Below are 56,963 nucleotides of genomic sequence, written 5' to 3'. Positions count from 1 at the left end.
AAGACCTTGAACACCGAGGAAGGCGCGCATTTCGATCGTGTCGTGGTGCTGGACGCTGCGGAACTGCCGCCGATCGTCTCCTGGGGCTCCTCTCCGGAAGACGTCATTTCGGTTCAGGGCGTCGTTCCCAATCCGGACGAGATTCAGGACGAAAACAAGCGTGCCTCCAAGTGGCGGGCGCTCGACTATATGGGCCTGAAGCCGGGCACGAAGATCACCGACATCGCGGTCGATCGCGTGTTCATCGGCTCCTGCACGAATGGCCGCATCGAGGACCTGCGCGAAGTCGCCAAGGTCGTCGAGGGCAAGACAGTGGCGCCGACCGTGTCCGCGATGATCGTGCCCGGTTCGGGCCTCGTCAAGGAACAGGCGGAAGCCGAAGGCCTCGACGTCATCTTCAAGGCGGCCGGCTTCGACTGGCGCGAGCCGGGCTGCTCCATGTGCCTGGCCATGAACGACGACCGGCTGAAACCGGGCGAGCGTTGCGCCTCGACCTCCAACCGCAACTTCGAAGGCCGCCAGGGATTCAAGGGCCGCACCCATCTGGTCTCCCCGGCCATGGCGGCAGCGGCGGCCGTTGAAGGTCATTTCGTCGATATCCGCACTTGGCAGTAGACCAGAACGGGCAGTAAGCCGGGCCGTCCCGCCGTTCATGCCATGAAAAAGCGCCGCTTCCGGTCTCCGGAGGCGGCGCTTCTCTTTGTCCGGCAGGGATCAGCGCAGGACGGTGAGCGTGAAGCCCTGTTTGCGGAGGAGTTCGACCACGCCTTCCGGCCCCGGCAGGTGCAGGGCGCCGACCGCCATGAAGACGTTGCCGGCGTCGAGGCTCGGACCGGCGCGGGTGGCCATGACATGATTGCGATCGGTGATGATGCGCTGCTCGAAGGCAACGGATTGCTGTTCGGAGTCGCTGTCGTCGACGGTTTGCGAAGCGGCCTTCAGCATGGGCATGATGGTGGCGATGCGGCCCTCGAGATAAAGATCCGTGGTGGTCTCCATGGCATCCTCGACGAGCGAGCCCAGTTTGAGCGTCTCCACCAGAGCCGAGATATGAAAGGCGATCGGCAGACCGTCGATTGCGCGGATCTGCTCGACGATGGTTTCCAGACCCTTGAGCGTTTTGCCCTGCGACACCGCGTCCTGCGCCAGCTTCTGGTCAAGAAAGCGCGCGCCACCGGCTTTCCGGCTCAGTTCGCAAGGCGGCAGGGAGACGAAGCTTGCGATCATCCACGGCTTCATGCGGGCGACGGTGGGCAAAGGCAGACCGCGGGCTTTCAGGCCCTCGGTCAGGATCACTTTCTGGTCGGCATCGAGATAGGTTTCGATCGTGCTGCCATCGGTGAACATGGTGAGGCTCGGGTCCGAAATCAGCGCAATCCGGGCCTTCGTCTCGTCGAGAACCTCGTCGGATTCGACGATGACGGTGGCGGCACCTGCAAAGGCGTCCGGCGCACCCTCCGGCATGGCGAGCACGCGCGGGTCGGTGACGTGCATGGTCCCGAGAAGGTAGGACGCGGGCACGCCCGGCTTCTCGATCTTCCAGAACTTGCCCATCCCGTTGACCACGCGCGCGGCCTCGGCCTCGACGCTCTTGACGCGGGCCGGATCGGTTGTTGCCCAGCCTTCGAGAAGGTTCACCCCCTTACAGGCTACCTCTTCGGCATGGGCGCGGCCGATGCTGAGAAACCCGGCGACGAGCGCGGCCAGCAACAGGACGGGCAGGAGGGCCGCAAGAGAAACGAGGCTGTCGAGCAGGAAACGGCCAAGAGGCGCGGAAGGGGAGCGGGTCGTCGGGGTCGTGGCTCGCACGGGTCGTCCTTTTCTTGGCGGTCGCAGGCGTCGCCTCAGGCGCGGGGATGAGCGCGGTCGTAGATGTCGAGCAGGCGGGCGGAATCGACGCCGGTGTAGATCTGGGTGGTGGAGAGGCTCGCATGACCGAGCAGTTCCTGGATGGTGCGCAGATCGCCGCCGCCGGCCAGCAGATGGGTGGCGAAGGAGTGCCGCAAGGCATGGGGCGTTGCCGTGTCGGGCAGGCCGAGCGCGCCGCGCAGGCGCTGCATCTCGCGCTGGATGATCGCCGGCTGCAGAACGCCACCCTTGGCACCGCGGAAGATCAGGTCGTTGCCCTCGGCGGCATAGGGGCACAGTGCGAGATAGCGGTTCACGGCATCGAGCGCCGGCGCGATGAGCGGCACGATGCGGGTCTTGCCGCCCTTGCCGGTGACGCGCAGCGCGCGCGGCGTGCCCGCGACATCGTCGGCGGTGAGGCCGAGCGCTTCGGAAATGCGCAGGCCGCAGCCGTAGAGCAGCGTCAGAACCGCCTCGTTGCGCGCGGCGATCCAGGGCTCCTCGCTCAGCTGCGCGTCGCTCGCCACCACGGCCAGCGCGTCGGTGTCGGTCAGCGGCTTCGGCAGCGATTTCGGCTGTTTCGGCGAACGAACCGCGCCGGCGCCGGCGGCGTTGACCAGTCCTTTGCGCTCCAGGTGGCGCAGGAAGGAGCGCAGGCCGGCAAGGCCGCGGCCGAGGGTGCGGGCGCCCGCGCCGTCCCTGCGTCGGGTGGCGAGGAAACCGCGCAGGTCGCCCGGCCGCAGCGCCTTGATGTCCGAGAGTTTCGGCGGGCCGGCGAGATGTCCGGTGAGGAAGGCGAGGAATTGTCGCGTGTCGCGCTCATAGGCTTCGACCGTGTTGTCCGCCAGCCGTCGCTCGTTCGCCAGCGCCTTCAGCCATGCTTCCCGCTCGGCCATCAGCACGGCATCGCCGATTACCAGAAACTCGTTCATGTGAAACCTGTCGCCTGCCCTGTCGGCATCAAGTCTGGGCGCACAGGTCTTGCCGAATTGCTAACATCCCCTTGGAATCCGTCATCGCTCAATCATATTCTTTTGCGATAGCTATGCGAGGCGCGGCGGCGGGACGATCATGACAAGACGAGGTTCGGCAGGCGGTCTCACTGGTTTCGCGGAAGCGGTGTCGCTCGTCTCGCACGGCCAGCCGGGCCATATCGTGGACACGCTGATTGCCGAACGCGGGCAGCGGATCGTCCATCACCCGCTCTGGCCCGTCATGCGGCCGGCGCTGTACACGCTCCTCAACTACCGCAAGGCGCTCGAATTTGCCAACGGCGTGGCCAATCTGCCCGGCTTCCAGGCCTTTCAATATCTGAGCGACACACTGTCGCTGAACATTCGCGTGGCGCATGAGGAGCGGATTCCGCGGACCGGCGGGTTTCTCCTCGTCAGCAACCACCCGACCGGTATTGCCGACGGCGTGGCGGTGTTCGACCTTCTCAAAACCCGCCGGCCGGACATGATGTTCTTTGCCAATCGCGATGCGATCCGGGTCAATCCACGCTTCGTCGAGATGATCATTCCGGTCGAATGGCGCGACGAGCACAAGAGCAAGCTCAAGGCACGCGAAACGCTGCAGGTGACGAACCGCGCGATCGCGGAAGGAAAGGCGACCGTCCTGTTTCCCTCCGGCCGCATCGCCTATTGGGCGGACGGCCGGCTGAACGAGCGGCCCTGGAAGACCTCGGTCGTCGGCTTTGCCCGCAAGCACAACCTCGCCATCCTGCCGGTCCACATGCAGGCCCGCAATTCCGGCCTGTTCTACTGGCTGGCGAAGTGGTCGACCGAGCTGCGCGACATGACCGTGTTCCACGAGCTGCTCAACAAGAAGGGCAACGTCTTCGACATGACCGTCGGCCATCTCATTCCGCCGGAGGCGCTGGACGGAGATACGGCCGAGGTCACCCAAGCCCTGGAGCGGCATACGGTGACGGATCTCGCACGCAATGGCGATGCGGTGTTCGAGCCGATTGTCTGCCAGCCAAAGCCGGCCGGTTGCAACCGTCTCACGGTTTGATCAGGCCGCCGTGGTAATCGAGCCTGTAGACCTCGTTCTCGCCGACGTGGATCCGCTCGATGCCGATAAAGCTCTCCAGGTTCGTGGTGCTCCGATCTGTGTAATCGTAGATGCCCGAGCGATGGTCATATTCTCCGAGGAAACGCCCGGTCCGGTACAGCGCCGATAACGCGTCGCGGATAACGGTGCCGGCTACGACCGCGTCGATGAGGTCGGGCATAAGGACACGGCCATAATAGTTCATGGCCCATACCGGCTCACCCTTCCACCAGACCACCTCCTGTCTGAGGAAATCCGTCCCGCCGAAATAGCTGTCGAGATAGCGCCATGCTCCGCGTTCATACGCGATATCGTGAGAGGCCGGGCGGCATGCGGCAGATGGCACATTGTCGCCGACATAGGTTTTCGATTTGGCTTCCACTATAAAATCGAGCAATGCATCCATGATAGCGCCCTTGAACATAAAGTGAACAAAATGGACTGTATGACAAACGCCCTATCCTTCAAGTGAAATTTCTGGGAGACGCACGGGCATTCTCAAGGGCGCCCGGCGTGGCGGGAGCAAGGGCTGCGGCTCTTTTCTTTCCGGTCTCGGGCGGGCAAGGTCAAACGCAATGACGGCCGATTCGATTGATCTGTTCGGGGACGAGGCGCGCCCGCACGCGCCGGGCAGGGTCGTGCCGGTTCTGGTGCCCATGCCCGCCGACAAGGCCTATTCCTATCTGGTGCCGGAGGGCATGGCGGTTCAGCCGGGCTCGATCGTGCAGGTGCCGCTCGGACCGCGACAGGTCGCGGGCGTCGTCTGGGACGCGATCGACGGACCGGCCGTCGATCCGAAGAAGCTGAAAGCCATCACGCAGGTCTTCGACTGCCCGCCGCTTTCCAAAGATATGCGCGCCTTTCTCGATTGGGTCGCGGCCTACACGCTGTCGCCGCCCGGGCTGGTCGCGCGCATGGCGCTGCGCGTGCCGACCGCGTTTGAGCCCGAGCCGATGGTAGAGGGGCTGCGGCTGACCGACCGGCGGCCGGACCGGATGACGCCGGCACGCACGCGCGTGGTGGACATGGCGGCCGACGGTCTGTTCTGGACGCGCTCGGGCCTTGCCCATGCCGCCGGTGTCTCGACAAGCGTCGTGGAAGGGCTGCGCTCCCAAGGCGTGTTCGAGACCACCTTCATGCCGCCGCCGCCGGTGGTGGCCGCGCCGGATGCGGATTATGCCGTGACCGCCCTGGAGGAGATCCAGCGCGAGGCGGCGGACACGCTGATCGCCTCGGCCGCGCAGAAGGTGTTCTCCGTCTCGCTGATCGACGGCGTCACCGGGTCCGGCAAGACGGAGGTCTATTTCGAGGCGATCGCCGAGACGCTGCGGCAGGGCCGGCAGGTGCTGATTCTGCTGCCGGAAATCGCCCTGACGGCCGCGTTTCTCGATCGGTTCGAAAAGCGCTTCGGCGCAAAGCCGGCCGAATGGCATTCGGATCTCGCACCCCGCACCCGCGAAAAGGTGTGGCGGCAGGTGTGCGAGGGCGGCGTGCGCGTGGTGGCCGGCGCGCGCTCGGCGCTGTTTCTGCCGTTCGAGGATCTCGGCCTCATCATCGTCGATGAAGAGCACGACCCCGCCTACAAGCAGGAAGACCGCGTGTTCTACAATGCGCGCGACATGGCCGTCGTGCGGGCAAGGCTCGGCGATTTCCCGGTCGTGCTCGTGTCGGCGACGCCGTCGGTGGAAAGTCGCGTCAATGGCGCGGTCGGGCGCTACCGGCCGATCCATCTGCGCAGCCGTTTCGGCGCGGCGGCGATGCCCGATCTCGGGCTGATCGACATGCGCCGGCATCCGCCGGAACGCGGCGGCTTCCTGTCGCCGGTGCTTCTTTCGGCCATCGGCAAGGCGGTGGAGAAGGGCGAGCAGGCGCTTCTCTTCCTCAACCGGCGAGGCTATGCGCCGCTGACGCTCTGCCGCGTCTGCGGGCACCGTTTCCAGTGCCCCAATTGTTCGAGCTGGCTCGTGGAGCACCGGTTCCGCAGCCAGATCCAATGCCATCATTGCGGCTATGCCGAGCGGACGCCGGAGGCCTGCCCGGATTGCGGCACGCTCGATCATCTCGTCGCCTGCGGGCCGGGCGTCGAGCGGATCGCCGAGGAGGTGGACCGGCATTTTCCGGACGCGCGCACCATCGTGCTCTCCTCCGACCTGATGGGCGTGAAGCGTCTGCGGCTGGAACTCGAGGCCATCGCCAAGGGCGAGGCGGATATTGTCGTCGGCACGCAGCTCGTCGCCAAAGGGCACAATTTTCCGATGATGACCTGCGTCGGGATCGTCGATGCGGATATCGGGCTTGCCAATGGCGATCCCCGCGCGGCCGAGCGGACCTTCCAGCTTCTAAGCCAGGTGACCGGCCGCGCCGGGCGAACCGGCCTGAAGAGCCGCGGGCTGCTGCAGACCTACCAGCCGCAGCATCCGGTGATGCAGGCGATCGTGTCGGGCGATGCCGAGGCCTTCTACGAGCGCGAGATCGGCGAACGGGAACGGGCGGTGCTGCCGCCGTTCGGGCGGCTTGCCTCCGTCATCGTCTCGGCCGATACGCGTGTCGACGCCGAGACGCATGCGCGCGGCCTGCGCCAGGCGGCGCCCCAGGTCTCCGGCATTACCGTGCTCGGGCCGGCCGAAGCGGCGCTGGCGCTCGTTCGCGGCCGGCACCGCTTCCGGCTTCTCGTCCATGGGCGGCGCAACAGCGACATGCAGGCCTTCATGCGGGCGATGATCGCGGCCGGGCCAAAGGTGCGCGGCTCGGTGGCCGTCCAGCTCGATATCGATCCGCAAAGTTTCCTTTGAGGCCCCACCCGCGCGATTCCCTTTCGCGCGCACATGCACTAGATCATGTCAGGCCGGCCTCCTGCCGGATAACGACAGGCGCATGGGATCGCGGCGATGGATCTGTATATACCGACGGAGACCGGCGAGTTCCTCGCCTTCCTCAGTGCCGTGGCGACCTGTGTGATGGGTCTGTTTTTCCTGTTCGCGCCGGGCCTCTCGTTCCGGGCGATGGGGCTCGCTCTAAGGGACGGCCGGCGCGGCGGCTATGCGGAGGCCCGCTCGACGCTTGGCGGCTTTCCGCTCGGTCTCGGCCTTGCCGCGATCGTGCTGGCCCAGCCGATGGTGTACCTCGCGCTCGGTTCGGCATTTGCCCTTGCCGCCTTTGGACGCATTCTGTCCATGCTGTCGGACCAAGGTAACACGGTCGTGAACTGGTTTCTGGTTCTCGTGCAGATGGTGCTGGCAATCCTGCCGCTGGCCTATGTTTTCGGCTTCTTATAGAGCGCGGCCTGTCAATTACACCTCGCCGAGGTCATCACACTCCTGCTTTTGGGCAGAATTTGGCCCGAGGATCATGCAATCGCTCTCCTCGCGTGTTGCGAGTCCACTTTTCCTATGCTAGACGAACCCCGACTTCGTGGGGGAGCCGGGCCTGTCAGGCCAGGATGTCCTTGAGGATATAGCAACAAATTCAAAGTGTTCGGTTTTCGGGTTCTCCGAAGATCGCTCTTGGATCGCAGCAAGAGAAGCGCGCCCGTGGCAAATACGTCCGACCTGATTTCCGGTGTTGCAGAAAGATACGCGTCGTCGCTTTTCGATCTCGCGCAGGAAGCCGGCTCGGTGGATGCCGTGCAGGGCGATCTCGATCGCTTCCAGGCGATGATCGACGAGAGCGCCGATCTCAAGCGCCTCATTCTCAGCCCCGTCTTTTCGGCTGACGACCAGTTCAAGGCGATCTCCGCGATCGTCGCCAAGGCCGGTCTCACCGGTCTCGTCGGCAACTTCCTCAAGGTCGTCGCCCGCAACCGCCGTCTCTTCGCCGTCCCGGGCATCGTCCGGTCGTACCGCGAGACGGCCGCCCGCCATCGTGGCGAAGTTTCCGCCGAGGTCACCTCGGCCCATGCGCTGAGCGATCAGCAGCAGACTGAATTGAAGGCGGCGCTCAAGGGCGTCACCGGCAAAGAGGTGGCGATCAACGTCACCGTCGATCCGTCTATTCTCGGTGGTTTGATCGTCAAGGTCGGGTCCCGCCAAATTGACACTTCCCTTCGCACAAAGCTCTCGAGCCTTAAGCTTGCACTGAAAGAGGTCGGCTGATGGATATCCGCGCCGCGGAAATTTCCGCAATTCTCAAAGATCAGATCAAAAACTTCGGCCAGGAGGCTGAGGTCTCCGAAGTCGGCCAGGTTCTGTCCGTCGGTGACGGCATCGCCCGCGTCTACGGTCTCGACAACGTCCAGGCGGGCGAAATGGTCGAGTTCCCCGGCGGCGTGCGCGGCATGGCGCTCAACCTCGAAGCCGACAATGTCGGCGTCGTCATCTTCGGCTCGGACCGGGCCATCAAGGAAGGCGACACCGTCAAGCGCACCGGCGCCATCGTGGACGTTCCGGTCGGCCCCGAACTCCTCGGCCGCGTGGTCGATGCTCTCGGCAATCCGATCGACGGCAAGGGCCCGATCAACGCGTCGCGCCGCTCGCGCGTCGACGTCAAGGCGCCCGGCATCATTCCGCGAAAGTCGGTGCATGAGCCGATGTCGACCGGCCTCAAGGCCATCGACGCCCTCATCCCCGTCGGCCGCGGCCAGCGCGAGCTCGTCATCGGCGACCGCCAGACCGGCAAGACCGCGATCATTCTCGATGCGATCCTGAACCAGAAGGCCATTCACGACAACGGCCCGGAAAGCGAAAAGCTTTTCTGCGTCTACGTCGCCATCGGCCAGAAGCGTTCGACCGTTGCCCAGTTCGTCAAGGTGCTCGAAGAGCGCGGCGCGCTGCAGTATTCGATCATCGTTGCCGCAACGGCTTCCGATCCGGCTCCGATGCAGTATCTCGCACCGTTCGCCGGCTGCGCGATGGGCGAATATTTCCGCGACAACGGCATGCATGCGCTGATCGGCTATGACGATCTGTCCAAGCAGGCCGTATCCTACCGCCAGATGTCGCTGCTTCTGCGCCGTCCGCCGGGCCGCGAAGCCTATCCGGGCGACGTCTTCTACCTGCATTCGCGCCTTCTCGAGCGCGCTGCCAAGCTCTCCGACGAAAAGGGCGCCGGTTCGCTGACCGCTCTGCCCGTCATCGAGACGCAGGGCAACGACGTTTCGGCGTTCATTCCGACCAACGTGATCTCGATCACCGACGGCCAGATCTTCCTCGAAACAGACCTGTTCTACCAGGGCATCCGCCCCGCCGTGAACGTCGGTCTCTCGGTCTCGCGCGTCGGCTCCGCCGCGCAGGTCAAGGCGATGAAGCAGGTTGCCGGCTCGATCAAGGGCGAGCTTGCGCAGTACCGCGAAATGGCGGCCTTCGCACAGTTCGGCTCGGACCTCGATGCCTCGACCCAGCGCCTTCTCAACCGCGGCGCACGCCTGACCGAACTTCTGAAGCAGCCGCAGTTCTCGCCGCTGAAGACGGAAGAACAGGTTGCGGTGATCTTTGCCGGCGTCAACGGCTACCTCGACAAGATCCCCGTCAACAAGGTCGGTCCGTTCGAACAGGGTCTGCTGTCCTACATGCGCTCCGAAGGGAAGGGCGTGCTCGACACGATCCGCACCGAAAAGGCCATTTCGGACGACACCAAGGCCAAGCTCAAGGCGTCCATCGACGCTTTCGCAAAGACCTTCTCCTGATCGCCTGCTGAAAGACGCACCCGCAGACGCTACCTAGGACGGATACTGGATGCCTTCTCTTAAGGATCTGAAGAACCGGATCGCCTCCGTCAAGGCGACGCAGAAGATCACCAAGGCGATGAAGATGGTCGCCGCGGCGAAGCTTCGGCGTGCGCAGGAGGCGGCCGAGGCCGCCCGGCCGTACTCGCAGCGGATGAGCATCGTCCTGTCGAACATCGCCCAGGCGGTCGGCACCGACGATTCGGCACCGCTGCTGATGACGGGCACCGGGCGCGACAAGACGCATCTGCTCGTTGTCTGCACGGCGGAACGCGGTCTCTGCGGCGGCTTCAACAGCCAGATCGCGCGTTTTGCGCGCGATCATATCCGCAAGCTGCTGGCCGAAGGCAAAACGGTCAAGATCATCTGTGTCGGCAAGAAGGGTTACGACATCCTTCGTCGCGAGTTTGCCTCGCTGATCATCGACCGGGTCGATCTGCGCGAAGTCAAGAAGATCGGCTTCGAGAATGCCGACCAGATCGGCAAGAAGATCATCGGCCTGTTCGACAAGGGCGAGTTCGACGTCTGCACCCTGTTCTACTCCGAATTCAAATCGGTGATCAGCCAGGTTCCAACGGCGCTGCAGCTCATCCCGGCCGCGGTTCCCGCAGCAGCATCGACCGATACCGGTTCTGCCGCCATCTATGAATACGAGCCGGACGCAGGCGAGATCCTGAGCGACCTCATTCCGCGCAATATTTCGGTCCAGGTGTTCCGGGCGCTGCTCGAGAACGTCGCTGGCGAGATGGGCGCGAAGATGAGCGCGATGGACAATGCCACGCGCAATGCCGGCGAGATGATCAACAAGCTGACGCTGAGCTACAACCGCCAGCGCCAGGCCCAGATCACCAAGGAACTCATCGAGATCATTTCGGGCGCGGAAGCGCTCTAAGGTTAGGACAAGAGGGTAAGAACATGGCTGATACAGCGACCCCGAACTACATCGCAGCGACGACCGCTGCCGTCGGCCGCGTCACGCAGGTTATCGGCGCCGTCGTCGACGTTGCTTTCGAAGAAGGCCAGCTGCCTTCGATCCTGAACGCGCTCGAAACCGACAATAACGGTTCCCGCCTGGTTCTCGAAGTGGCCCAGCACCTCGGCGAGAACGCCGTTCGCACCATCGCCATGGACTCGACCGAAGGTCTCGTCCGCGGCCAGAAGGTGACCGACACCGGCGCGCCGATCACGGTCCCCGTCGGCCTGGAAACGCTCGGCCGCATCATGAACGTCATCGGCGAGCCGGTCGACGAAGCCGGTCCGCTGGTCACGTCCGGCAAGCGCTCCATCCACCAGGAAGCGCCGTCCTACGTCGAACAGTCGACTGAAGCGCAGATCCTCGTCACCGGCATCAAGGTCGTCGACCTGCTCGCACCCTACGCACGCGGCGGCAAGATCGGCCTGTTCGGCGGCGCCGGCGTCGGCAAGACGGTTCTGATCATGGAACTGATCAACAACGTCGCCAAGGCGCATGGCGGTTACTCGGTGTTTGCCGGCGTCGGCGAGCGTACCCGCGAAGGCAACGACCTCTATCACGAGATGATCGAGTCGGGCGTGAACAAGCATGGCGGCGGCGAAGGCTCCAAGGCTGCGCTCGTCTACGGCCAGATGAACGAACCGCCGGGCGCCCGCGCTCGCGTCGCTCTGACGGGTCTGACGATCGCCGAACAGTTCCGCGACGAAGGCCAGGACGTTCTGTTCTTCGTGGACAACATCTTCCGCTTCACGCAGGCCGGCTCCGAAGTGTCCGCTCTGCTCGGCCGTATCCCGTCGGCCGTCGGTTATCAGCCGACGCTTGCCACCGACATGGGCCAGATGCAGGAACGCATCACGACCACGACCAAGGGCTCGATCACCTCGGTTCAGGCCATCTACGTCCCCGCCGACGACTTGACCGACCCGGCACCGGCAACCTCGTTCGCGCACCTCGACGCAACGACGGTTCTGTCGCGTTCGATCGCCGAGAAGGGCATCTACCCGGCCGTGGATCCGCTCGACTCGACGTCGCGCATGCTCGACCCGATGGTTGTCGGCGAAGAGCACTACGAAGTCGCCCGTAAGGTCCAGACGACCCTGCAGCGCTACAAGTCGCTTCAGGACATCATCGCCATCCTGGGCATGGACGAACTGTCGGAAGACGACAAGCTGTCGGTCGCCCGCGCCCGCAAGATCGAGCGCTTCCTGTCGCAGCCCTTCTTCGTGGCCGAAGTCTTCACCGGTTCGCCGGGCAAGCTGGTGGCTCTCGAAGACACGATCAAGGGCTTCAAGGGCCTCGTCAACGGCGAATACGATCATCTCCCGGAAGCGGCCTTCTACATGGTCGGATCCATGGAAGAAGCCGTCGAGAAGGCCAAGCGCCTGGCTGCCGAAGCCGCTTAAATAGCAAAGACGGCGCGTCCTCGACGCGCCGTCGCTCTGCCTGTGTGAGGTGGAGCGAGAGGTCAGGGACCCGCAGGGCCGTTTATCGGCGTCCGCGTCACAAGAAGTGAAAATCATGGCTGATTTCAAACTCGAGCTCGTTTCCCCGGAGCGTCTGCTGCTGTCCGAGCAGGTGAGCGAAGTGGTCATTCCGGCAACGGAAGGCGAGATGACCGTCATGGCCAATCACGCACCGACCATGACGACGATCAAGCCGGGCATCATCACCGTGAAGACGGTTGGGGGCCAGACGAACCGTTACGTCGTCTTCGGCGGCTTTGCCGACATCCTTCCCACCGGCTGCACGGTTCTCGCCGAATCCGCAGTTCCGGTCAGCGAGTTCGACGCCACACTGGTCGAGCGCCGGATCGAGGCGGCCCGCGCCGAACTCGAACAGCCGCACCATGGCGACGAGCATCGCACGAAGATCGAGAATTTCCTCTCCGAGCTGACGCAGCTCAACGAAACGGTCTCGGGCTGAACGAGACGCGCAAAAACCGGCTTCGGCCGGTTTTTTTGTGTCCTGTTCCAGGCTGCCTGCTCAACGCCGTGGCGCGCCTACGCTCGACCTGAGAGGTCGCGGGCCGTTGGTGCGTTAACAGCATCTTACCTCTCCTAAAGTATGTCGATGCAACGGCGCTCGCAGCGTGCACAATAGGGAACGGGCGTCGGCTGCGACGGCGCCGTTGCAGTCCGAAGGCTTGCGAGCCTTCAATGATGAAAAGGAACCGGCATGTCGGCAAAGATCGTCCCCGTCATCATGGCGGGGGGCAAGGGAACCCGGCTCTGGCCTCTCTCGCGGTCGACGGCGCCGAAGCAGTTCCTGCAGTTCCTCAGCGATCGGTCGCTGTTTCAGAAGACGCTCGAGCGGGTCTCCGATCCGGAGCTCTACGCGCCCGCCGTCATCGTCACCAATGCCGAGTTCCGCTTCATGGTTGCCGAGCAGGCTCACGCCGTCGGCGCGCGTCTGGCGTCCATCCTGCTGGAGCCGGTGGCGCGCAATACCGCGCCGGCGCTGGCGGCTGCGGCCTTCGTCGTCGCGCGGGAGCATGGCGACGAGGCGATCATTCAGGTTCTCGCGTCCGATCACGAGATCGAGGCAAACGAGACCTATCGCGATTGCATTCGCCTTGCCCGGGATACGGCGGCGTCCGGCATGCTGGTGACCTTCGGGATCACGCCGACGGAACCCGCGACCGGCTATGGTTACATCGAGACCGGCGACGCGCTTGCGGGCGGGGCCCGGACGGTTGCGCGCTTCGTCGAGAAGCCGAACCGGGAGACGGCAGAGTCGCTTCTGGAAACGGGGCGTTATCTCTGGAATTCGGGCATGTTCATGCTGCCGATCCGGCTGTTCCTGGCCGATCTCGCCCGGTTCGAGCCGGAGGTGCATGCCTGCGCTTTGGCTGCCGTCGAGGCGGCGCGGCGCGATCTCGATTTCGAGCGTCTGGATGAGACGGCGTTTTCGAAGGCGCCCGATATCTCGGTGGACTACGCCGTGTTCGAGCGCACGGCGCACGCGGCCGTCGTTCCCTCCTCCTTCCCCTGGTCGGATCTCGGAAGCTGGGACTCGGTCTGGGCCGTCGGCCAGAAGGATGCGGCGGGAAACGTCGTCGGTCAGAAGGCGAGCGTGTCGGACACGCGCAATTCGCTCGTCCTGTCGCGAGACATTCATCTGTCCGTGCACGGACTTGACGATATCGCCGTCATCGCCAGCGAGGATGCGGTGTATGTCGGCCGTCTCGCCGACAGCCAGAATGTCGGGCAGATCGTCAAGGCGCTGGCGCGTTCGGAGGCAACGCGGAAGCTGACGGAGGTTCATCCCACGTCCTATAAACCGTGGGGCTCCGTCGCATCGGTTCTCAGCGGCGATCGTTTCGAGGTCAAGCGTCTCTCGATCGCGCCGGGCCGCAAGATCTCGCTGCAGAAACATTTCCACCGCGCGGAGCATTGGGTGGTCGTGAAGGGGACGGCGGAGGTCACGCTGGGCGACGAGACGCGGCTGCTGAACGAAAATGAGTCCATCTATGTGCCGCAGGGCATCACGCACCGTCTGGCCAATCCGGGCAAGATCCCGCTGGAGCTGATCGAGGTCCAGACGGGTTCCTATCTCTCGGACGACGACACGGTGCGTCTCGACGACGAGTTCGGCCGGCTCTAAAGCCGGCCGCAGGGGTCAGCCAGCCAGCTTCTCGGTGAAGCGGCTGTCGGCGTAATGACGGCCGAAGCGGTTGGCAAGGAAAGCGTCGAGGCCGATATCCTCCTGGCGAATGAAGCCATGGTCCGGCAGATGTCCGGCCGCGAGCATGTCGAGGACGGCGCAGATGCTGGCGGCGGTCGTGATCTGGATGGCGCTCATCATTCGGCCGGCAACGACGCCGCTATAGATTTTGTTCGCATAGGTTTCCTGAACCAGACGCCCGTCGCGCTGGCCGGAGACGGTGACGAACACGATGACCACATCCTGCGTCGTGGCGGGCAGGGCATTTTCCAGAATATCCTTCAGCACCTCGCGGCGGTGGCGCAGGCCGAGATCGTTTAGCAGCGCCTTCATGATCGCGGCATGGCCGGGATAGCGGATCGTCCGGTAGTTCAGGGTGCGGACGCGACCGGCAAGGCTCTCGCACAGCGTGCCGAGGCCGCCGGAGGTGTTGAAGGCCTCATAGGTCACGCCGTCGAGCGAGAATTCCTCACGCTCCTCCAGCGCCGGAACCGCGGTCAGCCGACCCTCGACGATGGCTTCGCAGGGCTCGATATATTCGTTGATGACGCCATCCGTGCTCCAGGTCAGATTGTAGTTGAGTGCATTGGACGGATATTGCGGCAGGGCTCCGACGCGCATGCGCACGCTGTCGAGGCTATCGAAGCGGGCTGCCAGATCCTGCGCGACGATGGAGATGAAGCCCGGGGCAAGGCCGCATTGCGGAATGAAGGCGCTGCTTGCCGTTTCTGCCAGCGTCTTCACCCGGCGCGTCGATTCGACATCCTCGGTCAAGTCCAGGTAATGCACGCCGCAGCGTGCGGCGGAGGCGGCGATGTCGACCGTGAGGTGGAAGGGCGCGGCGCTGAGCACGGCGAAAGCGCCGGTCAGCAGGGCATCCATCGCGGTGGCATCGGCGATATCGACGGTTTTCACGGACAGGGCGGCATGGGTGCCGAGGCGCGCCAATTGCTCGTCGCTGCGGTCCGCGACGATGACGGCATAATCGCCCGAGGTTGCGAGCAGGTGTGCGATGGTGGCGCCGATCTTGCCGGCGCCGATGACGACGATGGTCTTCATGCTGTTCCCCTTCTTGATTGGTGGAAAGCATGCACCGGAACAGGATTGTCCAGAAGCGCCGATCCGTGCAAAAAGAAGGGCATAATTCGGCACTTCGCCGATGAGGCTGATCGAAATGACGATATCCGATGGGGATCGCGCGCTTTTGGCTTTGCTTGGCGAAAACGCGCGGATGCCGACGGCGATGCTGGCGCGCAAGCTCGGCCTGTCGCGCACGACCGTTCAGGCGCGGCTGGAGCGGCTGGAGCGGGACGGGGTGATCGCGGGGTATGGCGTGCGTCTCTCCAGCGATTACGAGCGTGGGCTCGTTCGGGCGCACATCCTCATCACGCTCGCGGCCCGGGCGCTGCCGCGCGTCACGCGCGATCTCGAGGCGATGCAGGCCGTTCGCATCGTGCATTCCGTCAGCGGCAGCTTCGACCTGATCGCTATCGTCGAGGCGGCGTCGATCAGCGCGCTCGATCTGGTCATCGACCGGATCGGGACGATCGAAGGCGTGGAAAAAACATTGTCGTCGATCGTGCTGTCGACGCGGATCAGCCGCTAACCATGGTCGCGCTGTCGCGCATAGACATATGAACAGACACGCATGAAAAAGCCGCGCCCCTTGCGGGACGCGGCTTCAGGCATGTCGATACGGCAGACCTATTTGGCGGTCTTGGCGCGCTCGATCGATTCGACGATCAGCTGGCGGGCGATGGTGGCGTCCTTCCAGCCGAAGATCTTGACCCACTTGCCGGGCTCCAGATCCTTGTAGTGCTCGAAGAAGTGTTCGATCTGCTGCAGGGTGATTTCCGGCAGGTCGGTATATTCCTTGACCTTGTCGTAACGCTTGGTCAGGTGGGCGCTCGGCACGGCGATGATCTTTTCGTCCTTGCCGGAATTGTCTTCCATCATCATCACGCCAATCGGGCGGACGTTGATGACGCAGCCGGGAACGAGCGGGCGCGTGCTGGCGATCAGGACGTCGATCGGATCGCCATCATCCGACAGCGTGTGCGGCACGAAGCCGTAATTGCCCGGATAGGTCATGGGTGTGTAGAGAAAGCGGTCGACGACGAGCGTGCCGGCTTCCTTGTCCATCTCGTACTTGATCGGATGGCCACCAACGGGAACCTCCACGATGACGTTGATGTCTTCCGGCGGGTTCTTTCCGATCGAGATAGCGTCAATACGCATGAAGCCTCCATGCTCCTGAAGTGGGACTGACGTCCGATAAAGCCAAACCTGCCGTTGTGCAATATCAGCGGCGACTTGAAGCGGTCATTTGTCAGCAAAGAGGTTAAAGAGCGTCCGTTTATCGTGCTGGAGCGGCGCCGGGAAGGCTCCGCCTCAGTTCCAGACGTGGCCGATCTTCTTCAGGCTCTTGCCGCCGAAATCCTCCATGCCCTCGCAGATGTCGTTGCCTCCGGCATTCCGGAAAAAGCGGTCGGCCTGGGTACAGTCCTCCAGGCACCAGACGACGAGGCCGCGGCAGCCGAGCGATTTCAGCAGGCTGCTCGCCTCGCCGAAGAGGATGCGGCCAAGGCCGATGCCCTGATATTCCGGCCGGAAATAGATCTCGTAGATCTCGCCTTCCTGTGGCAGCGCGCGGGCACGGGAAAGGCCGAGCGTGGCATAACCGGCGATCACGCCGGCCACCTCGATCACGAGGAGCGTGGAGGGCCCGCCGGTCGCCTTGCGCCACCAGCCCGCATTGCGTCGGTCGATCATCTCGTTCAAAGGGCGATGCGGAATGAGACCGGAATAGGTGTGAAGCCAGGAAAGACGATGGACCTCCGAGATCTCGGCTGCCTCACGCGCCATGCCGGGACGCACTTCAATGGACAATGTCTTCATGGTGCGCGCGTTGACCCTGGCCGCTTCGTCTGATGTGCCGCGGCATCATGCCCGACAGCTGCAAAATTAACGGTATTTTAACCAGATCGGCAAGCGCGAATTTACGCCGCCCACGGGAACCCGCGTCACATTTCCAGTCGCAACGGGGTTCGATACGGCTGATGGCCGCACTGTCGGATGCGTCGAGATCCCAAAAGATCACAAAATGGCCGGCACGATTCACATCGTCGCCTGGCTGCGGAACTTTTGCGAAAGACAGGCGTTATGAAACGTCCGATCGAATGGCCACGCGCCGGATCGGGCCCAGATCAAACCGGTGTCCATCTATTTGGCGTCGTCTCATACAACGGAATTAGGGCGTCTCGATTGCAGGTCAAGTGTTTCGCCTCTGCAATGCCGTCTCCTAACAGCCCAGCCCGGAGGCACGGTCACGTGCCCGTCATGGAGTAGCCGATGAAAAATCTTTCTGCAGACAGGCGCATGATCAAGATTGCCATGGCGGCTCCCTATCTGGAGCGGGGCGAGGAGCAGTTGCTGGCTCAGGCCTGGAAGGACAACCAGGATCAGGACGCCCGCAACAAGATCGCCATGGCGCATATGCGTCTCGTGATTTCCATGGCTGCAAAATTCCGGCACTTCGGTCTGCCGATGGGCGATCTGGTTCAGGAAGGTCATATCGGTCTTCTGGAAGCCGCAGCCCGTTTCGAACCGAGCCGCGACGTCCGCTTCTCGACCTATGCCACGTGGTGGATCCGCGCGTCCATGCAGGATTACGTGCTGCGCAACTGGTCAATCGTGCGCGGTGGTACGTCCTCGGCGCAGAAGGCGTTGTTCTTCAATCTGCGGCGTCTGCGCGCCAAGCTCGCCCAGGGCAACAGCCAGCTGACGGCGCGCGCCGTGCATGAGGAAATCGCCTCGGCCCTCGGCGTCAGCCTTGCCGATGTCCAGACCATGGATGCCCGCCTTTCCGGCAGCGATTCCTCGCTTCAGGCACCGATCTCCTCCGGCGATTCGGACAGTGGCGAGCGTCTCGACCTTCTTGCCTGTGCCGCTCCCCTGCCGGACGAGCAGGTCACCGACATGATCGATCAGGAGCGCCGCAAGAACTGGCTCGGCCACGCGCTTGAGCAGTTGAACGATCGCGAAATGAAGATCATCCGCGCTCGTCGGCTTTCCGAAGACAGCGCGACGCTCGAGGAACTCGGTGCGGATCTCGGCATCTCCAAGGAGCGCGTCCGCCAGATCGAGACACGGGCGCTCGAAAAGCTGAAGGTTGCCCTCGTCGCCCAGGCGCCGGAACTGGCGCTGACGGCCCACTGAGGAAACCCGTTCCCACCCGCATGAAGAGGCCCGCCGCATTGGCGGGTTTTTTCGTATGGGATGGCTCTCGTCTGATGCGAGCCGCGTGGCCTATTCCGAAATGATCTTGATGCGGTCGCCCGGCTTGACGGTCGAGGTGATCTGCAAAGCGTTGATCAGGCGGAAGAGGTCGAGCTTGCGGTCGGTGCCCATCATCCGGGCCGAGAGGGTCGCAAGCGTATCGCCCGGGGCCACCGTGATGACGCGGATGCGCAGCGGCTTGAGGGCTGCGGCCTCCTGCGGGCTCATGCGACGGAAGGAATTGCGCAGCACGTCGGCCGTCGGTTCCAGCGACGGCATGCCCTTGGGCACGGCGGTCAGGAAGCGGTAGATCTGGGTGTCGATGCGCAGCACCGTCACGTCGAAATCCCAGCGATCGGCGGAGGCGCGAGCGGTCGCGGCCTCCAGGCCGTTGATCGTGATGGCGTGGATCGTGTCGGGCTGCAGGCCGGTGACCCAGCCGCTCGCAATATAGTCCGTCAGGCTGCGGCGCTGGGTATCGGCCACGCCGTCGAACCGGATGGCGATTTCGCCGGGGCCCGTCGCCAGAACGGCCTCGGCCTTGTTGTCGATCTGGAACCCTGCGGGAACGTCGAAGCGGATGCCGAGCTTGCCGTGCAGGAATGTCTGGCCGCGGACATAGCCCTCCTGCGGGCTGTCGCCATAGAGCAGGCCATCGATGCCATCGAGGAAATAGTCGCGGCCGCGGTCGCCGGTCGTCCCGTCGGGGCCGAAGGCGCGGGCGTGGCGCCGGGCGAGTTCCACCCGCTGCGGCGCGTTCGGATGGCTCGACAGGAAGTCCATGCTCTGGTCGTTTTCCGGGTCGACGGAGGAGAACCGGCTATAGGCGGCCATCGCATCGAGAAAGCGGGCCGCAGCATAAGGATCGTAGCCGGCTTCGCCGAGCATGCGCACGCCGATCACGTCGGCCTGAAGTTCCTGGTTCCGCGAGAAGGCCGCGAGGCGCAGCTTGCCGCGCGCCAGCGCCTGCTTGCCGGCGAGATCGCTTGAGAGAACCTCCGAGACCACGCGGCTGGCGATGACTTCGGCTTCCTCGCGCTGCTGGCGCTGGATGCCGTGATTGGCGGTGACGTGGGCCATCTCGTGGGAGAGGACGGCTGCGACCTCCGAGGCGTCGTCGGCGAGCGCCAGAAGGCCACGGGTGACGTAGAGATAGCCGCCGGGCAAGGCGAAGGCGTTGATGGCGGGCGAGTTCAGCAGCGTGATGCGATAGGACTGGTTGGGGTTTTCCGAGACCGCGGTCAATGCGCCGGTGATCCGGGCGACCAACCGTTCGGTCTTCTCGTCCTTGTACTCGCCGCCATAGCTGGCGACGATACGGGGATGTTCGCGGGCGCCCATCGCGGCGCGGGGATCGTTCTTCTGAACTTCATCGACGATCTGGGGCGTGGCGGACGGGGAAACGCTCGGCTCATAGCTCTGCTCGATCGCGCTCTGGCAACCGGCAAGCGCCAGCAGAGCGAGACCGGCCACGGACGCGCGCAGGGTGCCTGCAATGCCACGGGTCGACAGGTGTCCGCCGTTCCGCTCGTTCCGCTCTTTCACCGTCATGCCTCAGCCCATGTTCGCGTCCGGCGGCGTGCCGCACGCTGCTCTTGACGGCAGTTCCGGCAGAGCCGCCCTACATCCTTGGATACGTGCAATCGCTCCGTTTCCCAGAGCCCGATCTAGCCTATTCGGGGGCCTCGTGCCTACTGCATAATTCCGCAAAGCGGATCGGTTTTGCGGAAAAGAGGCGCCAGGCCGGTCCTGTCCCTCATCGATGCCGGGGTCCGTCTGTCCCGTCCGTGCGGGTGCCACAGGCGGACGGTCAAATTGTGGCAGGTGTCTTCAGGAGGCTTGGGAACGGGCGCCGAGGAAGCGGACGACGGCCTCCGGTCCGGTCCGCTTCAGGAACGTTTCGGCCGCCTCGTCGAGGGCGACCTTGCCATCGTCGAGAAACAGAACGCGATCGGCAAGGCGGCGGACATCGTCCGCGTGGTGCGTGACGAGGAGGATTGTGCTCGCCTCCTTCTTCTGCAAGGCCGCAAGCAGATCGCCCATTTCATGCCGCAGCGCGGGGTCGAGCGCCGCAAAGGGCTCGTCCAGCAGAAGAAGGGGGCGCCGGCGCACCAGCGCGCGGGCAAGGGCCACCCGTTGGCGCTCGCCGCCCGACAGCGTCGGCGGAAGCCGTCGTTCAAATCCGGCCAGGCCGACATCGTCAAGGGCGCGTTCGATCCTTGCGCGATCGTCTGGGGTCAGCTTCAGCGAAGGGCTGATGCCGAGGCCGACATTGGTCGCGATATCGAGATGGGCGAAGAGATTGTGCTCCTGGAAGATGACGGAGACCGGGCGTAGCGCGGGAGGCACATCGGTCGCAGGCCTGCCGAAAATGCTGATCCGGCCCGCATCCGGCGTCTCGAAACCGGCGATCAGATTGAGCAGCGTCGATTTCCCGGAGCCGGAGGCGCCGGCGATCGCGGTGATCTTTCCGCTTTCGATCGCGGCATCGAAGAGGAGCGTTCGCGGGGCGGGATGCGCGGGGAAGCGGACCATGACCTGTTCGAGACGGACGGCGATCGGGGTCGGCTCGGCTGGTGGCGTTTGTGACGTCATGCGGCGCGCTCCCGGCTTTCGCCTGCGGTTCCAAGGATGGTCAGGACGACGCAGACGAGGCCGAGGAGAAGTGCGAGGCCGGCCGCATCCGTCGTGCGGTAGCTTCCCATGCGGCTGTAGAGCAGGAAGGGCAGCGTCACCATATCCTGCGATCCGAACAGAGCGACGGCGCCGAGGTCGCCGAGCGAGAGGGCGGCGGCAAACGACAGCGCCATCAAGAGGGGGCGGCGCAGGCCGGGTCCGTCGACGCGCCGGATGCGCGCCCAGCCGCGGATGCCGAGGCTCGTCGTCAGGCGCTCGGTGCGGGCGGCGTGCGTGGCCATCGCCGGGGCGAGCACGCGGGTCACGAAAGGCAGCGCCATCAGCGTGTTGATCAGGGTGATGACGGCGGGCGCGAAGCGGGCGACATCGCCGAACGGGCGCAGCAGCAGAAACCATCCCGCTCCGATGACGACGGGCGGCACGAGAAGGATCAGCGACGTGCCGGCGGCCACGCCGCCGGAAAAGACATGCGCGAAGCGACCCGGCCGGCGCGGCGACAGCAGGATCTGGCGGGTGGTGAGCATGGCGACGGCGAGCGTGACGGCAAGCCCTGCGGAGACGGCGGCGATGCCGAGGCTGGTGAGCACGGCCTGATGGACCTGCGTATCGGCTGCAAGCTTTGGCAGGTCGGAGGCAAGACCGGCGACGAGGACGGAGGCGAGCGGTGCGGCGACGAAGAGGGCGGCCAGCGCGACGATGACGGCATCGGTCAGGACCGACAGGGGCGACCCGCCATCGAAGCGGCGCACGGGCCGGCCGGTCGTCAGGGCCTCGGTGACCGGCGGGGTCAGCCAGCGCAGGACGAGAAGGAGAAGGGCGGTGACGGCGATCTGCAGGGCCGAAAGCGCGATGGCGCGCGGCGGATCGAAGTCGAACCGCAGGGCCTGATAGATCGCGACCTCCAGCGTGCTCGCGGCGGGCCCGCCGCCGAGCGTCAGCACCAGGGTAAAGCTTGTGGCGCACAGCATGAAGACGAGGCCGGCGATGCCCGGGAGGAGGCCGCGGATGACCGGCCACTCGATGTAGCGGAAGAGCTGGAGGCGGGACATTCCGAGATTGGCGGAGACCAGCCAGTATTCCCCGGGGATGCGCTCCAGCCCCGACAACAGCAGCCTGACTGCGAGCGGCATGTTGAAGAAGACATGCGCGACGAGGATGCCGGCAAGACCATAGATCGCGATCGGACGGTCGAGATCGGCCAGGGCGAACAGGTCGTTGACAACGCCCTGTCGCCCCCAGATGCCGACGATGCCGAGGGCTGCGACCAGCGCCGGCAGGCCGAGCGGCAGCGCCATCAGCCGGACGATCCAGATACGGCCGGCAAAGGTCCGCCGCCGCGCCAGCGCCAGGGCGACGGGAACGGCAAAGGCGACCGACAGAAGCGTGGAGAGACCGGCCTGGACGAGCGTGAAGCGGGTAACGCGCCAGACATAGCGATCGAACAGGGCGGCATCGGCCATGCCGCTCGTCGCACCGGCGCCGGCGGGCGCGCCGTTGCCGGAGGCCGCGAGCGACAGAGCGAGGATGGCGGCGCCGACGAACAGGGCGATGCCGGCAAGGCCCGCAACGCCCAGTCCGCGCGTCAGACGACGTTCGCGACCGATTCGATCGGCGCCCATGAAACCGGCGCGCATCAAAAGGTCAGTTCCGGCTCATGGCGGAGAGCCATTCGTCGATCCAGGCCTTGCGGTTTGCGGCGACCTCCTCCGAACTCATCAGGAAGGTCGTCTTCGGCTGGACCAGTTTGCCGAAGGCGTCCGGCAGGGGTTCGCCGGGCTTTGCCACGGGCATCATCCAGTTGGTGGTGGGCAGGATCGCCTGGGCCTGCGGACCGCTCAGAAATGCGAGAAAGGCCTTGGCGAGGTCGGGATCGCGCGCGGCCTTCGTCAGGCCGGCCACCTCGATCTGGATGTAATGACCCTCGGCGAAATCGGCCGCCTGATAACGGTCGGTGTTTTCGGAAACCATGTGATAGGCCGGCGAGGTCGTGTAGGACAGCACCATCGGCGCTTCCCCCTTGATGAACAGGCCGTAGGCTTCCGACCAGCCGGGCGTGACGGTGAGGATGCGGTCCTTGAGCGTCTTCCACGCCTCGGCGGACTGGTCGCCATAGACGGATTTCACCCAGAGCAGCAGGCCGAGGCCCGGTGTGGAGGTGCGCGGATCCTCGATGATGATCTTGTCCTTGCCGCCGCCCTCGACCAGTTCCTTCATGCTTTTCGGCGGGGTCTTCAGCGTCTGCGTGTCGTAGACGAAGGCGAAGTGGCCGTAATCATAGGGCACGAAGCTATCGTCCGAAAAACCGCCGGGCACGGTCAGCGCCGAGGTGTCGAGGCCATGCGGCGCGAAGAAGCCGGTGGCCTTGGCCTCGGTGACGAGATTGGTGTCGAGGCCGACGACGACATCCGCCTTGGAGGCGGGGCCCTCGAGCTTCAGCCGCGTCAGCAGTTCCACGCCATCGGCGACGCTGACATAAGCGAGCTTGCAGTCGCAGGTCTTCTCGAAGGCTTCCGCGATCTTCGGGCCGGGACCCCATTCGCTGGTGAAGCTCTCATAGGTATAGACGGTCAGCGTCTTCGGCTCGGCGGCTGCCGCGCCGGTGGACATCGTGCCGGCGGTGAAAAGCCCCGCCGTCAAAACCAAAGCCGTGGTGAAAAGCAGGGTTGTGGACAAGGGTCTGGTGCTGCGCATGCGCGCCTCCTTCAAATACGGGTTTCAAGGGGAATAGCGCTTGCGAGCCGTCTAATCCCTCCGCCGGTGCAAACCGGATCAGGTTCCGCGGGTTGGCTTGTCAGCCTCTCAGCCCGTCTTCCCGAGACGAATGATCGTCACGTTGGAAAGGCACCCCGTTAGAGCATCGAGAAATCTAGCGGCGGTCCTGCAGGTTGGCAAGATCGAAGCGTGCGGAGCAGGGCATGGAAACGCCGGGCCGCTCGCACGTCTTTGGGCTTTTTGCGCCCTTTGACCTTTGCCTCGGCGGCGGCTTCGCGCTATGGCAGCGCCATGACCGAAACCGCATTCACCATCCTGCTCGGCGGGCCGCTGACGATGACCGACCGGCTGGCCGCGCAGCTTGCCGGCACGCGCGTGATCGCCGCCGATGGCGGCATGCGGCATGCGGCGGATATCGGCCTAACGCCGGAGCTCTGGGTCGGCGATTTCGATTCGACGCCAGATGCGCTGATCGCGGCCTGGCCGCACGTTCCGCGGGAGCCCTATCCGCCTGCCAAGAACGAGACCGATGGCGAGATTGCCGTGGCGGCGGCGCGGATGCGCGGCGCGCGGCGGCTCCTTCTTGCCGGTGCGCTCGGCGGCGAGCGAAGCGACCATGCTTTCCAGCACCTGCTGCACGCTCTGCAGCTTGCCGAGACCGGGCTCGACGTGGTCCTGACCTCGGGCGAGGAGGAGGCGGTGCCGCTTCTTCCCGGCGAGACCGAAATCGACCTGCCGAAAGGCTGTCTGTTTTCCGTTCTGGGTCTCGATGCGCTGACCGATCTCTCCATTGCGGGCGCGCGTTATCCGTTGACCCGTTTCGCGGTGCCCTTCGGGTCGTCGCGCACCATTTCCAACGTGGCGGAAGGACCCGTGACGCTGACGCTCGGCACCGGTCGCGCGATGCTGCTCGCCCGCCCCCTCGACATGACAGGAGCCTGACCATGGCGCCGCCCATTCTGAAACTCGACGATATCGTTCTCACCTTCGGCGGCACGCCGCTGCTCAACGGGGCAGCGCTGCAGGTGGAGCCGGGCGACCGGATCTGCCTCGTCGGCCGCAACGGCTCCGGCAAGTCGACGCTGCTGAAGATCGCGGCCGGCCTGATCGAGCCGCAATCGGGCGAGGTGTTCCGGCACCCGTCATCGACCGTGCGCTATCTGGAGCAGGCACCGGATTTCGGCGCCTATACGACGGTGCAGGCCTATGCCGAGGCCGGCCTCGGGCCGGGCGACGATCCGTACCGGGTGACCTATCTGCTCTCGCATCTGGGCTTGAGCGGCGAGGAAAATCCGAACGATCTCTCCGGCGGCGAGGCGCGGCGCGCGGCGCTCGCGCGGGTGCTGGCGCCCGAACCCGATATCCTGATGCTCGACGAGCCGACCAACCATCTCGACCTGCCGACCATCGAATGGCTGGAAGGCGAGCTGCAGAAGACCCGCAGCGCGCTCATCCTCATCTCGCACGACCGTCGCTTCCTCGAAAAGGTCTCGACCGCGACCGTCTGGCTCGATCGCGGCACCTCGCGGCGGCTCGACCGGGGGTTCGGCCATTTCGAGGCCTGGCGGGACCAGGTGCTGGAGCAGGAGGAGCTGGAACAGCACAAGCTCGGCAAGCAGATCGAGCGGGAAGAGCATTGGCTGCGCTATGGCGTGACCGCCCGGCGCAAGCGCAACATGCGCCGCCTCGGCGCGCTGCAGGATCTGCGCTCCAACTATCGCGGCCACAAGGGACCGCAGGGGTCGGTGCAGGCGAGCGTGTCCGACGCGCAGGAATCCGGCAAGCTCGTGATCGAGGCGGAGAAGATCACCAAGGCCTATGGCCCGCGCACCATCGTCGCGCCCTTCTCCATCCGGGTGCATCGCGGCGATTGCATCGGTCTCGTCGGCCCGAACGGCGCCGGCAAGACGACGCTCCTAAAGATGCTTACCGGCCAGCTGAAGCCGGACGAGGGCAAAGTGAAGCTCGGCACCAATCTCGAGATCGCCACGCTCGACCAGAAGCGCGAGGACCTGAACCTCGAGGATACGCTCGCCAACTACCTGACCGACGGGCGCGGCGAGACGCTGCTGGTCAATGGCGAGCAGCGGCATGTGACCGGCTACATGAAGGAGTTTCTGTTCCAGCCCGAACAGGCGCGCACGCCGATCAAGAATCTCTCCGGCGGCGAGCGGGCGCGGCTGATGCTAGCGCGCATTCTCTCGCGCCCGACCAACCTTCTGATTCTCGACGAGCCGACGAACGACCTCGACATCGAGACGCTGGACCTGTTGCAGGAGATCGTCGCCGGCTTTGCCGGCACGGTGATCCTCGTCAGCCACGATCGCGACTTTCTCGACCGCACGGTCACCTCCACCATCGCGCCGGCCGACCCGGAAGCGCCGGACGGGCGCTGGATCGAATATGCCGGCGGCTATTCGGACATGATGGTGCAGCGCAAGGGCGTGGCCGACGAGCGCAAACGCGCCGAGAAGGCGGAGAAGGCCCGCCAGACCGGTGCCGCTTCGACCTCCGGTGCCGGTACCGGTGCTGGTGGCGCTGCGAAAACCGCCAAGGGCAAGCTGTCCTTCAAGCAGAAGTTCGCGCTCGAAAACCTGCCGAAGGAGATGGACAAGGCGCAAGGCGAGATCGCCAAGCGCGAGGCCGAGATGGCCGATCCGAAACTTTTTGCCAAGAACCCGGCGCGCTTTGCCGCGCTCGCCGCGGAGCTCGAAAAGCTGCGCGCCTCGATCGAGACGATGGAAGGCGAGTGGCTGGAGCTGGAAATGCTGCGTGAGGAACTGGAAGGGTAGGGGAGGCGCTGGCCATTCCCTTTTGGCCGTCCCCTCATGGGCATCCCCTCATGGGCATTCCCTTGGCCATGCTCCTCGGCCGTCCTTGATTCGCACCCGCATCGGGTCTATGACTTGCGCCGTGGTGATTTGGCCGGCCGGCTTGCAGCCACGTTAAACAAGTCGCTAAAGGGCCGTGGGACGATGTTTCGCCCGCTACCCTCCATTTCGGCCGGTGTCGTTACTCCGAGTGAAGCCGATGCCCATCAAGATACCCGATACGCTGCCCGCTTTCGAAACCCTCGTTTCCGAGGGCGTGCGGGTGATGACCGAAACGGCCGCTATCCGTCAGGATATCCGGCCGCTGCAGATCGGGCTTCTCAACCTCATGCCGAACAAGATCAAGACCGAAGTGCAGATGGCGCGCCTCGTCGGCGCCTCGCCGCTGCAGGTCGAGTTCACGCTGATCCGGCTCGGCAGCCACAAGGCGAAGAATACGTCGGAAGATCACCTGCTCGCCTTCTACGAGACGTTCGAGGACGTTCGCGAGCGGCATTTCGACGGGTTGATCATCACCGGCGCGCCGGTCGAGCTGTTGCCCTTCGAGGAGGTCACCTATTGGGAGGAGATGCAGCAGGTCTTCGACTGGACGCACACCCACATCCACTCGACGCTCAACATCTGCTGGGGCGCGATGGCGGCGATCTACCATTTCCATGGCGTGCCCAAGCATCCGCTGCGGGAAAAGGCCTTCGGCGTCTACCGTCATCACAATCTCAACCCGTCTTCCGTCTATCTCAGCGGCTTTTCCGACGATTTCCAGATCCCCGTGTCCCGATGGACCGAGGTCCGGCGCGCGGATATCGAGACGGTGCCGGGGCTGGAGATCCTGATGGAATCCGACGAGATGGGCGTCTGCTTCGTCCATGAGAAGGCGGGCAACCGTCTCTATGTGTTCAACCATGTGGAATATGATTCGACGTCTCTCGCCGACGAGTATTTCCGCGACGTGAATGCCGGCGTGCCGATCAAGATGCCGCACGACTATTTTCCCCACAACGATCCGGAACTGCCGCCGCAGAACCGTTGGCGCAGCCACGCCCATCTTTTGTTCGGCAACTGGATCAACGATATCTACCAGACGACGCCCTATGAGCTGAAAGAGATCGGCAAGGGCCGCTGAGGCTGTAGCAAGCGCGCCAGACGGCGCGCGTCCGTGATGATCCGCGCAGGACGCGGGGAAGACAATGCGGTCGGCGGCGCCCCCTGGTGCTGCGACCGGACAAAAGCGAGGAACGCGATTTGACCAGCACTGCAATGGAGATCTTCGGCCATCTGAAGACGGGTGAGCCCGTGCACCGCGTGACGATCCGCGGCGGCGGTCTGACGGCCCATGTCCTCTCCTGGGGCGCCGTCATCCAGGACCTGCGGCTGGAGGGGCATGCGCCGCCGCTGGTGCTGGGCTTCGAAGCGTTCGAGGATTATCCGGCCCACTCCTCCTATTTCGGGGCGACGCCCGGCCGCTCCTCCAACCGCATCGGTGACGGCCGCTTCTCGATCGACGGCGAGGATTTCCAGCTCGAACTCAACGAGAAGGGCGTGACCCATCTTCATGGCGGCAGCGACGGCATCGCCAAGCGCCTCTGGACCATCTTCGACGTGACCGAGGATTCCGTTTCGCTGAAGATCACCGATCCCGCCGGCCGTGCCGGCTATCCGGGAACCTGCGAGATCGCCGCGACCTACCGGCTCTCCGGCCAGGGTTGCCTCAGCGTCACCTACACGGCGACGACCGACGCGCCGACGATCGCCAATCTCTGCCAGCATACCTATTTCAACCTCGATGGGCGCCCCGATACGCTCGGCCACGACATCATGATCGCCGCCGATCACTATCTGCCGACCGACGAGAAGCAGATCCCGACGGGCGAGATCGCGTCTGTCGAGGGCACGGCATTCGATCTGCGCGAGATGACCTCCATGCGCCGGCAGACGGAGGGCGAGAAGGTGCTCTACGACCATAATTTCTGCCTGTCGGGCGACCGGGGTCCGAAGCGCTCCGCGGTGCTGGCGCGCAGCATCGATTCGGGCGTTTCGCTGGAAGTCCGCACGACGGAGCCCGGCGTGCAGTTCTATTCCGGCTTCAAGCTGCACACGCCCGTGCCCGGCCTCGAAGGCCGGACCTACGGCCCGTTTGCAGGCTTTTGTCTGGAAACCCAGATCTGGCCCGACGCCGTCAACCACGACGGCTTTCCGAACGCCATCCTGCGCCCCGGCGAAACGCTGCGCCAGGAAACGGATTACATCTTCTCGAAGAGCTGATGATCTGTCGGCAGGCGCTCAGTTCGAGCGCCTGCCGACAGCGGCATGATGCCGATCGTCCCAGGAGCTGAACCGGCTTTTGGGGCGATCGTGCTTTAGGGAGAACGTGTGGGGACGGATCGCTCGGAATGAGGAAATGCCGGGCTGCGGCTTGAGCGCATCGGCACAGGCTCGGATGCACGGACCGACATCGACGGAACGAGACCGTTAATAAAAAGTTGACAGCGGTCAACTTTGTAGAGTGTGTTCACCTGTGAAGAAAATGGAGCGGGTGAAGCGATTCGAACGCTCGACCCCAACCTTGGCAAGGTTGTGCTCTACCCCTGAGCTACACCCGCTCATCAACCAAGGTCCGGGGGTAGTCGGTGGACCGTGGCGTCGCCGTTTTCGTTGGCGACGGGCGCTATATCGCTCAGCCGATTTGGAAATGCAACAGGGAAATGACGATGGGGGAAGAAAATTTCCGGAATTTCTTTCAAGTGGTTGGCGATGCTCGGTTTTCCGCGGAGGCGTTTCGCCGGACAGATGCCCCGAGCGCTCTGGCGACCCTGGCGCATGGCACGCGTCGCGCTTTGGGAATGGTATCCGTCGCCTCTGCGATTGCGCCGCGGCCTGCCGCTTCGTAAGCACGTGAGGCGCAGGCACAGGAGCTGGACATGACCGACACGCAGCCGAAGACGGCAGAAGACCTTTTCCGCTTTCTCGACGATCTCGGGATCGCCTACCAGACGAAGCGGCATGCGCCGGTGTTCACCGTTGCCGAATCGGTGTCGCTGCGGGACGAAATCCCCGGCGGGCACACGAAGAACCTGTTCGTGAAAGACAAGAAGGACAATTACTTCCTTCTGACCGTCGAGGAGCATGCGACTGTCGACCTGAAGACCGTGCACACGCTGATCGGCGCGGCGAGCAAGGTCTCCTTCGGCAAGCCGGAAAAGCTGATGGAGTATCTCGGCGTCGTCCCCGGTGCGGTGACGGCGCTCGGCGTCATCAATGACCATCGCCACGCCGTGACGCTGGTGCTGGATGCCGACCTGATGCGCGAGGAGATCGTCAACTGTCATCCCCTGACCAACGACGCGACGACATCGCTGTCATCGAAGGATCTGATCCGCTTCGCCGAGGCGACGGGGCACGTGCCGCTTGTCTTGAAAGTCACGGCCTGACATACGATCTTTGAGGGCGATTGCCGGACGACACCCGGCGAAGACGAGGATCGGGGCTGCGCATGGTCCCCACAAGGAGCATTCGATGAGCGGCAACAATCCCTACTCCGGTTCCTATGGCAGCCAGATGAGCGCAACGGCCACCTATGGCGGCGCGCCGGCAGGCGGCTCTCCGTCGCCCCTGCCGTCGTCGGCCTCTGCTAGCGCACCTGCTGGCGGCGGCGGTGCCCTGATCTCCGACACGACGACGGCCACCTTTGCCCGCGACGTGCTGGAGGCCTCGCGCGGTCTCCCGGTCCTGGTCGATTTCTGGGCGCCCTGGTGCGGCCCGTGCAAGCAGCTGACGCCGATCATCGAGAAGGTGGTGATGGAAGCCGGCGGGCGGGTGAAGCTCGTCAAGATGAACATCGACGATCACCCCTCGATCGCGGGGCAGCTCGGCATCCAGTCCATTCCGGCCGTGGTCGCCTTCATCGATGGACGTCCGGCCGACGGCTTCATGGGGGCGGTTCCGGAAAGCCAGATCCGGGCCTTCATCGAGAAGATCGCGGGTCCCATGGTCGACGACCAGGCGGCCGAGATCGAGGGCGCACTTGCCGAGGCACGGCAGCTCCTGGAGGCGGGCGACCTGCAGACTGCCGGCGGCATCTTCGCCTCGGTGCTTCAGGTGGAGCCGGACAATCTGCCCGCCCGCGCCGGGCTTGCCGAGGTGATGATCGCCTCGGATGCGCTCGATCAGGCGCGCGAGTTCCTGTCCGAGCTTTCCGACGAGCAGAAGGCGGACCCGAAGGTCTCGGCCCTGCTCAAACGGCTCGACCAGATCGACGAAGCGCGCAAGCTCGGCGATCCCAAGGCACTGGAAGCCGCGCTTCTCGCCGATCCCGACGATCACGCCGCTCGGCTGAACCTTGCCAAGATCCGCAATGTGGAGGGCGACCGCCAGGCTGCGGCCGATCACCTGCTGACGATCATGCGGCGCGACCGCAGCTTCGACGACGACGGGGCCCGCCGGGCGCTGGTCGCCTTCTTCGAGGTGTGGGGCCCGGCCGATCCGGCGACGCTGTCGGCGCGCCGCAAGATGTCGGCCATCCTGTTCTCGTGAACTTTTGCGGGCCGGAGCCGTTTCCCCCGGTTCGACAGTCGGCATCCCAGCAGGCGTTTCCCGCTTGAGATTTCCAGCAAGCGCACCATGTGACCCTTAATGCGAGGCGGACGGGCCGATGATCGACCCGTTGCCCCAGATATGGCGGAGTTTGCCTGAGATGCAGGTCGGAAATGCACGTTATCTGAAGCCGAAGGATATTCCGGACGTCATTCCGGTGTTTCCGCTGACCGGCGTTCTGTTGCTGCCGGGCTCGCAGTTGCCGCTGAATATTTTCGAGCCGCGCTATCTCGCCATGTTCGACGACGCGCTCTGCGGCAATCGCCTGATCGGCATGGTGCAGCCGTCGCTCACCGATCATAGCGAGGACAGCCAGGCACTCTGCCAGGTCGGCTGCGTCGGCCGGATCACCTCGTTCGCCGAGATGGAGGATGGACGCTACATCACCTCGCTGACCGGTATCTGCCGTTTTCGCCTGTTCGACGAGGTGCACCCGGTCAAGGGCTACCGCAATTTCAAGATCACGCCGTTTGCAGGCGACCTGTCGGAATCCGAGGACGAGGGGCAGGTGGATCGCGAGGCGCTGCTTGCCGCCTTCAAGGCCTATCTCGACACCAACAAGCTCGAAGCCGACTGGGAGAGCGTCGAGCGCGCCGGCAACACCACCCTGGTCAATTCCATGGCGATGATGCTGCCCTACGGGCCGGCCGAGAAGCAGGCGCTGCTGGAGGCGCCAGACCTCAAGACCCGCGCCGATACGCTGATCGCAATCACCGAGATCGTTCTCGCCAAGACGTTCGGCGACATCGAAACCATGCTGCAATAGGCATTGCGATGGACGAGAGAACCCGCCGCGTCGATCCGAAGCTGCTCGAGCTTCTCGTCTGTCCCCTGACCAAGGGACGGCTCAGCTATCACGCGGCGGAAAACGAGCTCGTGTCGGAAAAGGCAAGGCTCGCCTATCCGATCCGCGACGGCATTCCCATCATGCTGATTTCCGAAGCGCGCAAGATCGAGACGGACGGTGCCGGCCGGGTGCTGCCGCGCGCGACCGAGCAGCCCTAATGTTTATCGTCATCCCCGAAGCTCGTTGGCCTGAAGCGCGTCGGAATCTCTCTGATTCGTAGTCCGCGCTTCGGGCGTGCGTGCGGCCATCGGCTTCAGATCGGCTTGCCGGACAGGAGTTTCGGATCGCTGCCGGCGGCCGCACCTGCCTGCCGGATGAAGAAGGACTTGAGCGGGGTCAACCGATCGACCAGGCCGAGGCCGACATCGCGCAGCAGGCGCACCGGCGGGATATCGTTGGAAAACAGACGGTTCAGCACATCCGTCGTCACGCCCATGCGAACCGTGTCGAAGCGGCGCCAGGTCTGGTACCGCTCCAGCACCGCGAGCGAACCGATGTCGAGGCCGAGGCGGTCGGCATCGACGATGGTTTCCGCCAGAGCGGCCACATCCTTGAAGCCGAGATTGAGGCCCTGCCCGGAGATGGGGTGGATGCCGTGGGCGGAATCGCCGGCCAGCGCGAAGCGGTTGGCGACGAATTCGCGGGCGATCGTCAGGCCGAGCGGGAAAGCGCGGCGGCCGCCGACCACCTTCAGGGCGCCGAGCTTGTAACCGAAGCGGCGTTCGAGTTCGGCCTCGAAGACGAGATCGTCGCTCTCGATCAGGCGGTTGGCATCGTCCGTCCGCTCGGTCCAGACCAGCGACGAGCGGTTGCCTTTGAGCGGCAGCGTGGCAAACGGACCTGCCGGCAGGAAGTGCTCTTCGGCCGTTCCCTCATGGGAACGCTCATGCTCGACCGTGGTGACGATGCCGGACTGGCCGTAGTCGAAGTTCACCGTCTTGATGCCCGCGGCATCGCGAAGCTTCGAGCGCACACCGTCGCAGGCGACGAGCAGGCGGGCCTCGATCTCCCCGCCATCGGCCAGTTTCAACCGGACGGCGTGATCGTCCGCCGTAAAGCCGCTGGCGGTCGTCGATGGCCGGATCTCGATGCCGAGGCTCGCTGCCGTGTCCCGTAGGGCGCCGACAAGCGCGACGTTCGGAACCATGTGCGCGAAAGGACGCTCCGCATCCCCATTGCCCTCGAACGTGAGGAAGACGGGGCGGACGGGATCGGATGTCTTGGAATCCGTGATGACCATGCGGCGGATCGGCTCGGCCTCCGGCGCGATCGTCTGCCAGACGCCCATGACGTCGAGCATGGAGGATGCGGCCGCGGCGATGGCCGAAGCCCGCTCGTCGCCGCGCCAGGCGCCGTCCGGCGCGCCGTCGATCAGCGTCACCTGGAGACGCGGCGCCGCCGTCTTGACCGCGACCGCCAGCGAGAGCCCGACATATCCGCCGCCTGCCACCAATAGATCGATCATCCGTCCCGTCCTTCGCTCTTGTCCTTTTGCGCTATATAGATCATCGACGTCTTGCTTCCTACCGCCGGAGACCGCGCAATGTCCAAAGATGCCTTCCTCGACGCCGCCGGGTCCGCCAGCGCGATGGACGTTCTCCTGCAGACGCTGGACTTGGAAACGCTGGAGGAAAACCTCTTCCGCGGGATTTCGCCGCAGGTCGGCTGGCAGCGCGTGTTCGGCGGGCAGGTGATCGGGCAGGCGCTGGTCGCCGCGCAGCGCACGGTGAGCGCGGATCGCTTCGTGCATTCGCTCCACGCCTATTTCATGCGGCCGGGTGATCCGGCCGTGCCCATCATCTACGAGGTCGATCGCATCCGCGACGGGGGCAGTTTCACCACGCGTCGCGTGGTGGCGATCCAGCATGGTGCGGCCATCTTCGCTTTGTCGGCTTCCTTCCAGGTGGAGGAGGAGGGGCTGGAGCATCAGGTGGCGCCGCCCAAGGTGCCGCAGCCCGAAGAGCTGATGGGGGAGGCCGAGATGAAGGCGATGTTCCTGGCGAACGCGCCCGAGGCGATCCGCCGCTACTGGGAACGGCCGCGGCCGATCGAGATCCGGCCCGTCTCCTTGAAGCACTACGTTTCGCGCGAGCCGCAGGAGCCGGTGCAGCACGTCTGGGTCAAGGCGACGGGCCCGGTGCCGGACGACCGGCCGCTGCAGGCCGCGGTTCTCGCCTATCTCTCCGACATGACGCTGCTCGACACATCGCTGCGCGCGCACGGAACCTCGATCTTCGATCGCGACCTGCAGGTGGCGAGCCTCGATCATGCCATGTGGTTTCACCGCCCGTGCGCGCTCGACGACTGGCTGCTCTATACGCAGGACAGCCCGAGCACGGGCGGCGCCCGCGGCATGAACCGCGGCAGCCTCTACGATCGCTCCGGAAACCTGATCGCCTCGGTCGCTCAGGAAGGACTGATTCGGAAAAAGGCAAATGACTAAATTGTCAGCAAATTTTTAAATTTGCATATTTTTTAGCCTGAAAATTTGACGAATATTTAGCGTTTCCCTGGCGGCCCACCGGGGAATGCGGTGATTTCGTGTCTTTTCCATTATTTTCTGGCCGCGTCCCGAACTGGCACGCGCCTTGAATAGAACTTGGCGGTCGTTGGGGAAACAAGGCTCATCGGCATGCACAGACGGCACGTGAGCCGCAGATGAACAAGGATGGGAAACCAGATGAAAATTGTGATGGCCATTATCAAGCCGTTCAAGCTCGATGAGGTTCGTGAAGCGCTCACCGCCGTCGGAATCCAGGGCCTGACCGTGACCGAAGTGAAGGGCTACGGCCGCCAGAAGGGGCATACCGAAATCTACCGCGGCACCGAATACGCCGTCAGCTTCCTGCCGAAGCTGAAGATCGAAATCGCCGTCGCCTCCGAGATCGTCGACAAGGCGGTCGAGGCGATCGCATCGTCCGCCAAGACCGGCCAGATCGGCGACGGCAAGATCTTCGTCTACTCCATTGACCATGCGGTGCGCATTCGTACCGGCGAAACCGATTCAGAAGCGCTGTAAGCAACGGCTGTTAGAGGGAGCTTTCTTCACATGACATCTCACACATTCTCGACAACCCTCGGGCGCCTCGGCGCCGCAACGGCCGCCTTCCTGGCGCCGGTTGTCGCCTACGCCCAGGATACCGCAGCTCCGGCCGTTGCCGAAGCGGCGGCCGCTGCCGCACCGGTCATGACCGTCGACAAGGGCGACACGACCTGGATGCTCGTGTCCACCATCCTCGTGCTTCTGATGACGGTGCCGGGTCTCGCCTTGTTCTACGGCGGCCTGATGCGCACCAAGAACATGCTGTCGGTCCTGATGCAGGTGCTGATGGTTGCCGCCGTCGCCATGATCGTCTGGGTCACCTATGGCTACTCGCTCGCCTTCACCGATGGCGGCTCGCTAAACAGCTTCATCGGCGGCTTCTCCAAGATGTTCCTGTCGGGCGTCGACGTGACGACGCTGTCGGAAAGCTTCTCCAAGGGCGTCGCCATTCCGGAACTCGTCTTCGTCTGCTTCCAGATGACGTTCGCGGCCATCACGCCCGCCCTGATCGTCGGCGCTTTTGCAGAACGCATCAAGTTCTCGGCCGTCATCCTCTTCACCATCCTGTGGCTCACCTTCGTCTACTTCCCGATGGCCCACATGGTCTGGTTCTGGGGCGGCCCGAGCGCCTATGACGGCCCGACCGGCCTCATCTTCGGCTTCGGCGCGATCGATTTCGCCGGCGGCACCGTGGTTCACATCAATGCCGGCATCGCGGGCCTCGTCGGCGCGCTCATGGTCGGCAAGCGCACCGGCTTCGGCAAGGACATGATGGCGCCGCACTCCATGACCATGACCATGATCGGCGCCTCGCTGCTCTGGGTCGGCTGGTTCGGCTTCAATGCCGGCTCCAACCTCGAAGCCAATGCCTATGCCGTCCTCGCCATGATCAACACCTTCGTCGCCACGGCGGCCGCGATCATCTCCTGGTCGATCCTGGAAACCTTCACCCGCGGCAAGGCCTCCATGCTCGGTGCCGCCTCGGGCGCCGTTGCCGGCCTCGTGGTCATCACGCCCGCCGCCGGCTTCGTCGGCCCGATGGGCGCGATCGTCATGGGTCTCATCGTCTCGCCGCTCTGCTACTTCTTCGTCTCCACGGTGAAGAACAAGTTCGGCTATGACGACACGGCAGACGTGTTCGGCGTCCATTGCGTCGGCGGTATCGTCGGTGCGCTGCTCACCGGCGTGTTCGTCAGCCCGGCCCTCGGCGGCGCCGGCATCGTCGATTACTCGACGGCCGACTTCGCAGCCTCCTATGCGGGCACGGCAACGCAGGTCCTGGCACAGCTGAAGGGCGTCCTCGTGACGATCCTGTGGTCGGGCATCGGCTCGGCGATCATCTTCAAGATCGTCGACGTCGTCGTCGGCCTGCGCGTGCCGGTGGAAGCCGAACGCGAAGGTCTCGACCTCGCAAGCCACGGCGAAGCGGCTTACCACTCGTAAGTGTCTTCGGGAGACCGACCGAAATCCGGTCTCCCGCCCATCCTCATCGATGTGTCTTCGAACCCGGCAGTCCTCTGCCGGGTTTTTCGTTTGCCGCCAGCCTCCCGGCCGCCTCACCTTTTGCAGCCGTGCCCCTCTGCCAGGTTGCTGATTCCCATAGAGAACGTCGACGTGCCGATTGACTTGGTGCCGAAACATTCTCAATTCTTAGCTTTGCTGAAAGAGGACATCATGGCCACTGCGATCCGCCTGCAAAACCCCGCGACCGGCATCACGAAGATCGGCTATTACGGTTTCAGCTGGACCAGCCTGTTCTTCGGCGGCATTCCGGCTCTGCTGCGGGGTGATGTCGGCATCGGTCTCGGGATGATTGCCGTCGGCATGATCGCCGCCTTTATCGGCGTCGGCCTCGGCTGGTTCATCGTCGGCATCATCTGGGCGTTCATCTACAACAAGATCCATACGACGCGGCTCGTGGAGGCCGGCTACAAGCTAGCGGACACGCCCGAGCGGGTGCGCGAAGCGCAGGCGGCGCTCGGCATCGGCGATCAGGCCGTTCTGTAGCGCGAGGCCCCGGGATCCCCATCGATTTCTCTCGGTTTATGCCCTCTGAACGGGCATGGTTAATGGAGCTTTAACCTCCTCTGCCTACCCTGTGGGCTGGGGCGCAGTGCGCTTCGGACGATCAGGGCGCCTCGGCGTACAGGACAGGCAGATTTCCATGGCTAGAAGCAATCAGGCGGCATTCGAAACCCGTTCCGACAGGTTCGTGCTGTCGGCCTTCGTGTGGCGCCAGTCGGTGGCGCTTGCCGGTTATGCGCTCTTCGGGCTGCTGATGGCAGCCGTTGCGGCGCTCTCGACCTGGAATGTCGCCGATCCCAGCTTTTCCTATGCCACGTCCAATCCGCCGACCAACATTCTGGGCACAGGCGGCGCAGCCTTTGCCGACGGGATGATGCAGTTCTTCGGGATCGGCAGCGTCGTGGCGCTGCTGCCCGTTCTGGCCTGGGCACTGGTTCTCATCGGCAACAAGCCGTTCGACAAGGTGATCAAGCGGGCCGCCTGCTGGTTCATCGGCTCGGTTCTGGCCGCAGCGGCGCTCTCCTGCGTGCCCGCGCCGGTGACCTGGCCCCTGCCGAACGGACTTGGCGGCGTGTTCGGAGACATGATCCTGCGTCTGCCCGCCCTGATCACCGGGGAATATCCGACGGGCACCTTCGCCACGGTGCTCGGCTCGATCATCGCCATCCCCGCGACCGTCTTTCTCGTCTATGCCGCCGGTCTTTTCGGCGTGGCCGATCCGGACGAGGAGGAGGCGCCCGTGGTGACGCCAAGCAAGGCGAAGACCGTTCGCGAGGAAATCGAAGACGACGAGGCGGAGGGCGGCTTCGTCCTGTTCCTGGCCGGCGCCTTCACGCATATGCGCTACACGACGCAGGCCCGCTTCCGCCGCCTCTTCGGTCTTGCCCGCCGCAAGCCCGCGCCGGAGCGCGATTTCGACGAGCCCTATGATTTCAACGATGACGAATTCGGGACGCTGAACGAGCCGGTGCGGCGCAAGTCCGCCGTCCGGGTCGAGCCGTCGCTCGATGGTCCCGCGGCCCCGCGCCGCGCCGCGGCTGCGGTCGATCCCGGCTTCGACACGGATTTTGCCGACGAGGACGATGCCGACGGTGCCGATGACGTGCTGCCGTCCGGGCTGCTGTCCGGCGACGACGACATCGCCTCCGCTCCGGCAGCCCGCCGCGCGCCGGTCTCCGGACGGGTGGTTGCGGCGCAGCCGCGGCCGCGTGCGCCCGAGCCCGCCTATGAGCGGCACGGCAATGGCCATGGCGGCCATGGCACCTTCACGCTGCCGCCGCTCGAATTCCTGACCGAACCGAAAAACGTGGTGCGCGATGCGACGCTTTCGGCCGACGCGCTGGAACAGAATGCGCGCATGCTCGAAGGCGTGCTCGAGGACTTCGGCGTCAAGGGCGAGATCATCCATGTCCGTCCCGGTCCCGTCGTTACGCTCTATGAGCTGGAGCCGGCTCCCGGCATCAAGTCCTCGCGCGTCATCGGGCTTGCCGACGATATCGCCCGCTCGATGAGCGCGATCGCCGCCCGTGTCGCCGTCGTGCCCGGCCGCAATGCCATCGGCATCGAGCTGCCGAACCAGCGCCGCGAGACGGTCTACCTGCGCGAACTCATCGGCTCCAGAGACTTCGAAGGCAGCAAGGCGAAGCTCGCCATGGCGCTGGGCAAGACGATCGGCGGCGAGCCCGTCATCACGGATATCGCCAAGATGCCGCATCTGCTGGTGGCCGGCACCACCGGTTCGGGCAAGTCGGTCGCGATCAACACGATGATCCTGTCGATCCTCTACCGAATGACGCCGGAACAGTGCCGGCTGATCATGATCGACCCGAAGATGCTCGAACTCTCCGTCTATGACGGCATCCCGCATCTGCTCTCGCCGGTCGTCACCGATCCGAAGAAGGCCGTCGTGGCGCTGAAATGGACCGTGCGGGAGATGGAAGAGCGCTACAAGAAGATGTCGAAGATCGGCGTGCGCAACATCGACGGCTTCAATTCGCGCGTCGAGCAGGCGCTGGAAAAGGGCGAGGCGATCAGCCGCACGGTGCAGACCGGCTTCGACCGCCAGACCGGCGAGGCGACCTACGAGACCGAAGAGTTCGATCTGCAGCCGATGCCCTACATCGTCGTGATCATCGACGAGATGGCCGACCTGATGATGGTCGCCGGCAAGGACATCGAAGGGGCTGTGCAGCGGCTTGCGCAGATGGCCCGTGCCGCCGGCATCCATGTGATCATGGCGACGCAGCGTCCCTCGGTCGATGTCATCACCGGCACGATCAAGGCGAACTTCCCGACCCGCATTTCCTTCCAGGTCACGTCGAAGATCGACAGCCGCACCATTCTGGGCGAGCAGGGGGCCGAACAGCTCCTCGGCCAGGGTGACATGCTCTATATGGCCGGCGGCGGACGCATCCAGCGCGTCCACGGGCCCTTCGTCTCGGACAACGAGGTCGAGCAGATCGTCTCCTATCTCAAGACGCAAGGCGCACCGGACTATCTCGACGCGATCACCGAAGACGACGGCGAGGACGACGAGGGCGGCAATGGCGGCGGTCCGGCCGGCACCGGCAACCTGTCGGAGTCCGACGATCCTTACGACCAGGCCGTGGCGGTCGTCCTCCGGGACGGCAAGGCTTCGACCTCCTATGTCCAGCGTCGGCTCGGCATCGGGTACAACCGGGCAGCCTCGCTGATCGAGCGTATGGAAAAGGAAGGCATCATCGGCGCTGCCAATCACGCGGGAAAGCGCGAGATTCTGGTGCCGACGGAAGACGAGATCTGACGACGCCGATCGTCTCGTGCTCGGGGCGTTCTCGCGCGCGCTAGCTCTCGGTCCCTCACGTCATCGCCGGCCAAGTTTTCGCCGGTCATGTCTTCGCCGGCCAGGTCTTGAAGGTGCCGCACTTGCGCGCCACATCTCGGCTATATCGAACAGGAGTTTCCCATGACAGAGACACGAACGACCGACAGGACGGGACAGGCGGATCGGTCGCTCCTGTCGCGGCGCAGCTTCGTGGCAGGCGTGGCGGTCTTCGGCGTGCTGGCGACACTGGGCATTCTGCCCGATCCCGCCGCCGCCCAATCCACGGGCGTCGCACAGAAAATCGCCGATCACTTCGCATCGGTGAAGACGATGACCGGCGAGTTCGTCCAGTTCGGCCCGCGCGGCGAGCAGACGGGCGGAAAGTTCTTCATCAGCCGTCCGGGGCGCATCCGCTTCAACTACGAGGCGCCATCGCCGATGCGCGTGATTGCCGATGGCAAATCGGTGGTGATCGGCAACCAGAAGCTCAAGACCTGGGATCTCTACCCCCTGTCGAAGACGCCGCTGAACCTGCTTCTGTCCAACTCCATCGATCTCTCCGGCAAGACCGTGCGCGACGTGAAGGAAGAGACGGACCTGATCACCATCGTGCTCGGCGACCGATCGATCTTCGGCGACAGCACCATCACCATGATGTTCGATCCGAAAACCTACGACCTTCGCCAGTGGACGATCACCGACCCGCAGAAGAAGGACACGTCCGTGATGATCTTTAACGTGAAGACCGGCATGCCGATGGACGACGCCGTTTTCCGGATCCCCTACGACGAGATCCGCAAGTAGGCCTCATCCGCAAGAGGCTCGCCCGCGCTTGTCCTGCGTCCGTAAACTTGCTTAAAGGTCCCCAGCGGGACCTTTTTGCATTCCGGAAGGCACATCATGACATTGTCGATCGCAACCTGGAACATCAACTCCGTGCGCCTGCGCATGCCGCTGGTGTCGGATTTCCTCGTGCGGTTTCAGCCTGACATCCTCTGCCTGCAGGAAACCAAGTGCCCGAACGACCTGTTCCCGGTAAAGGCCTTCGAGGCGCTTGGCTACGGGCACATGGCGATGCACGGGCAGAAGGGCTATCACGGCGTCGCCACGCTCTCGCGCCTGCCGCTGACGGAGCTCGTGGACCGCCGCGACTATTGCGGCGTCGGCGATGCACGGCATCTCTCGGTGGTCTTTTCGCACGGGTCCAAGCGCATCCGGCTGCACAATTTCTATGTGCCGGCGGGGGGCGACGAGCCGGACCGGACGATCAACAAGAAGTTCGGCCACAAGCTCGATTTCCTCGAGGAGATGAAGCTGCTGCATGCGGAGGCGGACGCCGGCGTGTCCTCGATCCTCGTCGGCGACCTCAACGTCGCGCCGCTCGAACACGACGTCTGGTCGCATAAGCAGCTTTTGAAGATCGTCAGCCACACACCGGTGGAAACCGAAGGCCTGACATCGATCATGACAGGCGGCGCCTGGGTCGATCTGATGCGCCAGCACACGCCGTCGCCGGAAAAGCTCTACACCTGGTGGAGCTACCGCGCCAAGGACTGGGAGGCGGCCGACCGCGGACGGCGCCTCGACCATATCTGGTCGTCCGCCGACCTCGCCACCCATCTCCGGCAGGTCGATATCGTCAAGGAAGCGCGCGGATGGGAGCGCCCCTCCGACCATGTGCCAGTGATCGCGACCTTCGACCTCTGAAGGCTTGTCAGAGAAAGCGCGGGGCGAGCTTGCCGACGCGGTTGATCATCGCGTTGAGATTGTCGCGGATGCGCTTGTCCACGAGGGCGGCGACGTCGGGATACTCTTCCAGCATGCGGTGGAACAGGGGGCGGGTGATGCGGATCACCTCGGTTTCGACTTCGGCGGTCGCCGTGAACTTGCGTTCCACGAGCGATATCATGGCGAGTTCGGACAGGAGCGTGCCGCGGCCGACCGCGGCCATCGTCTCGGTGCCGCCGCTCGGCGTGGTGCGCGTCAACGCCAGGCGTCCGGCGGCGACCGCATAGGCGCAATCGGCCGGCGCACCCTCGCGAAACAGCTGCTGGCCGCGCACCAGCCGTCGGCGTTCCGCGCCGAAGGCGACGAGACGGAGCTTGTCGTCATCGATGTCCGCAAAGAGCGGTACGATCGAGAGAAGGGCGATATCGTCGTTCAGCGCCAAGGGGCTCTCCGATCCATTGCCGTCCGGAGCTGGACAGCCGACCGTCAGCCTCTGTTACGGGACGATCTTGTAGCCGCCATTTTCTGTCACCAAAATCTCGGCATTGGAAGGGTCGCGCTCGATTTTCTGGCGCAGACGATAGACGTGGGTTTCCAGCGTGTGGGTGGTGACGCCGGAATTGTAGCCCCAGACTTCTTCCAGCAGCACGTCGCGGGTCACGACCTTCTGGTCGGCGCGATAGAGGTAGCGGATGATCGCCGCCTCCTTTTCCGTGAGGCGGATCTTCTGCCCGTTTTCGAGCGTCAGCAGCTTCTGGCTGGGCTTGAAGGTATAGGGCCCGACGGTGAAGGTGGCGTCCTCGCTCTGCTCGTGCTGGCGCAACTGGGCGCGAATGCGGGCCAGCAGGACGGCGAAGCGGAAGGGCTTGGTGACATAGTCATTGGCGCCGGCTTCGAGCCCGAGGATCGTGTCGGAATCCGTGTCATGGCCGGTGAGCATGATGATCGGCGCCTTGAAGCCGCCTTTTCGCAGGAGCTTGACCGCCTCGCGGCCGTCCATGTCCGGCAGGCCGACATCCATGATCAGCAACGACACCGTGCCGGTGCGGGCCGTCTGCACGCCCTTGCTGGCTGTCGCCTCCTGAAGAATCACGAATTCCTCGTAGAGCGAGAGCTGCTCGACCAGCGTCTGGCGCAACACGTCATCATCGTCGACGAGCAAAATGGTACGGGATGACATCGGTGTTCTCTCCTGAGCGTCTGGCGTAAATTAGCTCTCGCGGCGGACTTGGCAAGCGCTGGACCGGTCGCGGCAGCACAAGAGCCATCATGCTCGCCGGCCTTGCCGCAATCGGGGACGGCCACCGCCGGAGACGGGCGATCTCGGCGTGTCCTCTCCATGAGAGCTGTTTCCCGAAAACGCGTGTCCCTCACGGATCTTGCGCGCTTTCGCTGACGAAGCCTAGCTAACATGGCATGATGGGGCTGCACCATCACGACCCACGCACTTTCCTGTGAGCCCTCATGCGCAAGATCCCGGCAAAGCCCCGTTCCTCCCCCGGCACGATCATCGTGCGGGCAGCGCCGGGAAGCCGCACCCGGGCCCTGGTGTCCTTTGCCGGGCGAACGGAACGGGCGGCGATCGGGCGCGGGGGCACGACCGCGCGCAAGCGGGAGGGCGACGGCGCGACGCCGATCGCGGAGATGCCGCTGATCGGCGGCTATGTCAGGGCCGACCGGATCGCGCCCCCCGCGACCCGTCTTCCCCTCAAGCGCACGCGGCCGGGCATGCTCTGGTGCGATGCGCCGGACCATGCGTGCTACAACCGGCCGGCGACCGCTCCTTTCGCGGGGCGCCACGAGCGGATGATGCGCGATGATGGGCTTTACGATGTCTGCCTCGTGATGGACTGGAACCTGCGCGTTCGCCGCCGCAACGCGGGCTCGGCGATCTTCTTTCACCTCATGCGTGCCGGCTACCAGCCAACGGAGGGCTGCATCGCGGTCAGCCTGCCGGCGATGCGACGGATCCTTGCCTTTGCGCGCAAGGGCACGCGCGTGACGGTGCTCGGATGATCAGAAGGTCGGCGGCGTGTTGATCCAGATCAGCACGGTCTCGGCATCGTGCAGGTTGCGCCAGGCATGGAAACGGGTGCTCTCGAAGTAAAAACTGTCGCCGTCCGTCAGGTCGAAGAACTGGTCGCCGTCGAGCACGATCTGCATCCTGCCGTGCAGGACATGCAGGAACTCCTCGCCATCATGCCGGTAGGCGCCTTCGCTGGAGGCGCCCGGGGCGAGAACGAAACGGTGGCACTCCATCTGGTGGCGCCCCTCGGCCAGGGGCTGGATGGTGACGCCGGAGGCAGTCGCGGGCCAGGCGGTCCATTGGCCGGCGCGCACGAGCGACTGGCGATGGTCGCCGCCTTCCTGGCCCGACAGGGCCGAGAGCGTCGTTCCGAAGCAGGCGGCAAGCGTGTGCAGCGCCGGCAGGGACAGGCCTTGCGAAATCCGCTCGAAGGAAGAAAGCAGCGACAGAGTGATGCCGGTCTCGTCCGCCACGCTCTGCAGCGTTCGGCCCGTCTGCCGGCGGAGGTGGCGGATCTTCGGACCGATGGCGGAGACTGTGTCCCCGTCGGTCTTCAGCGTAGTCGGTGGCTCGGCCGGTGCCGCGGTCTCGATCTCGTCCTTCAGGACCTCGCGGATGGCGGCGGGATTGAGACCCTTTTCCGTGCGCAGCCAGCCGATCGTCTTCAGCCGGTCCATCATCGCCTGGTCGAAAAGCCGCTGGCCCGTCGCGGATCGCAGGGGCTCGATCAGCCCCTGGCTTTCCCACAGACGCAGCGTCGAGGCGGACACACCGGCCATACGGGCGGCTTCCGTGATCTTGAAGCGAATGTCGTCCATATCGAGTGGCCCTGGAATCTGCAGAGGACCTCTCATAGCCCGACGAATCGGGATTGCAAACTCTACAGAAAAAATATAGGTAATTTATACAGGAGACCAATACGGGTGCGAGGGCGCCCTGTTTCAGAGGGGATGATGCCATGTTGAACGTCGATGTTGCCGACCGTCGGAGCGCTGCCATATCGCGCGGCGTGGGTGTCACCACGCAGGTCTATGCCGAGCGCGCCGAGAACGCGGAGATCTGGGATATCGAGGGCAAGCGCTACATCGACTTTGCCGCCGGCATCGCCGTCGTCAACACGGGTCACCGGCATCCGCGCGTCATCGCCGCCGTCAAGGACCAGCTCGATCGCTTCACCCACACGTGCCATCAGGTCGTGCCATACGAAAACTATGTGCGGCTGGCCGAGCGGCTGAATGCCCTGGTGCCCGGCGATTTCGAGAAGAAGACGGTTTTCGTCACCACGGGTGCCGAAGCGGTGGAGAATGCGGTGAAGATCGCGCGCGCCGCGACGAAGCGGTCCGCCGTCATCGCGTTTTCCGGCGGTTTTCATGGCCGGACCTTCATGGGCATGGCGCTGACTGGCAAGGTGGCGCCCTACAAAGCCGGATTCGGCGCGATGATGCCGGATGTGTTCCATGTTCCCTTTCCGGCCGAACTGCACGGCATGACGGTCGAAGCGTCGCTGGCCGTGCTCGACCGGTTGTTCAAGGCGGATGTCGATCCGGCGCGGGTCGCGGCTTTCATCATCGAGCCGGTGCAGGGAGAGGGCGGCTTCTACGAAGTGCCGAAGGCGCTGATGATCGCGCTGCGCGAGATCGCCGACCGGCATGGCATCCTGCTGATCGCCGATGAGGTGCAGACCGGCTTTGCCCGCACCGGCCGGATGTTCGCCATGGAGCATTATCCCGTCGTCGCCGATCTCACGACCATGGCGAAGGGGCTCGGCGGCGGCTTTCCGATCGCGGCGGTCACCGGCCGTGCCGACATCATGGACGCGCCCGGCCCCGGCGGCCTCGGCGGCACCTATGGCGGCAATCCGATCGGCATTGCGGCCGGCCTCGCCGTGCTCGACGTCATCGACGACGAGGGCCTGTGCGAACGTGCCGAACAGCTGGGCGCGCGGCTGAAACAGCGGCTGCAGTCGTTCAAGGATTTCGTGCCCCAGATCGTCGATGTCAGGGGGCCGGGCTTCATGAATGCGGTGGAGTTCAACGTGCCGGGAACCCAGACGCCGGACGCGGACTTTACGAACCGGGTTCGCGCGCGCGCCCTGGAAAAGGGGCTGATCCTGCTTACCTGCGGCGTTTATGGAAATGTCATCCGTTTCCTCTCGCCGATCACGATCCAGGATCATATCTTCACCGAAGCGCTCGACATTCTCGAGGACACGCTGCGCGATTGCGTCAAGGGAGCCTGACATGAGCCTATCACCCGATCTTCTCGCCAAGCTGAAAGACCCGAGCCTTGCAACCGACAAGGCGCTGATCGGCACTGACTGGGTGTCGGCAGCTGCCGACGGCAAGACGTTCGACGTGCTGGATCCGGCGACCGGCGCCCATGTCGCCACGCTTCCCGACATGGGGCGCGGCGAGACGGCGCGGGCGATCGACGTGGCCCATAAAGCGCAGAAGGCCTGGGCGCGCAAGACGGCCAAGGAGCGGGCGCAAATCCTTCGCCGGCTATACGATCTGCTCGTCGCCAATGCCGACGACCTCGCCGTCATTCTGACGACCGAGATGGGCAAGCCGCTGGCCGAGGCAAAGGGCGAGGTGCTCTACGGCGCATCCTATGTCGAGTGGTTCGGCGAGGAGGCCAAGCGCGTCCATGGCGACACGATCCCCGGCCACCAGCCCGACAAGCGGATCATCGTCGTCAAGCAGCCGATCGGCGTGGTCGCTGCCATCACACCGTGGAATTTCCCGAACGCGATGCTCGCGCGCAAGGTCGCGCCGGCCCTGGCCGCCGGCTGCGCCATCGTCTCGAAGCCTGCCGCCGAGACGCCGCTGTCCGCGCTGGCGCTTGCGATCCTTGCCGAGCGGGCGGGCCTTCCCGCCGGGCTTTTCAGCGTCATCCTGTCGACCGATTCAGCCGCTGTCGGGCTGGAAATGTGCGAAAGCGACAAGGTGCGCAAGCTGACCTTTACCGGCTCCACGAATGTCGGCAAGATCCTCTTCCGGCAGTCGGCCGGGCAGGTGATGAAGCTCGGGCTGGAACTGGGCGGCAACGCGCCCTTCATCGTCTTCGAGGATGCGGACCTCGATGCGGCGGTCGAAGGCGCCATGGTGTCGAAATACCGGAACAACGGCCAGACCTGCGTCTGCGCCAATCGCCTCTATGTGCAGGCGAGCGTCTATGATGCCTTCGCCGAAAAGCTGGCGGCCAAGGTGCGGGCCATCAAGGTCGGTGGCGGGTTCGAGCCGAATGTCAGCGCCGGTCCGCTGATTTCGGACAAGGCGCTGGCGAAGGTCGAGGACCACATCGCCGATGCCGTCTCGAAAGGGGCGTCGATCGCCGTTGGCGGCGCGCGCGACACGGAGAAGGGCGCGCTGTTCTTCCAGCCGACCATTCTCACCGATGTCACGCCGGACATGAAGCTCGCGCGCGAGGAAACCTTCGGTCCGGTCGCGCCGCTCTTCCGCTTCGAGACGGAAGACGAGGTGATCGCCATGGCCAACGACACGGAATTCGGCCTTGCCGCCTATTTCTACGCCCGCGATATCTCCAAGATCTTCCGCGTCGCCGAAGAGCTCGAATATGGCATGGTCGGCATCAATACCGGCCTGATCTCCACCGAAGTCGCCCCCTTCGGCGGCATCAAGCAGTCCGGACAGGGCCGCGAAGGCTCGAAATACGGGATCGAGGATTATATCGAGGTGAAGTATCTCTGCCTCAGCGTGTGAGGCCGAGATTATCCGGACAAACGAAAAGCGGGCGCCTGACGACGCCCGCTTTTTCTATGTCAAAAAGGTCTTCCGGCTGTGACCGGAATTCATCCCTTACATGTGGATCGGCTTGAAGAACGTCGCGAGGGCGGCTTCCTTGACGGCTTCCGACATGGTGGGGTGAGCGTGGCAGGTGCGGCCGAGGTCTTCGGACGAGCCGCCGAATTCCATGAGGACGGCGATCTCGTGGATCATCTCGCCGGCGCCGAAGCCGATGATATGGCCGCCCAGCACGCGATCGGTTTCCTTGTCGGCGAGGATTTTGACGAAGCCATCGACGGCCTGCATGGCGCGGGCACGGCCATTGGCCGTGAAGGGGAACTTGCCGACCTTGTAGGCGATACCGGCGCTCTTCAGCTCTTCCTCGGTCTTGCCGACGGAGGCCACTTCCGGCTGGGTGTAGACGACGCCGGGGATGACGTCGTAGTTCACATGGCCGGCCTGGCCGGCCAGGATTTCGGCCAGCGCCACGCCTTCGTCTTCCGCCTTGTGGGCCAGCATCGGGCCGCGCACGACATCGCCGATGGCATAGATGCCGTCGACATTCGTCTTGAAGTGGCCGTCGATCTCGACGCGGCCGCGATTGTCGAGCGCGACGCCCGCTTCTTCAAGGCCGAGACCTGACGTGTAGGGCTTGCGGCCGGTGGCAACGAGAACGACGTCGGCCGCAACGGTCTGCGCCTCGCCGCCCTTGACGGGCTCGAAGGTCACGGTCGCGCCGTCGCCTTCGCGTGCGACGCCGGTGACCTTGGCGCCGAGATTGAAGGTGATGCCCTGCTTGGCGAGGATGCGCTGGAACTGCTTGGAGACTTCGCCGTCCATGCCGCCGAGGATGGTGTCGAGATATTCGATCACGGTGACCTGTGCACCGAGACGGGCCCAGACCGAGCCGAGCTCCAGCCCGATGACGCCGCCGCCGACCACGACCATCGTGCCGGGCACCTTTTCAAGCGCGATGCCGCCGGTGGAGGAGACGATGACCGTCTCGTCGATCTCGACGGGAACGCCCGGGATGCCGGCGACGTCGGAGCCGGTGGCAATGACGATGTTCTTGGTCTCGACCGTCTGCTCTTCGCCGGCCTCGTTGGTGACGACGACCTTTCCAGCACCGGCGATGCGGCCCGTGCCCTGGATGGCGTCGATCTTGTTCTTCTTGAACAGGAACGCCACGCCTTCGACGTTCGACTTCACGGTCGCGTCCTTGTGCTCCATCATCTTCGGCAGGTTGAGGCGCGGCGCCTCGACCTCGATGCCGAGGCTGTCCATATGGCCGGCGGCGTGGAACATCTCGGAGGCGTGCAGCAGGGCCTTGGAGGGGATGCAGCCGATGTTCAGGCAGGTGCCGCCATAGGTCGCGCGCTTTTCGACGACAGCGACCTTGAGGCCGAGCTGGGCTGCCTTGATGGCGGCGACATAGCCGCCGGGGCCGGTTCCGATGATGACGACGTCATATGCCATGGATGTATGTCCTTCCGTGCGCAGCCTGTCCCGGCTGCCGATGTTGACTGTGGCGGCCGCTCAAAGCGGCTGCCGGATGGGAATGTCGAGCGGAGCTCGCCTCGGCTCAGGCGGCCTTCTCGGTTGCAAGCTTGAGGCCGAGCGCAATGAAGACCATGCCGCTGGCACGGTCGATCCAATGGCTGATCCGGGCGAAGCGGGCCCGCATGGCGGGGGTCGTCATGAACAGGCTGACGGCCACGAACCACAGGATGAGGCAGCTCGCCATGACAAGGCCGTAGCCGAATTTGACCGCGACCGGCGTCTGCGCGCTGACCACGGTCGAGAAGATCGACAGGAAGAAGAAGACCGGCTTGGGGTTCAGCGCATTGGCGGCAAAGCCGAGGCCGAACGCCTTGAAGGCGGACTGGGTGCTGCGGGTGGCGGGTTCGGCCGGTACCGAGGCTTCGATGCTCTCGGCCGGCTTTGCCCTGAGCGCCTTGACGCCGATATAGAGCAGGTAGGCGACGCCGCACCATTTGACGATGTTGAACAGGGTGATCGACTGCGAGATGACGAGGCCGAGGCCGAGGATCGTGTAGGTGACGTGGAACATCAGCGACGTTCCCACGCCGAGGGAGGTGAGGATCGCCGAGCGGCGCCCATGCAGGATCGACTGCCGCATGACCATGGCGAAATCGGCACCCGGCGAGATGATGCCGAAGAAAAAGATCGCCATCAGAGAGGTGAGTTCGAAGAGGTAGGGATGCACGGACAGTTCCATCATGCGTCTCCGGCAGTGGCGGGCGTCGAGCTCTGTCAGCCGTCGCACGAGAGAAGATCGGGCATCCGGGCGCAACGCCCGGTGCCTCAGAAGATCAGAACAAGGCCCATCACAGCCAGGCCGAGGAGAGCACCGAGCCAGACGAGAGAGCGGATATAGGGGATGCCCGCGAGATAGAGCGGGATATAGACGAGGCGGCAGGCAAACCAGATCCAGGCGCCGATGAGCCCCCAGCCCGAGGGGTCGCCGACAATGGCGAGACCGAGAGCAAGGCCGACAAAAGCCGGATAGGTTTCCTGAAGGTTCTTCGATGCGCGGCCGGCGCGGCCGACAAGCACGCCTTTCGGCTGCGCTTCGCCATCGCGCGGGCCTGCATTCCATGCGGATCCGAGTTCGCGGGTCACCAGCATGCCATGCAGGCAGATCTGGAAGACGAGCAGCACCATGCTCCAGGCAACGAGCGCCGGAAAGGGCGATGCGGCGATGACGGTGGGTTCCATGACGGTCTCTTTCAGTCAGGTGCAAGGCCCGCCCGTTTTGGGCAGGCCTCGTCATCGGGTCTCAGAGGTCGAGAACGAGACGTTCCGGATCTTCGAGGCTTTCCTTGACGCGCACGAGGAAGGTCACGGCTTCCTTGCCGTCGACGATGCGGTGATCGTAGGAGAGCGCGAGATACATCATCGGGCGGATGACGATCTGGCCGCCGACGACCACGGGACGATCCTGGATCTTGTGCATGCCGAGAATGCCGGACTGCGGTGCGTTGAGGATCGGCGAGGACATCAGCGAGCCGTAGACGCCACCATTGGTGATGGTGAAGGTGCCGCCCTGCATGTCGGCCATCGACAGCGAGCCGTCGCGCGCAGCCTTGGCGAGGCGGCCGAGTTCCTTCTCGATCTGGGCGATCGACATCTGGTCCGCATCGCGGATGACCGGAACCACGAGGCCCTTGTCCGTGCCGACGGCCATGCCGACGTGGCAGAAGTTCTTGTAGACCAGATCCGTGCCGTCGATCTCGGCGTTGACGGCCGGCAGTTCCTTCAGCGCATGCGTGACGGCCTTGGTGAAGAAGCCCATGAAGCCGAGCTTCACGCCATGCTTCTTTTCGAAGACGTCCTTGTACCTGGTGCGCAGGTCCATCACCGCCTTCATGTCCACCTCGTTATAGGTGGTGAGCATGGCGGCCGTGTTCTGGGCGTCCTTGAGGCGCTTGGCGATGGTCTGGCGCAGGCGCGTCATCTTCACGCGCTCTTCGCGCGGGGCGTCCGCCGCGTTCGAAGGGCCGCGGGCCGGGGCCTTGGCCTGTTCGGCAGGGGCCGCCGGTGCCTGCAGGCCGCGGTTGACGGCGGCGATCACGTCGCCCTTGAGAACCTGGCCACGCTTGCCGGAGCCATCGATGTCGTCTGCCGAGACATTGTTCTCGGCAAGCATCTTGGCGGCCGCCGGGGCTGGCGGCATGGAGGAGGGGGCGGAGGCGGCAGGCGCTTCGGCGGCGGGCTTTTCGGCGGCCGGGGCAGCGGCTTCCGCAGGCTTTGCGGCCGGGGCGGCGCCGGCGCTTGCGCCCGCACCTTCGGCGATCTGGCCGAGAAGCGCGCCGAGACCGACCGTCTCGCCTTCATTGGCAACGATTTCCGACAGCGTGCCGGACGCCGGGGCGGGAACCTCGATGGTGACCTTGTCGGTTTCGAGCTCGAGCAGCGGCTCGTCGGCGTTCACGGTGTCGCCGACCTTCTTGAACCAGGTGCCGATCGTGGCTTCGCTGACGGATTCACCCAGGGTGGGCACGCGGATTTCGGTTGCCATTGTTAAAACGTCCTGATGTTGCGGGCGTTGCTGCCGGACCGGTCAGTCGCGCCTGAAATGGGAAGATGTGAGGAAGCGGAGCGGGGCGAAACGGCGTTCCGCCCCCTGAACCGGCCCTGCGTAAGGCCGGGAGCGGGCCGACACTCCACCCATCCCGCGGGACCGGCCGGACCCGTTGCGGGTGCAACGATCCGTCCGTTCTGGCCCGGGATGGTGAGGAGAATGCCCATGTCGACGCGTCAGCCTCCGAGCGCGTCTTCGAGGAAGGCGGCAAGCTGGGCCAGATGCTTCGACATCAGGCCCGTTGCCGGCGAGGCTGCGGCCGGGCGGCCGGTATAGCGCACCCGCTGGTACTTCGCATCGATATGGGCCAGCACCCATTCGAGATACGGATCGATGAACGACCAGGACCCCATGTTCTTGGGCTCTTCCTGGCACCAGACCATTTCCGCATTGCGGAACCGGCTGAGCTCGTTGATCAGCGCCTTGGCCGGGAACGGATAGAGCTGTTCCAGGCGCAGGAGGTAGATGTCGTCGATGCCGCGCTTTTCGCGCTCTTCGAGCAGGTCGTAATAGACCTTGCCCGAGCAGAGCACGACGCGGCGGATCTTCGCATCCTTCTGGAGCTTGATCGGGCCGTCCTTGATGACCTCCGCATCGTCCCACAGAAGACGGTGGAACGAGGTCTCGCCGGCCATTTCCGACAGGCTGGAGATCGCGCGCTTGTGACGCAGCAGCGACTTCGGCGTCATGATGATCAGCGGCTTGCGGAAGTCGCGCTTCATCTGGCGGCGCAGAACGTGGAAGTAGTTTGCCGGCGTCGTGACGTTGACGACCTGCATGTTGTCTTCCGCACACATCTGCAGCCAACGCTCGAGGCGGGCGGAGGAGTGTTCCGGACCCTGACCTTCATAGCCGTGCGGCAGCAGGCAGACGAGGCCCGACATGCGCAGCCACTTGCGTTCGCCCGAGGAGATGAACTGGTCGAAGACGACCTGCGCACCATTGGCGAAGTCGCCGAACTGGGCTTCCCAGAGCGTCAGCGCGTTCGGGCGGGCGAGCGAATAGCCGTATTCGAAGCCGAGAACGGCTTCTTCCGAGAGCATCGAGTTGATGACCTCGTAGCGCGCCTGGGTGGGCGAGAGGTTGGCGAGCGGAATGTAGCGCTCTTCCGTCTGCTGATCGTAGAGCACGGTGTGGCGCTGCGAGAAGGTGCCGCGCTCGCAATCCTGGCCGGACAGGCGGATCTTCGTGCCTTCGACGGTGAGCGATCCGAAGGCCAGGGCCTCCGCCATCGCCCAGTCGATGCCTTCGCCCGTCTGGATCATGTTGGCGCGGTTGTCCATGAAGCGCTGGATCGTCTTGTGGACGTTGAAGCCTTCTGGAACTTCCGAGAGCTTGCGGCCGATATCCTTCAGCGACTTCATCGGCACCGAGGTCTTGCCGCGGCGCTGTTCGTCCTGGTTGTCGGCGGTGCGCAGACCCGACCAGGCGCCATCCAGCCAGTCGGCCTTGTTGGGCTTGTAGGACTGACCGGCCTCGAACTCCTGTTCGAGACGGGCACGCCAGTCGGCCTTCATCTTTTCCAGCTCGCCTTCGGTGATCAGGCCTTCGGCAATCAGGCGTTCGCCATAGAGCTGCACGACCGTCTTGTGGCCGCGGATGACCTTGTACATCTTCGGCTGCGTGAAGGAGGGCTCGTCGCCTTCGTTATGGCCGAAGCGGCGGTAGCAGAACATGTCGACCACGACCGGCTTGTGGAACTTCATCCGGAATTCGATGGCGATCTTCGCGGCATAGACGACCGCTTCCGGATCGTCGCCGTTGACGTGGAAGATCGGCGCCTCGATCATCTTGGCGACGTCGGAGGGATAAGGCGACGAGCGCGAGAAGGCCGGATTGGTGGTGAAGCCGATCTGGTTGTTGATGATGAAGTGCAGCGTGCCGCCGACGCGGTGGCCGCGCAGGCCCGACAGGCCGAGAATTTCGGCGGTCACGCCCTGGCCGGCAAAGGCCGCATCGCCATGCAGCAAGAGCGGCAGGACCTTGGAGCGTTCCTTCAGCGGAATGACGTCGCCATCGAAGGTCGTCGCCATTTGGTCCTGCTTGGCGCGGGCCTTGCCCATGACCACGGGATTGACGATTTCGAGGTGCGACGGGTTCGCCGTCAGCGACAGGTGCACCTTGTTGCCGTCGAACTCGCGGTCCGAGGAGGCGCCGAGATGATACTTCACGTCGCCGGAGCCTTCCACATCGTCCGGCGCGGCCGAGCCGCCCTTGAACTCGTGGAACACGGCGCGGTGCGGCTTGCCCATGACGTTGGTGAGAACGTTGAGGCGGCCACGGTGCGCCATGCCGAGGATGATTTCCTTCATCCCGTCCTGGCCGCCACGCTTGATGATCTGTTCGAGCGCCGGGATGAGCGATTCGCCGCCGTCGAGGCCGAAGCGCTTGGTGCCCTTGTACTTCACGTCGATGAACTGTTCGAAGCCTTCGGCCTCGATCAGCTTGGAGAGGATCGCCTTCTTGCCTTCGGGCGTGAACTCGACGCCCTTGGCGGGGCCTTCGATGCGCTCCTGGATCCAGCCTTTGATCTCCGGGTCGGAGATGTGCATGAATTCGACGCCGAGCGTCGAGCAGTAGGTCCGCTCCAGAATATCGACGATCTCGCGCATCGTGGCATATTCGAGCCCGAGCACGTTATCGAGGAAGATCTTGCGGTCCATGTCGCCGGCTTCGAAGCCGTAATTGGACGGGGACAGTTCGTGATAATCATCGACCGGGGCTGCGATCTGCAGCGGGTCGAGCTTGGCGTGCAGATGGCCGCGCATGCGATAGGCGCGGATCAGCATGATCGCCTTGATGCTGTCGCGCGTCGCCTGGTGCACGTCGGCGGGCGAGGCGGGAACGCCGGTTGCTTCCGCCTTGGCTTCGGCCTTTGCCTGAACCTTCTTCTCGATGACCTTCTCGACCGTGCCCCAATCGCCGTCGAGCGCCGAGGTGAGGTCGTCGCGCGGCGTCAGGGGCCAGTTCGGCTTCTTCCACGAGGCGCCTTTGGCGGCCTTCACGACGTCTTCCGGATTGTCGGCCAGCGCCTTGAAAAAGGACTGCCATTCGCCCGAGACGGACGAGGGGTCAGCTTCGTAGCGCGCATGGAGCTGTTCGATATAGCTCGCATTGGCGCCGTCCAGGAAGGACGTCAGTTGAAATTGCTCGTTGGCCTCTTGCCTTGCCATGGTTTTATCGCGGACCTGTCCGTCCGCCTCCTGACTTGTTGGATGCGGCCTCAGGGACATGCGACGCGCCCGTCCCGGGCCGACTTTGCGACGGCCATCCAATACGACCGTATGCGTGTCATTTCTTTGGCAGGACCACAGCGCGAGGCTTTGACTGCCTGTTCGTCTTAGATGGTGTAAGGGACGGCCGACGCAATGGCCGGCCGTCCCTCGAACGTTCATCAGCCCTTGAGGACTTCCACCAGGGTCTTGCCGAGGCGGGCCGGGGAGGGCGAAACGCGGATGCCGGCCTGTTCCATGGCGGCGATCTTGTCTTCCGCGCCACCCTTGCCGCCGGAAATCACGGCGCCTGCATGGCCCATGGTGCGGCCGGGAGGCGCCGTGCGGCCGGCGATGAAGCCGACCATCGGCTTCTTGCGGCCACGCTTGGCTTCGTCCATCAGGAACTGCGCGGCTTCCTCTTCGGCCGAGCCGCCGATCTCGCCGATCATGATGATCGACTTGGTCTCGTCGTCGGCCAGAAACATTTCGAGCACGTCGATGAACTCGGTGCCCTTGACCGGATCGCCGCCGATGCCGACGGCCGTGGTCTGGCCGAGGCCTTCGTTCGTGGTCTGGAACACGGCTTCATAGGTGAGCGTGCCCGAACGCGAGAGGACGCCGACGGAGCCCTTCTTGAAGATGTTGCCCGGCATGATGCCGATCTTGCATTCGTTCGGCGTCATGACGCCGGGGCAGTTCGGGCCGATCAGGCGGGACTTCGACGCATCGAGGCGCGCCTTGACCTTGACCATGTCGGCGACCGGAATGCCTTCGGTGATGCAGACGATGAGCGGGATTTCCGCCTCGATCGCCTCGATGATGGCGGCAGCGGCGCCGGCCGGGGGAACATAGATGACGGACGCGTCGGCGCCGGTCTGCTCCTTGCCTTCGGCAACCGTTGCGAAGATCGGCAGCTTCTCGCCCTTGGAGCCTTCCCAGGTCTCGCCACCCTTCTTGGGGTTGATGCCACCGACCATCTGCGTGCCGTGATAGGCGAGCGCCTGTTCGGTGTGGAACGTGCCGGTCTTGCCCGTCAGACCCTGGACGAGGATCTTGGTGTCTTTATTGATGAGAATGGACATGGATCAGTTTTCCTCTTCCTCGAATTCGAGGGAATCAAATTCTTCGAAGGCGCCGTTGGACCAGCGATAACCCTTGCCGGATGTCGACTTTTCGTCGTGATGGCTGTTGAGGTTTTTCGACCAGTGGGTCTGGAACCAGTCGAACTGCTTGTCGGCCTTCGAGATGCCCAGCTCGCCCTTCCAGACGTACAGCGTGTCGTCCTTCGATTTCAGCTTGAAGAACTCGACGGCATCGTCGTCATGCGTGAAATGCGCCCAGCGATCGGCAGCCTCGTCGTCGAGATCCGGCGTGCTGTCCCAGCAGACGAAATAGCACAGGTTGATATCGGTCTCGTTCGGTCCGAAGGACTGGCGATTGACCGTCTTCTTTGCACCGCTCATGGGATCAGGCACCCTTCACGGCAGCGACGATCTTCTGCGCTGCATCATCGAGATCGTCGGCGGAGATGACGTTGAGGCCGCTCTCGTTGATGATCTTCTTGCCGAGCTCGACGTTCGTGCCCTCAAGGCGCACGACCAGCGGCACGGTGAGGCCGACATCCTTCACGGCTGCGATCACGCCTTCGGCGATGACGTCGCACTTCATGATGCCGCCGAAGATGTTGACGAGGATGCCCTTCACGGCCGGATCGGCGGTGATGATCTTGAAGGCCGCGGTGACCTTTTCCTTGGTGGCGCCGCCACCTACGTCGAGGAAGTTCGCGGGCTCGGCGCCATAGAGCTTGATGATGTCCATGGTCGCCATGGCGAGACCGGCACCATTGACCATGCAGCCGATGTTGCCGTCGAGGGCGACATAAGCGAGGTCGTACTTGGACGCCTCGATTTCCTTCGCGTCTTCCTCGGTCTTGTCGCGCAGCGCGACCACGTCTTCGTGGCGGAACAGGGCGTTGCCGTCGAAGGACATCTTGGCGTCGAGGACGCGCAGACGGCCATTGGTCATGACGATCAGCGGGTTGACCTCGAGCAGGCTCATGTCCTTCTCGACAAAGGCCTTGTAGAGGATCGGGAACAGACGTTCGCCGTCGGCCTTGGCTTCGCCTTCGAGCTTCAGCGCGGCGGTGAGGGCCGCAAGGTTCTCGGCTGTCACGCCGGCG

The 56,963-nt window shown here is 64.3% G+C and carries 52 protein-coding genes, 1 tRNA gene and 2 riboswitches (2 of these 55 cut by a window edge); of the genes, 30 read left to right on the top strand and 23 right to left on the bottom strand.

What is annotated here, in order from left to right; all coding sequences use genetic code 11:
- Positions 1-615, top strand: partial view of a 3-isopropylmalate dehydratase large subunit gene (gene leuC, locus ASG39_RS17800; protein ID WP_062596316.1) — the 3' portion only. Its footprint begins 795 nt before the window's first position; the window shows 615 of its 1,410 coding nt (coding positions 796-1,410); its start codon lies beyond the left edge, outside the window; its stop codon occupies positions 613-615.
- A 99-nt stretch (positions 616-714) separates the two neighbouring features.
- Here the strand turns inward: leuC and ASG39_RS17795 are convergent, their stop codons facing one another.
- Together ASG39_RS17795 and ASG39_RS17790 are read right to left on the bottom strand one after the other, a co-directional pair.
- On the bottom strand, positions 715-1,809 hold the full coding sequence (locus ASG39_RS17795) for a TraB/GumN family protein (protein WP_062596315.1): 1,095 nt from the start codon (positions 1,807-1,809) through the stop codon (positions 715-717).
- 35 nt (positions 1,810-1,844) lie between these two features.
- Positions 1,845-2,780: a tyrosine recombinase XerC gene (locus tag ASG39_RS17790; protein WP_062596314.1), complete on the bottom strand. Its 936-nt coding sequence runs from the start codon at positions 2,778-2,780 to the stop codon at positions 1,845-1,847.
- Positions 2,781-2,919: 139 nt separating this feature from the next.
- Between ASG39_RS17790 and ASG39_RS17785 the strand changes: the two genes are divergently transcribed.
- Entirely contained in the window at positions 2,920-3,864 is a 945-nt protein-coding gene (locus ASG39_RS17785) for a GNAT family N-acetyltransferase (RefSeq protein WP_062596313.1), read from the top strand.
- Here the strand turns inward: ASG39_RS17785 and ASG39_RS17780 are convergent.
- Positions 3,854-4,312: a DUF5680 domain-containing protein gene (locus ASG39_RS17780; protein WP_200943901.1), complete on the bottom strand. Its 459-nt coding sequence runs from the start codon at positions 4,310-4,312 to the stop codon at positions 3,854-3,856. The two genes, ASG39_RS17785 and ASG39_RS17780, sit on opposite strands and share 11 nt — an antisense overlap.
- Before the next feature lie 166 nt (positions 4,313-4,478).
- On the opposite strand from ASG39_RS17780, the gene ASG39_RS17775 reads away from it, so the two are divergent.
- The 8 genes from ASG39_RS17775 (at position 4,479) to ASG39_RS17740 (ending at position 14,138) form a co-directional block, all read left to right on the top strand.
- Entirely contained in the window at positions 4,479-6,695 is a 2,217-nt protein-coding gene (locus ASG39_RS17775) for a primosomal protein N' (RefSeq protein WP_062596311.1), read from the top strand.
- Between the two features lie 96 nt (positions 6,696-6,791).
- Positions 6,792-7,178 carry a hypothetical protein gene (locus tag ASG39_RS17770; protein ID WP_062596310.1) on the top strand — a complete coding sequence of 129 codons (387 nt, stop codon included), beginning with the start codon at positions 6,792-6,794 and terminating at the stop codon, positions 7,176-7,178.
- A gap of 255 nt (positions 7,179-7,433) precedes the next feature.
- On the top strand, positions 7,434-7,994 hold the full coding sequence (locus ASG39_RS17765; RefSeq protein WP_062596407.1) for a F0F1 ATP synthase subunit delta: 561 nt from the start codon (positions 7,434-7,436) through the stop codon (positions 7,992-7,994).
- Positions 7,994-9,523 (top strand): F0F1 ATP synthase subunit alpha, encoded by a 1,530-nt coding sequence (gene atpA, locus ASG39_RS17760; RefSeq protein WP_062596309.1) that lies wholly within the window; start codon positions 7,994-7,996, stop codon positions 9,521-9,523. The genes ASG39_RS17765 and atpA overlap by 1 nt, the downstream gene beginning before the upstream one ends.
- A gap of 49 nt (positions 9,524-9,572) precedes the next feature.
- On the top strand, positions 9,573-10,454 hold the full coding sequence (locus tag ASG39_RS17755) for a F0F1 ATP synthase subunit gamma (protein ID WP_062596308.1): 882 nt from the start codon (positions 9,573-9,575) through the stop codon (positions 10,452-10,454).
- Positions 10,455-10,477: 23 nt separating this feature from the next.
- A complete protein-coding gene (gene atpD / locus ASG39_RS17750; protein WP_062596307.1) occupies positions 10,478-11,938 on the top strand; it encodes a F0F1 ATP synthase subunit beta in 1,461 nt (486 codons plus the stop codon).
- Positions 11,939-12,053: 115 nt separating this feature from the next.
- Positions 12,054-12,458, top strand: coding sequence for a F0F1 ATP synthase subunit epsilon (locus ASG39_RS17745; protein ID WP_062596306.1), 405 nt, complete (start codon positions 12,054-12,056; stop codon positions 12,456-12,458).
- 252 nt (positions 12,459-12,710) lie between these two features.
- Positions 12,711-14,138: a mannose-1-phosphate guanylyltransferase/mannose-6-phosphate isomerase gene (locus tag ASG39_RS17740; RefSeq protein ID WP_062596305.1), complete on the top strand. Its 1,428-nt coding sequence runs from the start codon at positions 12,711-12,713 to the stop codon at positions 14,136-14,138.
- Positions 14,139-14,153: 15 nt separating this feature from the next.
- Here ASG39_RS17740 and ASG39_RS17735 read toward each other — a convergent pair whose 3' ends face one another.
- Positions 14,154-15,257 (bottom strand): saccharopine dehydrogenase family protein, encoded by a 1,104-nt coding sequence (locus tag ASG39_RS17735; RefSeq protein ID WP_062596304.1) that lies wholly within the window; start codon positions 15,255-15,257, stop codon positions 14,154-14,156.
- A gap of 115 nt (positions 15,258-15,372) precedes the next feature.
- Here ASG39_RS17735 and ASG39_RS17730 point away from each other — a divergent pair, with 115 nt between their 5' ends.
- Positions 15,373-15,804 carry an Lrp/AsnC family transcriptional regulator gene (locus ASG39_RS17730; RefSeq protein WP_062596406.1) on the top strand — a complete coding sequence of 144 codons (432 nt, stop codon included), beginning with the start codon at positions 15,373-15,375 and terminating at the stop codon, positions 15,802-15,804.
- Positions 15,805-15,902: 98 nt separating this feature from the next.
- On the opposite strand, the gene ppa is transcribed toward ASG39_RS17730, so the two are convergent.
- Entirely contained in the window at positions 15,903-16,436 is a 534-nt protein-coding gene (gene ppa, locus ASG39_RS17725; protein ID WP_062596303.1) for an inorganic diphosphatase, read from the bottom strand.
- A gap of 153 nt (positions 16,437-16,589) precedes the next feature.
- A complete protein-coding gene (locus ASG39_RS17720) occupies positions 16,590-17,096 on the bottom strand; it encodes a GNAT family N-acetyltransferase (protein ID WP_062596302.1) in 507 nt (168 codons plus the stop codon).
- A gap of 453 nt (positions 17,097-17,549) precedes the next feature.
- Here ASG39_RS17720 and ASG39_RS17715 point away from each other — a divergent pair, with 453 nt between their 5' ends.
- Positions 17,550-18,416 (top strand): RNA polymerase factor sigma-32, encoded by an 867-nt coding sequence (locus ASG39_RS17715; protein WP_062477793.1) that lies wholly within the window; start codon positions 17,550-17,552, stop codon positions 18,414-18,416.
- Positions 18,417-18,506: 90 nt separating this feature from the next.
- On the opposite strand, the gene ASG39_RS17710 is transcribed toward ASG39_RS17715, so the two are convergent.
- The 4 genes from ASG39_RS17710 to thiB all read right to left on the bottom strand — a co-directional run bounded on the left by ASG39_RS17710 (position 18,507) and on the right by thiB (position 23,720).
- Positions 18,507-20,027: a M48 family metalloprotease gene (locus ASG39_RS17710; protein ID WP_156468184.1), complete on the bottom strand. Its 1,521-nt coding sequence runs from the start codon at positions 20,025-20,027 to the stop codon at positions 18,507-18,509.
- 279 nt (positions 20,028-20,306) lie between these two features.
- Entirely contained in the window at positions 20,307-21,011 is a 705-nt protein-coding gene (locus ASG39_RS17705) for an ATP-binding cassette domain-containing protein (RefSeq protein ID WP_062596404.1), read from the bottom strand.
- Positions 21,012-21,067: 56 nt separating this feature from the next.
- Positions 21,068-22,732: a thiamine/thiamine pyrophosphate ABC transporter permease ThiP gene (gene thiP / locus ASG39_RS17700; RefSeq protein ID WP_062596403.1), complete on the bottom strand. Its 1,665-nt coding sequence runs from the start codon at positions 22,730-22,732 to the stop codon at positions 21,068-21,070.
- Positions 22,733-22,754: 22 nt separating this feature from the next.
- Positions 22,755-23,720: a thiamine ABC transporter substrate binding subunit gene (gene thiB, locus ASG39_RS17695; protein ID WP_156468191.1), complete on the bottom strand. Its 966-nt coding sequence runs from the start codon at positions 23,718-23,720 to the stop codon at positions 22,755-22,757.
- A 122-nt stretch (positions 23,721-23,842) separates the two neighbouring features.
- Positions 23,843-23,972: riboswitch (TPP riboswitch) on the bottom strand.
- A gap of 144 nt (positions 23,973-24,116) precedes the next feature.
- Between thiB and ASG39_RS17690 the strand changes: the two genes are divergently transcribed.
- From ASG39_RS17690 to ASG39_RS17675, 4 genes are all read left to right on the top strand, one after another.
- Complete coding sequence (locus ASG39_RS17690; protein WP_062596401.1) at positions 24,117-24,767, top strand: thiamine diphosphokinase; 651 nt, start codon at positions 24,117-24,119, stop codon at positions 24,765-24,767.
- Positions 24,768-24,769: 2 nt separating this feature from the next.
- Positions 24,770-26,617, top strand: a complete 1,848-nt coding sequence (locus tag ASG39_RS17685; RefSeq protein WP_062596301.1) for an ABC-F family ATP-binding cassette domain-containing protein — start codon at positions 24,770-24,772, stop codon at positions 26,615-26,617.
- 111 nt (positions 26,618-26,728) lie between these two features.
- Positions 26,729-26,806, top strand: a riboswitch (SAM riboswitch).
- A gap of 49 nt (positions 26,807-26,855) precedes the next feature.
- A complete protein-coding gene (gene metA / locus ASG39_RS17680) occupies positions 26,856-27,779 on the top strand; it encodes a homoserine O-succinyltransferase (protein ID WP_062596300.1) in 924 nt (307 codons plus the stop codon).
- Between the two features lie 134 nt (positions 27,780-27,913).
- Positions 27,914-28,918: an aldose epimerase family protein gene (locus ASG39_RS17675; RefSeq protein ID WP_082477340.1), complete on the top strand. Its 1,005-nt coding sequence runs from the start codon at positions 27,914-27,916 to the stop codon at positions 28,916-28,918.
- Between the two features lie 263 nt (positions 28,919-29,181).
- Here ASG39_RS17675 and ASG39_RS17670 read toward each other — a convergent pair.
- Positions 29,182-29,256: transfer RNA gene (locus tag ASG39_RS17670), tRNA-Gly, on the bottom strand.
- A gap of 318 nt (positions 29,257-29,574) precedes the next feature.
- On the opposite strand from ASG39_RS17670, the gene ASG39_RS17665 reads away from it, so the two are divergent.
- The 4 genes from ASG39_RS17665 to ASG39_RS17650 all read left to right on the top strand — a co-directional run bounded on the left by ASG39_RS17665 (position 29,575) and on the right by ASG39_RS17650 (position 32,251).
- Positions 29,575-30,084 (top strand): prolyl-tRNA synthetase associated domain-containing protein, encoded by a 510-nt coding sequence (locus ASG39_RS17665; protein ID WP_062596299.1) that lies wholly within the window; start codon positions 29,575-29,577, stop codon positions 30,082-30,084.
- A gap of 85 nt (positions 30,085-30,169) precedes the next feature.
- Positions 30,170-31,186 (top strand): thioredoxin, encoded by a 1,017-nt coding sequence (gene trxA / locus ASG39_RS17660; RefSeq protein ID WP_062596298.1) that lies wholly within the window; start codon positions 30,170-30,172, stop codon positions 31,184-31,186.
- A gap of 160 nt (positions 31,187-31,346) precedes the next feature.
- Complete coding sequence (locus tag ASG39_RS17655) at positions 31,347-32,012, top strand: LON peptidase substrate-binding domain-containing protein (RefSeq protein WP_062596297.1); 666 nt, start codon at positions 31,347-31,349, stop codon at positions 32,010-32,012.
- A gap of 8 nt (positions 32,013-32,020) precedes the next feature.
- A complete protein-coding gene (locus ASG39_RS17650; RefSeq protein WP_062596296.1) occupies positions 32,021-32,251 on the top strand; it encodes a Trm112 family protein in 231 nt (76 codons plus the stop codon).
- A gap of 95 nt (positions 32,252-32,346) precedes the next feature.
- Here ASG39_RS17650 and ASG39_RS17645 read toward each other — a convergent pair whose 3' ends face one another.
- Positions 32,347-33,648, bottom strand: a complete 1,302-nt coding sequence (locus ASG39_RS17645) for a ubiquinone biosynthesis hydroxylase (RefSeq protein WP_277995976.1) — start codon at positions 33,646-33,648, stop codon at positions 32,347-32,349.
- On the opposite strand from ASG39_RS17645, the gene tesB reads away from it, so the two are divergent.
- The 7 genes from tesB to ASG39_RS17610 all read left to right on the top strand — a co-directional run bounded on the left by tesB (position 33,637) and on the right by ASG39_RS17610 (position 41,671).
- Entirely contained in the window at positions 33,637-34,536 is a 900-nt protein-coding gene (gene tesB, locus ASG39_RS17640; protein WP_062596294.1) for an acyl-CoA thioesterase II, read from the top strand. The two genes, ASG39_RS17645 and tesB, sit on opposite strands and share 12 nt — an antisense overlap.
- Before the next feature lie 225 nt (positions 34,537-34,761).
- Complete coding sequence (locus ASG39_RS17635; protein WP_018328583.1) at positions 34,762-35,112, top strand: P-II family nitrogen regulator; 351 nt, start codon at positions 34,762-34,764, stop codon at positions 35,110-35,112.
- A 30-nt stretch (positions 35,113-35,142) separates the two neighbouring features.
- Positions 35,143-36,579, top strand: coding sequence for an ammonium transporter (locus ASG39_RS17630; RefSeq protein WP_062596293.1), 1,437 nt, complete (start codon positions 35,143-35,145; stop codon positions 36,577-36,579).
- A gap of 231 nt (positions 36,580-36,810) precedes the next feature.
- Positions 36,811-37,143 carry a hypothetical protein gene (locus tag ASG39_RS17625; protein WP_062596399.1) on the top strand — a complete coding sequence of 111 codons (333 nt, stop codon included), beginning with the start codon at positions 36,811-36,813 and terminating at the stop codon, positions 37,141-37,143.
- A gap of 157 nt (positions 37,144-37,300) precedes the next feature.
- Positions 37,301-39,943, top strand: coding sequence for a DNA translocase FtsK (locus ASG39_RS17620; RefSeq protein WP_062596292.1), 2,643 nt, complete (start codon positions 37,301-37,303; stop codon positions 39,941-39,943).
- A gap of 162 nt (positions 39,944-40,105) precedes the next feature.
- Positions 40,106-40,768: an outer membrane lipoprotein carrier protein LolA gene (locus tag ASG39_RS17615; RefSeq protein WP_062596291.1), complete on the top strand. Its 663-nt coding sequence runs from the start codon at positions 40,106-40,108 to the stop codon at positions 40,766-40,768.
- A 96-nt stretch (positions 40,769-40,864) separates the two neighbouring features.
- Positions 40,865-41,671: an exodeoxyribonuclease III gene (locus ASG39_RS17610; RefSeq protein ID WP_062596290.1), complete on the top strand. Its 807-nt coding sequence runs from the start codon at positions 40,865-40,867 to the stop codon at positions 41,669-41,671.
- 7 nt (positions 41,672-41,678) lie between these two features.
- Here ASG39_RS17610 and ASG39_RS17605 read toward each other — a convergent pair whose 3' ends face one another.
- Together ASG39_RS17605 and ASG39_RS17600 are read right to left on the bottom strand one after the other, a co-directional pair.
- Positions 41,679-42,134, bottom strand: coding sequence for a cyclic nucleotide-binding domain-containing protein (locus ASG39_RS17605; protein ID WP_062596289.1), 456 nt, complete (start codon positions 42,132-42,134; stop codon positions 41,679-41,681).
- 54 nt (positions 42,135-42,188) lie between these two features.
- Positions 42,189-42,872 carry a response regulator transcription factor gene (locus tag ASG39_RS17600; RefSeq protein ID WP_062596288.1) on the bottom strand — a complete coding sequence of 228 codons (684 nt, stop codon included), beginning with the start codon at positions 42,870-42,872 and terminating at the stop codon, positions 42,189-42,191.
- A gap of 284 nt (positions 42,873-43,156) precedes the next feature.
- On the opposite strand from ASG39_RS17600, the gene ASG39_RS17595 reads away from it, so the two are divergent.
- On the top strand, positions 43,157-43,708 hold the full coding sequence (locus ASG39_RS17595; RefSeq protein WP_062596287.1) for a L,D-transpeptidase family protein: 552 nt from the start codon (positions 43,157-43,159) through the stop codon (positions 43,706-43,708).
- Here ASG39_RS17595 and ASG39_RS17590 read toward each other — a convergent pair whose 3' ends face one another.
- Positions 43,709-44,536: a MerR family transcriptional regulator gene (locus tag ASG39_RS17590; RefSeq protein ID WP_062596286.1), complete on the bottom strand. Its 828-nt coding sequence runs from the start codon at positions 44,534-44,536 to the stop codon at positions 43,709-43,711.
- A gap of 140 nt (positions 44,537-44,676) precedes the next feature.
- Here ASG39_RS17590 and ASG39_RS17585 point away from each other — a divergent pair, with 140 nt between their 5' ends.
- On the top strand, positions 44,677-45,957 hold the full coding sequence (locus tag ASG39_RS17585; protein ID WP_062596285.1) for a 4-aminobutyrate--2-oxoglutarate transaminase: 1,281 nt from the start codon (positions 44,677-44,679) through the stop codon (positions 45,955-45,957).
- Position 45,958: 1 nt separating this feature from the next.
- Positions 45,959-47,440, top strand: a complete 1,482-nt coding sequence (locus tag ASG39_RS17580; protein ID WP_062596284.1) for an NAD-dependent succinate-semialdehyde dehydrogenase — start codon at positions 45,959-45,961, stop codon at positions 47,438-47,440.
- 96 nt (positions 47,441-47,536) lie between these two features.
- Here the strand turns inward: ASG39_RS17580 and lpdA are convergent, their stop codons facing one another.
- The 8 genes from lpdA to sucC all read right to left on the bottom strand — a co-directional run.
- Entirely contained in the window at positions 47,537-48,940 is a 1,404-nt protein-coding gene (gene lpdA, locus ASG39_RS17575) for a dihydrolipoyl dehydrogenase (RefSeq protein ID WP_062596283.1), read from the bottom strand.
- A gap of 106 nt (positions 48,941-49,046) precedes the next feature.
- On the bottom strand, positions 49,047-49,691 hold the full coding sequence (locus ASG39_RS17570) for a LysE family translocator (RefSeq protein WP_062596398.1): 645 nt from the start codon (positions 49,689-49,691) through the stop codon (positions 49,047-49,049).
- 98 nt (positions 49,692-49,789) lie between these two features.
- A complete protein-coding gene (locus tag ASG39_RS17565) occupies positions 49,790-50,203 on the bottom strand; it encodes an MAPEG family protein (protein WP_062596282.1) in 414 nt (137 codons plus the stop codon).
- A 61-nt stretch (positions 50,204-50,264) separates the two neighbouring features.
- Positions 50,265-51,506, bottom strand: a complete 1,242-nt coding sequence (odhB, locus tag ASG39_RS17560; RefSeq protein ID WP_062596281.1) for a 2-oxoglutarate dehydrogenase complex dihydrolipoyllysine-residue succinyltransferase — start codon at positions 51,504-51,506, stop codon at positions 50,265-50,267.
- 239 nt (positions 51,507-51,745) lie between these two features.
- Positions 51,746-54,742 carry a 2-oxoglutarate dehydrogenase E1 component gene (locus tag ASG39_RS17555; protein ID WP_062596280.1) on the bottom strand — a complete coding sequence of 999 codons (2,997 nt, stop codon included), beginning with the start codon at positions 54,740-54,742 and terminating at the stop codon, positions 51,746-51,748.
- 221 nt (positions 54,743-54,963) lie between these two features.
- Positions 54,964-55,866, bottom strand: coding sequence for a succinate--CoA ligase subunit alpha (gene sucD, locus ASG39_RS17550; protein ID WP_062596279.1), 903 nt, complete (start codon positions 55,864-55,866; stop codon positions 54,964-54,966).
- A 3-nt stretch (positions 55,867-55,869) separates the two neighbouring features.
- On the bottom strand, positions 55,870-56,247 hold the full coding sequence (locus ASG39_RS17545; protein ID WP_062596278.1) for a hypothetical protein: 378 nt from the start codon (positions 56,245-56,247) through the stop codon (positions 55,870-55,872).
- 4 nt (positions 56,248-56,251) lie between these two features.
- Positions 56,252-56,963 carry the 3' portion of an ADP-forming succinate--CoA ligase subunit beta gene (sucC, locus tag ASG39_RS17540; protein WP_062596277.1) on the bottom strand. Its footprint extends 485 nt past the window's final position, so 712 of the gene's 1,197 nt are visible here — the last part of the coding sequence; its start codon lies off the right edge, out of view — the gene reads right to left on this strand; its stop codon occupies positions 56,252-56,254.

The organism is Rhizobium sp. Leaf371, from assembly GCF_001424045.1.
Taxonomy (GTDB): Bacteria; Pseudomonadota; Alphaproteobacteria; order Rhizobiales; family Rhizobiaceae; genus Ferranicluibacter.
This window is presented reverse-complemented; position numbering and strand designations above follow the sequence as displayed.

Coding starts and splice junctions, on each gene's coding strand:
- ASG39_RS17790 (WP_062596314.1), bottom strand. CDS start 2,780: ATGAACGAGTTTCTGGTAATCGGCGATGCCGTGCTGATGGCCGAGCGG.
- ASG39_RS17785 (WP_062596313.1), top strand. CDS start 2,920: ATGACAAGACGAGGTTCGGCAGGCGGTCTCACTGGTTTCGCGGAAGCG.
- ASG39_RS17775 (WP_062596311.1), top strand. CDS start 4,479: ATGACGGCCGATTCGATTGATCTGTTCGGGGACGAGGCGCGCCCGCAC.
- ASG39_RS17770 (WP_062596310.1), top strand. CDS start 6,792: ATGGATCTGTATATACCGACGGAGACCGGCGAGTTCCTCGCCTTCCTC.
- atpA (WP_062596309.1), top strand. CDS start 7,994: ATGGATATCCGCGCCGCGGAAATTTCCGCAATTCTCAAAGATCAGATC.
- ASG39_RS17755 (WP_062596308.1), top strand. CDS start 9,573: ATGCCTTCTCTTAAGGATCTGAAGAACCGGATCGCCTCCGTCAAGGCG.
- atpD (WP_062596307.1), top strand. CDS start 10,478: ATGGCTGATACAGCGACCCCGAACTACATCGCAGCGACGACCGCTGCC.
- ASG39_RS17745 (WP_062596306.1), top strand. CDS start 12,054: ATGGCTGATTTCAAACTCGAGCTCGTTTCCCCGGAGCGTCTGCTGCTG.
- ASG39_RS17740 (WP_062596305.1), top strand. CDS start 12,711: ATGTCGGCAAAGATCGTCCCCGTCATCATGGCGGGGGGCAAGGGAACC.
- ASG39_RS17735 (WP_062596304.1), bottom strand. CDS start 15,257: ATGAAGACCATCGTCGTCATCGGCGCCGGCAAGATCGGCGCCACCATC.
- ASG39_RS17730 (WP_062596406.1), top strand. CDS start 15,373: ATGACGATATCCGATGGGGATCGCGCGCTTTTGGCTTTGCTTGGCGAA.
- ppa (WP_062596303.1), bottom strand. CDS start 16,436: ATGCGTATTGACGCTATCTCGATCGGAAAGAACCCGCCGGAAGACATC.
- ASG39_RS17720 (WP_062596302.1), bottom strand. CDS start 17,096: ATGAAGACATTGTCCATTGAAGTGCGTCCCGGCATGGCGCGTGAGGCA.
- ASG39_RS17715 (WP_062477793.1), top strand. CDS start 17,550: ATGAAAAATCTTTCTGCAGACAGGCGCATGATCAAGATTGCCATGGCG.
- ASG39_RS17710 (WP_156468184.1), bottom strand. CDS start 20,027: ATGACGGTGAAAGAGCGGAACGAGCGGAACGGCGGACACCTGTCGACC.
- ASG39_RS17705 (WP_062596404.1), bottom strand. CDS start 21,011: ATGGTCCGCTTCCCCGCGCATCCCGCCCCGCGAACGCTCCTCTTCGAT.
- thiP (WP_062596403.1), bottom strand. CDS start 22,732: ATGGGCGCCGATCGAATCGGTCGCGAACGTCGTCTGACGCGCGGACTG.
- thiB (WP_156468191.1), bottom strand. CDS start 23,720: ATGTCCACCGGCGCGGCAGCCGCCGAGCCGAAGACGCTGACCGTCTAT.
- ASG39_RS17690 (WP_062596401.1), top strand. CDS start 24,117: ATGACCGAAACCGCATTCACCATCCTGCTCGGCGGGCCGCTGACGATG.
- ASG39_RS17685 (WP_062596301.1), top strand. CDS start 24,770: ATGGCGCCGCCCATTCTGAAACTCGACGATATCGTTCTCACCTTCGGC.
- metA (WP_062596300.1), top strand. CDS start 26,856: ATGCCCATCAAGATACCCGATACGCTGCCCGCTTTCGAAACCCTCGTT.
- ASG39_RS17675 (WP_082477340.1), top strand. CDS start 27,914: ATGGAGATCTTCGGCCATCTGAAGACGGGTGAGCCCGTGCACCGCGTG.
- ASG39_RS17665 (WP_062596299.1), top strand. CDS start 29,575: ATGACCGACACGCAGCCGAAGACGGCAGAAGACCTTTTCCGCTTTCTC.
- trxA (WP_062596298.1), top strand. CDS start 30,170: ATGAGCGGCAACAATCCCTACTCCGGTTCCTATGGCAGCCAGATGAGC.
- ASG39_RS17655 (WP_062596297.1), top strand. CDS start 31,347: ATGCAGGTCGGAAATGCACGTTATCTGAAGCCGAAGGATATTCCGGAC.
- ASG39_RS17650 (WP_062596296.1), top strand. CDS start 32,021: ATGGACGAGAGAACCCGCCGCGTCGATCCGAAGCTGCTCGAGCTTCTC.
- tesB (WP_062596294.1), top strand. CDS start 33,637: ATGTCCAAAGATGCCTTCCTCGACGCCGCCGGGTCCGCCAGCGCGATG.
- ASG39_RS17635 (WP_018328583.1), top strand. CDS start 34,762: ATGGGAAACCAGATGAAAATTGTGATGGCCATTATCAAGCCGTTCAAG.
- ASG39_RS17630 (WP_062596293.1), top strand. CDS start 35,143: ATGACATCTCACACATTCTCGACAACCCTCGGGCGCCTCGGCGCCGCA.
- ASG39_RS17625 (WP_062596399.1), top strand. CDS start 36,811: ATGGCCACTGCGATCCGCCTGCAAAACCCCGCGACCGGCATCACGAAG.
- ASG39_RS17620 (WP_062596292.1), top strand. CDS start 37,301: ATGGCTAGAAGCAATCAGGCGGCATTCGAAACCCGTTCCGACAGGTTC.
- ASG39_RS17615 (WP_062596291.1), top strand. CDS start 40,106: ATGACAGAGACACGAACGACCGACAGGACGGGACAGGCGGATCGGTCG.
- ASG39_RS17610 (WP_062596290.1), top strand. CDS start 40,865: ATGACATTGTCGATCGCAACCTGGAACATCAACTCCGTGCGCCTGCGC.
- ASG39_RS17600 (WP_062596288.1), bottom strand. CDS start 42,872: ATGTCATCCCGTACCATTTTGCTCGTCGACGATGATGACGTGTTGCGC.
- ASG39_RS17595 (WP_062596287.1), top strand. CDS start 43,157: ATGCGCAAGATCCCGGCAAAGCCCCGTTCCTCCCCCGGCACGATCATC.
- ASG39_RS17590 (WP_062596286.1), bottom strand. CDS start 44,536: ATGGACGACATTCGCTTCAAGATCACGGAAGCCGCCCGTATGGCCGGT.
- ASG39_RS17585 (WP_062596285.1), top strand. CDS start 44,677: ATGTTGAACGTCGATGTTGCCGACCGTCGGAGCGCTGCCATATCGCGC.
- ASG39_RS17580 (WP_062596284.1), top strand. CDS start 45,959: ATGAGCCTATCACCCGATCTTCTCGCCAAGCTGAAAGACCCGAGCCTT.
- lpdA (WP_062596283.1), bottom strand. CDS start 48,940: ATGGCATATGACGTCGTCATCATCGGAACCGGCCCCGGCGGCTATGTC.
- ASG39_RS17565 (WP_062596282.1), bottom strand. CDS start 50,203: ATGGAACCCACCGTCATCGCCGCATCGCCCTTTCCGGCGCTCGTTGCC.
- odhB (WP_062596281.1), bottom strand. CDS start 51,506: ATGGCAACCGAAATCCGCGTGCCCACCCTGGGTGAATCCGTCAGCGAA.
- ASG39_RS17555 (WP_062596280.1), bottom strand. CDS start 54,742: ATGGCAAGGCAAGAGGCCAACGAGCAATTTCAACTGACGTCCTTCCTG.
- sucD (WP_062596279.1), bottom strand. CDS start 55,866: ATGTCCATTCTCATCAATAAAGACACCAAGATCCTCGTCCAGGGTCTG.
- ASG39_RS17545 (WP_062596278.1), bottom strand. CDS start 56,247: ATGAGCGGTGCAAAGAAGACGGTCAATCGCCAGTCCTTCGGACCGAAC.